Source organism: Paenibacillus sp. GM1FR (genome assembly GCF_002803315.1).
GTDB lineage: Bacteria > Bacillota > Bacilli > Paenibacillales > Paenibacillaceae > Paenibacillus > Paenibacillus amylolyticus.
Genome location: NZ_MKZL01000008.1, coordinates 1 through 57,671, shown reverse-complemented (window position 1 = coordinate 57,671; position 57,671 = coordinate 1). Strand labels below are relative to the sequence as shown.

51 protein-coding genes, 1 tRNA gene and 1 rRNA gene are annotated in these 57,671 nt (G+C 45.3%); 14 read left to right on the top strand and 39 right to left on the bottom strand.

The window, feature by feature from the left end:
* Positions 1-167: 167 nt before the first annotated feature.
* From PAEAM_RS04895 to rpsF, 22 genes are all read right to left on the bottom strand, one after another.
* A complete protein-coding gene (locus tag PAEAM_RS04895; RefSeq protein ID WP_100526836.1) occupies positions 168-1,700 on the bottom strand; it encodes a peptidoglycan DD-metalloendopeptidase family protein in 1,533 nt (510 codons plus the stop codon).
* 486 nt (positions 1,701-2,186) lie between these two features.
* Positions 2,187-2,996: a class I SAM-dependent methyltransferase gene (locus PAEAM_RS04890; protein WP_243391272.1), complete on the bottom strand. Its 810-nt coding sequence runs from the start codon at positions 2,994-2,996 to the stop codon at positions 2,187-2,189.
* A 287-nt stretch (positions 2,997-3,283) separates the two neighbouring features.
* A complete protein-coding gene (locus PAEAM_RS04885) occupies positions 3,284-4,051 on the bottom strand; it encodes a hypothetical protein (RefSeq protein WP_100526835.1) in 768 nt (255 codons plus the stop codon).
* Positions 4,052-4,273: 222 nt separating this feature from the next.
* Positions 4,274-5,560: an adenylosuccinate synthase gene (locus tag PAEAM_RS04880; protein ID WP_017691450.1), complete on the bottom strand. Its 1,287-nt coding sequence runs from the start codon at positions 5,558-5,560 to the stop codon at positions 4,274-4,276.
* A 445-nt stretch (positions 5,561-6,005) separates the two neighbouring features.
* Positions 6,006-7,367 (bottom strand): replicative DNA helicase, encoded by a 1,362-nt coding sequence (dnaB, locus tag PAEAM_RS04875; RefSeq protein WP_036611922.1) that lies wholly within the window; start codon positions 7,365-7,367, stop codon positions 6,006-6,008.
* Between the two features lies 1 nt (position 7,368).
* Positions 7,369-7,812, bottom strand: coding sequence for a 50S ribosomal protein L9 (gene rplI, locus PAEAM_RS04870; protein ID WP_036611925.1), 444 nt, complete (start codon positions 7,810-7,812; stop codon positions 7,369-7,371).
* Positions 7,809-9,800 carry a DHH family phosphoesterase gene (locus PAEAM_RS04865; RefSeq protein WP_076216655.1) on the bottom strand — a complete coding sequence of 664 codons (1,992 nt, stop codon included), beginning with the start codon at positions 9,798-9,800 and terminating at the stop codon, positions 7,809-7,811. The genes rplI and PAEAM_RS04865 overlap by 4 nt, the downstream gene beginning before the upstream one ends.
* Positions 9,801-9,811: 11 nt before the next feature.
* Entirely contained in the window at positions 9,812-10,732 is a 921-nt protein-coding gene (locus tag PAEAM_RS04860; RefSeq protein ID WP_243391271.1) for a DUF2232 domain-containing protein, read from the bottom strand.
* On the bottom strand, positions 10,729-11,031 hold the full coding sequence (locus PAEAM_RS04855; protein WP_017691445.1) for a MazG-like family protein: 303 nt from the start codon (positions 11,029-11,031) through the stop codon (positions 10,729-10,731). The genes PAEAM_RS04860 and PAEAM_RS04855 overlap by 4 nt, the downstream gene beginning before the upstream one ends.
* A gap of 265 nt (positions 11,032-11,296) precedes the next feature.
* Positions 11,297-11,722, bottom strand: coding sequence for a CBS domain-containing protein (locus PAEAM_RS04850; RefSeq protein ID WP_017691444.1), 426 nt, complete (start codon positions 11,720-11,722; stop codon positions 11,297-11,299).
* A 184-nt stretch (positions 11,723-11,906) separates the two neighbouring features.
* Positions 11,907-12,941 carry an LCP family protein gene (locus tag PAEAM_RS04845; RefSeq protein WP_036671869.1) on the bottom strand — a complete coding sequence of 345 codons (1,035 nt, stop codon included), beginning with the start codon at positions 12,939-12,941 and terminating at the stop codon, positions 11,907-11,909.
* A 242-nt stretch (positions 12,942-13,183) separates the two neighbouring features.
* Positions 13,184-14,770, bottom strand: a complete 1,587-nt coding sequence (locus tag PAEAM_RS04840) for an MFS transporter (protein WP_100526834.1) — start codon at positions 14,768-14,770, stop codon at positions 13,184-13,186.
* Between the two features lie 335 nt (positions 14,771-15,105).
* A complete protein-coding gene (locus PAEAM_RS04835) occupies positions 15,106-15,996 on the bottom strand; it encodes a D-alanyl-D-alanine carboxypeptidase family protein (protein WP_100526833.1) in 891 nt (296 codons plus the stop codon).
* A gap of 254 nt (positions 15,997-16,250) precedes the next feature.
* Positions 16,251-18,077, bottom strand: a complete 1,827-nt coding sequence (locus PAEAM_RS04830; protein WP_100526832.1) for an oligopeptide ABC transporter substrate-binding protein — start codon at positions 18,075-18,077, stop codon at positions 16,251-16,253.
* A gap of 19 nt (positions 18,078-18,096) precedes the next feature.
* Positions 18,097-19,002, bottom strand: a complete 906-nt coding sequence (locus PAEAM_RS04825) for an ABC transporter permease (protein WP_036611941.1) — start codon at positions 19,000-19,002, stop codon at positions 18,097-18,099.
* Positions 19,003-19,031: 29 nt separating this feature from the next.
* A complete protein-coding gene (gene opp4B, locus PAEAM_RS04820; RefSeq protein ID WP_036611942.1) occupies positions 19,032-19,994 on the bottom strand; it encodes an oligopeptide ABC transporter permease in 963 nt (320 codons plus the stop codon).
* Between the two features lie 7 nt (positions 19,995-20,001).
* Positions 20,002-20,934, bottom strand: coding sequence for an ABC transporter ATP-binding protein (locus tag PAEAM_RS04815; protein WP_047841027.1), 933 nt, complete (start codon positions 20,932-20,934; stop codon positions 20,002-20,004).
* A 14-nt stretch (positions 20,935-20,948) separates the two neighbouring features.
* A complete protein-coding gene (locus tag PAEAM_RS04810; RefSeq protein WP_036612047.1) occupies positions 20,949-21,938 on the bottom strand; it encodes an ABC transporter ATP-binding protein in 990 nt (329 codons plus the stop codon).
* 727 nt (positions 21,939-22,665) lie between these two features.
* Positions 22,666-23,259 carry a M15 family metallopeptidase gene (locus PAEAM_RS04805; protein WP_100526831.1) on the bottom strand — a complete coding sequence of 198 codons (594 nt, stop codon included), beginning with the start codon at positions 23,257-23,259 and terminating at the stop codon, positions 22,666-22,668.
* A gap of 228 nt (positions 23,260-23,487) precedes the next feature.
* Positions 23,488-23,760 (bottom strand): 30S ribosomal protein S18, encoded by a 273-nt coding sequence (rpsR, locus tag PAEAM_RS04800; protein WP_017691433.1) that lies wholly within the window; start codon positions 23,758-23,760, stop codon positions 23,488-23,490.
* Positions 23,761-23,816: 56 nt separating this feature from the next.
* Complete coding sequence (gene ssb / locus PAEAM_RS04795) at positions 23,817-24,302, bottom strand: single-stranded DNA-binding protein (RefSeq protein WP_017691432.1); 486 nt, start codon at positions 24,300-24,302, stop codon at positions 23,817-23,819.
* A 48-nt stretch (positions 24,303-24,350) separates the two neighbouring features.
* Entirely contained in the window at positions 24,351-24,644 is a 294-nt protein-coding gene (gene rpsF / locus PAEAM_RS04790) for a 30S ribosomal protein S6 (protein WP_036611944.1), read from the bottom strand.
* A 202-nt stretch (positions 24,645-24,846) separates the two neighbouring features.
* Between rpsF and PAEAM_RS04785 the strand changes: the two genes are divergently transcribed.
* A complete protein-coding gene (locus PAEAM_RS04785) occupies positions 24,847-25,041 on the top strand; it encodes a YjzC family protein (RefSeq protein WP_036671877.1) in 195 nt (64 codons plus the stop codon).
* 438 nt (positions 25,042-25,479) lie between these two features.
* On the opposite strand, the gene PAEAM_RS04780 is transcribed toward PAEAM_RS04785, so the two are convergent.
* The 4 genes from PAEAM_RS04780 to PAEAM_RS04765 form a co-directional block, all read right to left on the bottom strand.
* Positions 25,480-25,570 (bottom strand) — tRNA-Ser (locus PAEAM_RS04780).
* A gap of 103 nt (positions 25,571-25,673) precedes the next feature.
* Positions 25,674-25,883: a DUF951 domain-containing protein gene (locus PAEAM_RS04775; protein WP_036611950.1), complete on the bottom strand. Its 210-nt coding sequence runs from the start codon at positions 25,881-25,883 to the stop codon at positions 25,674-25,676.
* Positions 25,873-26,814 (bottom strand): mechanosensitive ion channel family protein, encoded by a 942-nt coding sequence (locus PAEAM_RS04770; RefSeq protein WP_100526830.1) that lies wholly within the window; start codon positions 26,812-26,814, stop codon positions 25,873-25,875. Before PAEAM_RS04770 ends, PAEAM_RS04775 begins: the two co-directional genes overlap by 11 nt.
* A gap of 14 nt (positions 26,815-26,828) precedes the next feature.
* On the bottom strand, positions 26,829-27,092 hold the full coding sequence (locus PAEAM_RS04765; protein ID WP_017691427.1) for a putative Se/S carrier protein: 264 nt from the start codon (positions 27,090-27,092) through the stop codon (positions 26,829-26,831).
* Positions 27,093-27,209: 117 nt separating this feature from the next.
* Between PAEAM_RS04765 and yyaC the strand changes: the two genes are divergently transcribed.
* Complete coding sequence (yyaC, locus tag PAEAM_RS04760) at positions 27,210-27,815, top strand: spore protease YyaC (RefSeq protein WP_036611957.1); 606 nt, start codon at positions 27,210-27,212, stop codon at positions 27,813-27,815.
* Here the strand turns inward: yyaC and PAEAM_RS04755 are convergent.
* The 12 genes from PAEAM_RS04755 to rpmH all read right to left on the bottom strand — a co-directional run bounded on the left by PAEAM_RS04755 (position 27,790) and on the right by rpmH (position 39,782).
* Complete coding sequence (locus tag PAEAM_RS04755) at positions 27,790-28,290, bottom strand: DUF4446 family protein (RefSeq protein ID WP_036611960.1); 501 nt, start codon at positions 28,288-28,290, stop codon at positions 27,790-27,792. The two genes, yyaC and PAEAM_RS04755, sit on opposite strands and share 26 nt — an antisense overlap.
* 140 nt (positions 28,291-28,430) lie before the next feature.
* Positions 28,431-29,585, bottom strand: a complete 1,155-nt coding sequence (locus PAEAM_RS04750) for an aminotransferase class V-fold PLP-dependent enzyme (protein WP_100526829.1) — start codon at positions 29,583-29,585, stop codon at positions 28,431-28,433.
* A 161-nt stretch (positions 29,586-29,746) separates the two neighbouring features.
* Complete coding sequence (locus tag PAEAM_RS04745; protein ID WP_036611964.1) at positions 29,747-30,592, bottom strand: ParB/RepB/Spo0J family partition protein; 846 nt, start codon at positions 30,590-30,592, stop codon at positions 29,747-29,749.
* Positions 30,585-31,346: a ParA family protein gene (locus PAEAM_RS04740; RefSeq protein WP_036611966.1), complete on the bottom strand. Its 762-nt coding sequence runs from the start codon at positions 31,344-31,346 to the stop codon at positions 30,585-30,587. Before PAEAM_RS04740 ends, PAEAM_RS04745 begins: the two co-directional genes overlap by 8 nt.
* Before the next feature lie 185 nt (positions 31,347-31,531).
* On the bottom strand, positions 31,532-32,350 hold the full coding sequence (noc, locus tag PAEAM_RS04735) for a nucleoid occlusion protein (protein ID WP_036611968.1): 819 nt from the start codon (positions 32,348-32,350) through the stop codon (positions 31,532-31,534).
* A gap of 515 nt (positions 32,351-32,865) precedes the next feature.
* Complete coding sequence (gene rsmG / locus PAEAM_RS04730) at positions 32,866-33,588, bottom strand: 16S rRNA (guanine(527)-N(7))-methyltransferase RsmG (RefSeq protein ID WP_036611970.1); 723 nt, start codon at positions 33,586-33,588, stop codon at positions 32,866-32,868.
* The gene (gene mnmG / locus PAEAM_RS04725; protein WP_036611972.1) at positions 33,588-35,477 is read right to left on the bottom strand and encodes a tRNA uridine-5-carboxymethylaminomethyl(34) synthesis enzyme MnmG; all 1,890 of its coding nucleotides are present in this window, start codon (positions 35,475-35,477) and stop codon (positions 33,588-33,590) included. Before mnmG ends, rsmG begins: the two co-directional genes overlap by 1 nt.
* 222 nt (positions 35,478-35,699) lie before the next feature.
* Positions 35,700-37,076: a tRNA uridine-5-carboxymethylaminomethyl(34) synthesis GTPase MnmE gene (gene mnmE / locus PAEAM_RS04720; RefSeq protein WP_100526828.1), complete on the bottom strand. Its 1,377-nt coding sequence runs from the start codon at positions 37,074-37,076 to the stop codon at positions 35,700-35,702.
* Positions 37,077-37,287: 211 nt separating this feature from the next.
* Positions 37,288-37,989 (bottom strand): RNA-binding cell elongation regulator Jag/EloR, encoded by a 702-nt coding sequence (gene jag / locus PAEAM_RS04715; protein WP_036611977.1) that lies wholly within the window; start codon positions 37,987-37,989, stop codon positions 37,288-37,290.
* Complete coding sequence (locus PAEAM_RS04710) at positions 37,986-38,864, bottom strand: YidC/Oxa1 family membrane protein insertase (RefSeq protein ID WP_017691416.1); 879 nt, start codon at positions 38,862-38,864, stop codon at positions 37,986-37,988. Before PAEAM_RS04710 ends, jag begins: the two co-directional genes overlap by 4 nt.
* Before the next feature lie 75 nt (positions 38,865-38,939).
* Positions 38,940-39,290, bottom strand: a complete 351-nt coding sequence (gene rnpA, locus PAEAM_RS04705; protein WP_036611981.1) for a ribonuclease P protein component — start codon at positions 39,288-39,290, stop codon at positions 38,940-38,942.
* Positions 39,291-39,647: 357 nt separating this feature from the next.
* Positions 39,648-39,782 (bottom strand): 50S ribosomal protein L34, encoded by a 135-nt coding sequence (gene rpmH / locus PAEAM_RS04700; protein WP_017691413.1) that lies wholly within the window; start codon positions 39,780-39,782, stop codon positions 39,648-39,650.
* A gap of 575 nt (positions 39,783-40,357) precedes the next feature.
* On the opposite strand from rpmH, the gene PAEAM_RS04695 reads away from it, so the two are divergent.
* From PAEAM_RS04695 to gyrB, 9 genes are all read left to right on the top strand, one after another.
* Positions 40,358-41,032 (top strand): GntR family transcriptional regulator, encoded by a 675-nt coding sequence (locus tag PAEAM_RS04695; RefSeq protein WP_076329294.1) that lies wholly within the window; start codon positions 40,358-40,360, stop codon positions 41,030-41,032.
* Between the two features lie 210 nt (positions 41,033-41,242).
* Entirely contained in the window at positions 41,243-42,604 is a 1,362-nt protein-coding gene (locus PAEAM_RS04690) for a GntT/GntP/DsdX family permease (protein WP_100526827.1), read from the top strand.
* Positions 42,605-42,670: 66 nt separating this feature from the next.
* Complete coding sequence (gene gntK / locus PAEAM_RS04685; RefSeq protein WP_100526826.1) at positions 42,671-44,218, top strand: gluconokinase; 1,548 nt, start codon at positions 42,671-42,673, stop codon at positions 44,216-44,218.
* A gap of 872 nt (positions 44,219-45,090) precedes the next feature.
* Positions 45,091-46,437, top strand: coding sequence for a chromosomal replication initiator protein DnaA (dnaA, locus tag PAEAM_RS04680; RefSeq protein WP_100526825.1), 1,347 nt, complete (start codon positions 45,091-45,093; stop codon positions 46,435-46,437).
* Between the two features lie 220 nt (positions 46,438-46,657).
* A complete protein-coding gene (gene dnaN, locus PAEAM_RS04675; protein ID WP_017691408.1) occupies positions 46,658-47,800 on the top strand; it encodes a DNA polymerase III subunit beta in 1,143 nt (380 codons plus the stop codon).
* A 16-nt stretch (positions 47,801-47,816) separates the two neighbouring features.
* Positions 47,817-48,032 carry a S4 domain-containing protein YaaA gene (yaaA, locus tag PAEAM_RS04670; RefSeq protein WP_036611994.1) on the top strand — a complete coding sequence of 72 codons (216 nt, stop codon included), beginning with the start codon at positions 47,817-47,819 and terminating at the stop codon, positions 48,030-48,032.
* 57 nt (positions 48,033-48,089) lie between these two features.
* A complete protein-coding gene (gene recF, locus PAEAM_RS04665; RefSeq protein ID WP_017691406.1) occupies positions 48,090-49,202 on the top strand; it encodes a DNA replication/repair protein RecF in 1,113 nt (370 codons plus the stop codon).
* Between the two features lie 14 nt (positions 49,203-49,216).
* Positions 49,217-49,465, top strand: coding sequence for an extracellular matrix regulator RemB (remB, locus tag PAEAM_RS04660; protein ID WP_017691405.1), 249 nt, complete (start codon positions 49,217-49,219; stop codon positions 49,463-49,465).
* Positions 49,466-49,532: 67 nt separating this feature from the next.
* Positions 49,533-51,443: a DNA topoisomerase (ATP-hydrolyzing) subunit B gene (gene gyrB / locus PAEAM_RS04655; protein ID WP_036611997.1), complete on the top strand. Its 1,911-nt coding sequence runs from the start codon at positions 49,533-49,535 to the stop codon at positions 51,441-51,443.
* A 93-nt stretch (positions 51,444-51,536) separates the two neighbouring features.
* Here the strand turns inward: gyrB and PAEAM_RS04650 are convergent, their stop codons facing one another.
* The gene (locus tag PAEAM_RS04650; protein WP_165789834.1) at positions 51,537-52,484 is read right to left on the bottom strand and encodes a YheC/YheD family protein; all 948 of its coding nucleotides are present in this window, start codon (positions 52,482-52,484) and stop codon (positions 51,537-51,539) included.
* Positions 52,485-52,911: 427 nt separating this feature from the next.
* On the opposite strand from PAEAM_RS04650, the gene gyrA reads away from it, so the two are divergent.
* The 3 genes from gyrA to PAEAM_RS04635 form a co-directional block, all read left to right on the top strand.
* Positions 52,912-55,476: a DNA gyrase subunit A gene (gene gyrA, locus PAEAM_RS04645; protein ID WP_036612002.1), complete on the top strand. Its 2,565-nt coding sequence runs from the start codon at positions 52,912-52,914 to the stop codon at positions 55,474-55,476.
* Between the two features lie 222 nt (positions 55,477-55,698).
* Entirely contained in the window at positions 55,699-56,817 is a 1,119-nt protein-coding gene (locus tag PAEAM_RS04640) for an HD-GYP domain-containing protein (RefSeq protein WP_100526823.1), read from the top strand.
* Positions 56,818-57,284: 467 nt separating this feature from the next.
* Positions 57,285-57,671, top strand: a 16S ribosomal RNA gene (locus tag PAEAM_RS04635); the annotation flags it as partial.

Sequence of the window (57,671 nt, the reverse complement as noted above, 5' to 3'; positions counted from 1 at the left end):
ACTTGATTGGTTTCTCTAGTTTGTTGTTTATACTCTCTAGTTTAACATACCTGAAGCACCGTCACATCCCGATCGGAGGGTTGGAAGGTCTTTCATCTGAAAATTTTTTACAGCAGCAAAAAACAAGGCCAGCATTATAGCCAACCTTGCCCTACTTAAGCTCTATATTAGTTCAGATACGTTAACGGATTTTCTACCGTTCCATTCTTAATAATCTCAAAATGCAGATGTGTTCCAGTCGAACGACCCGTGTTGCCCATAACGCCGATACTCTCGCCTTTTTCAACCACTTGTCCAACCTTAACGCCAATGCTGTTCAAATGTCCATACAGTGTTTCGTATCCGTTACGGTGGTTAATAATGATGACATTACCATAGCCGCTTTTCTGTCCTGCAAAAGTAATTACACCCTCATCAGACGCTTTCACATCGCGGTTACCTACCAGATCGACACCTTTGTGCTGGCGACCCCAACGTTGTCCAAAGCTGCTACTCATCGTTGCATTTGATACCGGCCAAGCAAATTCACCTGTGCCCTCACCAACAACTTTTGTTCCGCTAAGGACTACTTCAGTTACAGCTGCTTTAATCACTTCCTGACCAAGCCACTCTTCCTGAACCACTTCACCATTTTCTTTGGTTATACGATACTGCATGCTTTTCAAGCCGCTTTGTCCTGGGCGCACGACTTTAGTTGTACCAGCTTTCAACTCATCACTTTTGCGCACTTCCACTTGCGGTTTGATCTCAATTTGTTCAACAACCTGCTCAACCGATTTAACGGTTACCGCCGGTTTCGGAACGGTCAAGGTCAGTTCGTCTCCGATTTGAAGCGACGTTTCCTTGATGCCCGGATTATGCTTACGAATCTCGCTTTGTGTAATTTCATACTTGGCAGCGATCGAAGAGATCGTATCTCCTTCACGAACCACATAAGTTACAGGCGCGTCTTTACCAACGGTTAAAGCTTTAACCGCCTCGGACACATCCCATATTTTGTTTGGATCAGCCTTCACCACATCCGTCGCTACATCTTCCTTGATGCCTACAGACTTCAGGGTTGTGCTTGGTCCCTCCTCTTTCTTCGAGGAATTAGCCGATACCGACTTCGTCTTAAGCGAACTTCGCACAGCCGATGCCGATATGTATTTGCTCTGCACTTGTTCCAGGATTGCATCAGCTGTTGCCTGATCCTTCACAATACCAATGACTTCACCGTCTACCTTGAGTTCTACACCTTTGGCGTAGGCTGTCAGCATGTCACCCAGTTTGTCCAGCGTCTCGTCACTGTTCACTTCAGGTTTGTACGCTCTTACCGTTTCGGTTGTGATGCCATCCGTGTTCAGCACCATCTCTGCATCCGGATATTTATGTTGATATTCCTCAGTTTTGTCTGTAAATAGTTGTTGTAATTGTGCCTCATCTGCAATGGTACCAATCTCGCTACCTTTAACCATTACTTTATAGTACGGTACGGTGTTTGCAGTAACATATTGTTTGCCTGCGAACCCGAGCGATGCTGCGATGAATACACCACATGCTGCTGTAATGATCCATTTGCGCGAGGCCAGAACGCGCTTCTTATTCACACTGAAGGTGGACATGCTCATGTTGTTTTTGTCTTCGGCCGTCCGGTGTTCCCCGGATTGTTCGTGTACCCGGTCTTTGCCCGGTTGGCGTATGCCTCTGAAACCTTTCATGATTCTCTCCTTTTCAGCACTTCTCAGTTCGCATTTCTGTCAAGACATCACCCATCGTGTCTGTCCCATGCTCGTTGATACTTGTATTGGGTGTCCGCAAAATCAGGACTTTAGCTGCGCTCGTAAAAGTGTCAAAATTTTAACCTTTTATCACACCCGTATACTTTAACACAGGTTTTACACTCATTTCAACTCTACACGTCACACCGCAAAGCCACGCCCCGCTTGCTTTCCCTGAATTATCCATAAGATAGTACGGCTGATCCATCACCCATTATGCCTCAACATCCGCTGTACTATGTACTTTTGTTCGCAAATTAAGACTAGGTTCTAAGACCCAGTGAAATATGCTTTATTTTTCATAAAAATACATATAAAATCCCTCACCAGATCAACTCTGATAAGGGATTACGTAAACAACCTGTTTGTGGTTTATCTTAAACTGGATTTCAGCTCATGCCACAATAGAAATTAACTTTTATGTCTCTATTCTTTGACTGCAAGAATTACAAATCGCTTTTGCTGTACTTCCCAGAATCCATTGTGCTCCATCTCTATATGAATATCCATTAACGGCTGACGGAACTGTTCCACTTTGAAATCAGGTACTTGCCACGGGATGGTCTTCAGATAATAGACCAGTGCGCCTATATCATAGAAACGTTGTGCAGGGGTTGCTTCCCATTGCTCCAGAGTACGGAATCCAGACTGTTCCAGCTGAAGAACAGCACGATCCAGTTCCCATCCAGCGTAATCCGCTGGCATAGGAATGCCGAGCCGATCATTGATCTCCCTGCAATCTGACCAACCTACCTGTTGAGTTAGAAACATTCCCCCTACCGATAGAATCCGCCTAACTTCCCGCTCATCATACGACTCATGCCGATTAAGAATCAGATCGAATTCCCCATCTGTGAAGGGAAGTTGCGAATCATCAGTCACTGGAAGCACCTTCACACCGAGCGGCTGTAAACGTTCCTCTGCAATAGGTATATTGGGGAGATAGCCCTCGGTCGCACATGTGTATGGAGGAAGGGGACGGAGTCTGGACAGCATCTCTCCTCCACCAGTGCCCATGTCGAGCATTCGTTCTGTTTGATTCAACAATCGGCGCGCCATTGTTCCATATGACCAAGGCAACATTCCGCTCTGGAGTCGCCCACTCCCTGTTACATAGCTAAAATCCCAGCCACTAAACGGCTGGTCCGCCTCTTGCAGCCCTTGCTCGTATCGCTCTTTCGCCGCCTCGGCAAACTCTTTTACTGATGGTTCTGAATTAGAATGATATAAGTTCATGTTCAATACAACCTCCAATTAGTGTATTCGTAAACACAAGTCCATCGGTTCTCTTGAAAGCACCTATGAACGGAGGTCCACGAATTGGACTGGAGGTTTCTGCAATGTTGCCTGAACGTTTTTATATGTTGTGTTCTTTACCTTTATATTTCATACACTTTTCCCTCCTACAGGCATTTCCAGAATTTATTTAAATAAATTATATTCAATCATCCTCGACAAGTCCATTACAATATGAATCAGGCGATACCCGTCTTTGAGCACGCCTGCTTTCTCTGTCTATCATCCTATTCTGTCTGCAGTACTTCCATCAGGTTGTCATACTCTTCACTGGTCAGGTACTTCGAGATCACCTGTTCAATCTCACGTAGTTCCTGTTCCGTTAGGCCACCTTCCATGGCGCCTGAGATCTGTTGCATTTCTTTCTGCGGCAGCTTGTTCATGAGCAGGCTGAAGATTTTTTCTTTCTCCTCTGCTGGCAGCTTGTCCTTCGCTCCTGTAATGTCATCCGGTGATACGACAATGGCGTCATTGCCTGAAGAAGCACCGCCGCTGGTCGATCCGGTTCCATTCCCCGAAGCTGAACCACTACCCTGATCTGTTCCTGACTCACTCCCTTTGCCTGTATCCGTTCCATTGTCTGCACTTGCACCTGAGTTTGATCCAGGGGTCGTATCTGTACCTGAGCCTGCACCTGCGCCCTCGCCTGAACCGCTCCCTTGGGACGCATTGTTGCCCGCATCTATGCCAGATTGACCGCTCTCCGTCCCATTCCCCATAACTGAAACAGCATCTTCCGGAACCTGCTCTTCGTCCGCTCCTGTCGGCTGATCTGTCGTCCCATTTCCTGATTTATTCCCCTCGCTGGTTTTACCACCCAAGGCACCTTGGAACATGGCGGTTAACCCCATGGGTTGACCCTCCCACTGAATATTGAAACTCGCGAGTAGCGACTTCGCATATGACTGTACAATTAATCCGGTCGTGAGCAGTGTCAGTGAACTGACCAGCAACACGGTTAGCACGATTTTAACAAACCACACAAGCAACTTCATTCCGTTCTCTCCCTCCGATTATCCCACCCGTCTAACATGCGCATGTCGGGGTCTGTGACTCTACTGTTAACCAGTATTGACGGAAATCTCGGGATTATATCCGAAAAAAACACAAAAAGCCTCCAGTCATCGCTATAAAAGCAACAACTGGAGGCTTAACATGCCTAAATCGGCAGAGGATTCTATTTTATAATTCAAGAAACAATCTCTCTATTTCTTCGATTACTCGTAGATTGGAAGAACTTGATTCGTTTGCTCACGGTTACGACCAACGGAGAAGATGGCAATTGGAATGCCTGTCAGTTCGGAAACACGTTTTACATAATTCTGTGTGTTCACTGGCAGGTCTTCAAGTTTCTTCGCTCCAGTGATATCTTCGCTCCAACCTGGCATCTCTTCGTATACCGCTTCACATTCTGCCAGCATTTTGAGGCTTGCCGGATAGTGTGTGATGACCTCGCCGCGGAATTTGTATCCTGTGCAGATTTTTACGGTTTCCAGACCTGACATTACGTCCAGAGAGTTCAGGGACAGACCTGTAATTCCACTGACACGACGCGCGTGGCGAACAACAACACTATCGAACCAACCTACACGACGTGGACGTCCAGTTACCGTACCGTACTCATGCCCAGTCTCACGGATTTGGTCACCGATTGCATCATGCAATTCCGTAGGGAATGGGCCATCTCCTACACGGGTTGTGTAAGCTTTCGCTACCCCAATGACTTGCTGAATACGAGCCGGGCCTACGCCAGAACCGATACATACGCCACCTGCGGACGGATTGGATGATGTAACAAATGGATAAGTTCCTTGATCAAGGTCCAACATAACGCCTTGTGCGCCTTCAAACAATACTTTTTTGTCCTCATCAATATATTCGTTCAGAACAACCGATGTATCACGTACGTAAGGACGCAGAATTTCGGCATATCCGAGGTAATCTTGCAGAATCTCTTCCACATCAACAGGCTGGCCGCCGTAGACTTGCTCGATGACGCGGTTTTTTTCTTTGACCAGATGACGCAGTTTCAGTTCGAAATCTTCAGCATCCAGCAGGTCAACCATCCGAATACCAATACGAGCTGATTTGTCCATGTAACATGGGCCAATTCCTTTGCCAGTTGTACCGATTTTGTTCGGGCCTTTGCTCTCTTCTTCGAGTGCATCCAGTACCATGTGATATGGCAGGATGATATGTGCGCGCTCACTGATGGACAGGTTCTTCGTTGTAAAATCATTGTCATGAATATAGTTAATTTCTTCGATGAGTGCCTTCGGGTTGATAACCATTCCGTTACCAATCACACACGCTTTATCCGTGTAGAAAATCCCTGATGGAATCATCGTCAGTTTATATTTTTTGTTATCAATCAGAATTGTATGACCCGCATTGTTACCACCTTGATAACGAGCCACCACATCAGCGCTCTCCGCCAAATAATCCGTGATTTTACCTTTTCCTTCGTCTCCCCATTGCGTTCCCACTACAACTACCGTTGACATAGTTAACATTCCTCCGTGGGTGCCTTGCGCACCTTTGTATTGGTCTGTCCGTCCTCTATCCCGGCAGGCGTGTTACGCAATAAACCGACTGAGAAGCGTGCTAACGGACAGTAAAAATGTCCTTCCGTTACATTCAAGGGAAGGTTTGCGCTGCTTTAACGCAGCAGTATTAGTGTACCAGTACCCTTTTTCAAAGTCAAATCAAATGGCGAACAATTAGATATAGTACAACCGTAATGTTCGGGATTTACCCATTATTTCAACACAAAAAACCGGAGACTTCAGTCCAAGCTTGCTTGACTGCTATCACCGGTTCAAGGATACCCATTTTAATGTGAATCTATATCTGGTATTTATCACACATGTTTGCGTTCAGTTGCTCTAATGGTTGATCTTCGGGACAGACGATTCTGGCTTCTTGATCAAAGCCGTCAGCACCTGCCCATTACATCGCGAAGGCGTCATTGTGCGCCCTCTCGTAATTGACGAATTTATTAAAGTTTTTCAGGAAGACCAGTTCCACCGTACCTACCGGACCGTTACGCTGTTTAGCGATAATGATCTCGATAATATTTTTCTTCTCGGTCTCCTGGTTATAGTAGTCATCCCGGTATAGGAACGCTACGATGTCGGCATCTTGCTCGATCGAACCCGATTCCCGCAAGTCACTCATCATCGGACGTTTGTCCTGACGTTGCTCTACACCCCGGCTCAGCTGGGACAAGGCAATAACCGGAACTTCCAGTTCCCGGCCAATCTGTTTCAGTGTACGTGAAATCTCGGATACCTCTTGTTGACGGTTCTCCCCTGCTTTACCACGACCACTAATCAGTTGAAGATAGTCAATCAGGATCATACCGAGGCCTTTCTCTTTCTTCAGGCGACGGCATTTGGCACGAATATCCGCTACGGTAATCCCTGGCGTATCATCTATGAAGATGTTGGCTTCTGACAAAGCTGCAATACCCATCGTCAGCTTCTGCCAGTCTTCATCACCCTTGAAGTCACCCATACGCATTACGCTGGCATCCAGGTTGGCTTCAGCACAGATCATACGTTGCACCAGCTGGGCAGCTGACATCTCCAGACTGAAGATGGCTACCGTCTCCTGGGCCCGAATGGCTACGTTCTGAGCGATATTCAGGGCGAAGGCCGTCTTACCTACGGAAGGACGGGCCGCTACAATGATCAAGTCACTGCGCTGGAATCCGGCAGTCATCTTGTCCAGATCGATAAACCCGGACGGAATACCTGTTGTTGTACCCTTATTCTGATGAAGTGTTTCCACACGATCGAATACTTCCATCAGTACGTCCTGTATGGCTATAAAACCACTACTGGAGCGACGGTTGGAGATCTCCAGAATGCGACGTTCAGCTTCTCCGAGCATCGCTGCAACATCTTCTCCGCCTGTATATCCTTCGCTCACGATCTGTGTTGCCGTACGAATCAGGCGACGCAGCATCGATTTCTCTTCGATAATCTGAGCGTAATAGTCTACGTTCGCGGCTGTAGGTACACCATGGGCTAGCTTAGCCAGATAACTAACGCCCCCGATGTCCTCCAACTCACCTTTATCCTTCAGAAGCGAAGTCAGTGTAACAAGGTCAATCGGTTGATTTCCCTCACCAAGCTGGATCATCGCTTCAAAGATTAATTGATGGGGTTTATCATAGAAATCCTCGGTTTGCACCCGTTCCATCGCTGTAATCAGGGCCTCGCCCTGCAACAGGATTGCACCCAGCACGGCCTGTTCGGCTTCCAGGTTCTGCGGGGGAATCCGGTCGAATAACATTTCTCCGCCCATCTTACTCTTCCGTTACCTGTACCTTCAAGGTTGCCTTCACTTCAGGGTGAACCTTGACAGTTACTTGTGTTACGCCGAGTGTACGAATAGGCTCGTCCAGCTCAATTTTGCGTTTGTCTACTTTCAGACCCTTTTTAGACAAAGCTTCTGCGATCTGTTTGCTAGTAATGGCGCCAAACAGACGACCACCTTCGCCGGACTTGGCTTTCAGTTCAGTCACTTCTGCTTCCAGCTTTTTCGCAAGTGCTTCCGCTTCCGCTTTCTCTTCCTGTTTGAGTCTTTCTTCAGCCGCCTTCTGGTTGTCCAGTGTCTTCATGTTGCCGTCTGTTGCCAGACGTGCGATTCCCCGTGGCAATAGGAAGTTCTGTGCGTAACCCTCAGATACTTCTTTCACTTGCCCTTTCTTGCCTTGACCCTTCATATCTTTTATAAAAATGACTTTCATTCGAACAGCCCCTCTTCCTTTTCGATTTCAGCCAGTACGTTCGTCAGCCGTTTTTCTGCCTCTCCAAGCGTTCCTTCAAGCTGCACGGCAGCATTCGTCAAATGTCCGCCACCGCCCAGTCGTTCCATGACAACCTGAACATTCATGCGCCCCAGCGATCTCGCGCTGATGCCAATCAGTCCATCCGGACGCTCACTAATTACAAATGAAGCGACCACGTCAGTCATGTTCAGCAATGTGTCCGCCACCTGGGCGATCATCATCTGTGAAATCTTGCTGCCAGGGTCGGTGACCGCCAGCGCAATGTTTCCATATACCATTTTAGCATGCTTTATGATTTCTGCCTTAGCAATATATTCTGACAGATCCTCTTTCATCAACCGCTGGATCATAATGGTGTCCGCACCGCTACGGCGCAAGAAGCCTGCTGCTTCAAACGTCCTGGACCCGGTGTGCAGTGCAAAATGCTTCGTATCCACCGTAATCCCGGCAAGTAGAGCCGTAGCTTCTAGCGGAGTGAATTGTACCTTATCATGAATGTATTGCAAGAGTTCTGTTACCAATTCGGCAGCAGAGGACGCATAAGGTTCCAGATAGATCAACACTGCGTCATTGATGAACTCTTCACCCCGGCGATGGTGATCCACTACTACGACACGGGTAGCAGACTGTACCAGTTTCGGCTCCATGGTCATGGAGGCCTTATGCGTATCGACCACCACCAGCAACGTGTGCTCGGTCATCATCTGGGTTGCCTGTTCCGGTGATACAAATGCTTTGGACAACTTCTCGTCCTTGTTCACTTGCTCCATCATGCGTTCAATCGATGGATTAATTCCATCCAGAACAATCCGTGCTTCCACATTGTACAGACTGGCCGCTTTCCACACTCCGATGGATGCGCCGATCGCGTCCATATCCGGAATTTTGTGCCCCATGATGAGCACCCGGTCGCTCTCCTGCATCAGATCACGCAGCGCGTGCGCAATAACGCGGGCTCTTACCCGTGTCCGTTTCTCCACTGCGTTAGACTTGCCGCCATAGAAAGACAGGCGTTGTCCGGACTTCACGGCAGCCTGATCACCACCACGTCCAAGTGCCATGTCCAGACTGGACTGTGCCAGTTCTCCCATCTCACTGATGCTATCCGATCCAAACGCCAGTCCAACACTGAGTGTCATTGGCACTTTGAGGTCAGCAGTCATCTCCCGAACTTCATCCAAAATGACAAATCGGCTCTGCTCCAGTTCCTGCAAAGACTTATGATTCAGCATCAACAGATAACGATCAGAAGACAGACGGCGCAGGTACACTTCGTACCGCTTGGCCCATGACGTAATCTCGCTAGTCACACGGGCAATCAGCGCTGTACGCTGTTGATCGTCCATGCCTTGGGCAGCCTCGTCCAGATTATCCAGAACGAGAATTCCCAATGCAAGGCGTTCATTTTCATATTTATCACGAAGAATGGCTAGCTCCGTAATCTCGTATACATATACATACCGCTCCTGCGGGTTATGAATAACTCCATAATGCCGATCATCCAACTGGAATTCGTCATGCAACTCCTTGGATGAATGTTCCTTCGTCCCATCCTTCTTCTCTTTAGGCTGAGGAAGTTTGGGAAACATATTAAGTAGCGGATTACCCACCATTGTCTTCTCCTGGAACATCTCCGCGACAAAGCGGTTATGCCACTCTACCGTACGATCTTCGCTGTACAGCACAATTCCGAATGGAAGCATGCTGACCGCTTCCCCCTCCATCCGTTTGATCCGAATAGATAGGCCATTAATGTAGTCGTTAAGCTCACGGCGGAACGCGAGCTCCGCCTTAATCATGACGATTCCCAGCGCCGAAGCCAGTATCAGACTAATCAAACCAAGCGTCCAGTTATAAATGGTAACGAACATAACGAGCAACAGCAGCAGTATGAACGCCCATACGGTATAGTAGCCGTGCCAGCGTTTCTTCAGAAATTTAGGCATGACTCATCACCCTATCGTTTTGATTTCGATATTGCCTCACGAAGCGGGAACGCCAGATCGATAATTCCGATAATCCGAAGCGGACCAATGAAGAAGACCGCAGCCGCCAGGAAATATGGTATAACCGGATTCCATTTCTTTGTATGTGAGAGAAAGAAGAAGAAACCGATCGCTTGAATCATGAAGCCCAGATTGATTAACGGCGACAGATTCATGGCAATCATGGTCCAGTACGTTCCATCACTTTGTCTGGAGATCACTTCGATCAACAGTGCAAGGAAATAATACCAGATCAATGCACGCGGCATACGCCACTCTCTCGCTGGTGGAAGCTTCGATACCACCACACCCATCACGTTCAGAATCGGACGAGCTATGGCGTGTGTAATAAAGGCCATTACCATCGATGTGACAACGAGAGCAAACGGAATCATAAGCTGTGTTTGTTTGGCAACATCCTCGGTCATCTCAGGTGTCCATGCAAACCCGTTGATCATCTGATTCGATGTATTGGTTAACGGTTCAATGGTCAATTTGACCACATCTTCAATATAACTGGACAGGTCGAATTGGAAAATGACACTGCCGACCAAGAGCAACAACAAGTATTCTGCCAACATCATGCCACTTCCCGCCATCAGGGCGAACAGGGCTGATTTGCGTGTTTTATACGCGTGACCCATAACGATCGCAGGCAGGGTAAAGATGAGCAATAGTAACAGATAGATGGGGTGGAATACGACCAAAATAACGGCTACGGGCACGAGATGCCATATAAATGATTTTAAAGATAATGAAGCATACAAAATAACTCCCGGAATCATCATAAAAAATATGGCAAGTACCGATAAAGGAGTTAACAGCGAAAGTAGCAAGAGCAGATAAACTGCGCTCCAAACAGCTGATTTAAAGCTAAATTTCAACAAATTCACCTCTTACGCATATGATCTTCTAGCGCGGAAATATCCTGGTACCAGTCTTCAAGCTGGTGACCTTCCTGTTTATGCTTTTTCAACTTCTCAACTAGCAGTGCATCCAGATCCTTGAAAGGAATACCGAGCCTGCGGCCCAATATGTAACTACTCATAATCAAACTGGCAAGACTGTCCCCGATTCGAGTTGTACTGCCTTCCCATAACGCCTTGAATAATCGGGATACCTGATCAAGCACTTCGGTTTTCAGCCATTCAATCACTTTAGCGCGTTTGGCTACATCCAGTTCTTTAGGCATATTGGCGAAAGTCACTCTCCCCCGAAAAAGCTTTATTCTCGATTATAGCATAAAAAGAGGGCCCGCAAAATTACCCCAAAAAACGGAGAAGTTCTCCGAAACTGATGTCAGGTACTTATGCGGAGTCCTCCGTACATCCTATCGACCTATATATTTGTAAAAAACTTCGAATCCGCCCCTGATTCAGGACTTCTTAAGTTTAACATGATACCGGACGGCTGTGATTATCCCTAATGAAACAATAATGTTTAAATTCGTAACAGACTTACTTAGCCTTGATCGATTCTTTGGCTACAATGCCCTCGCAGTACTCAATAATCTGACTCCGTCTGACAATACCAATGAACCGATCCATATCATCGACCACAGGAACAAAGTTCTGAACTTTAGCCAGATTAATCAGGTCCTCCATGTTGGCGTTAATGGATACAGGTTTAATATCCAAGCGAAGGGGAACATCCTTGAGCAAGAACTTTGAAGCGTTTTCAAATGAAATCTTTCCCTCGGCATTCTTCATATACCACAGTAAGTCGCCTTCGGTAACCGTACCAATATATTTGCCCTCTTTATTCAAAATGGGTACCGCCGTAAAACGATGATATTCCATCCGTTCCAACGTTTGCCGCAGCGTAGAATCCGACGTCACGCACGTAACCTCTTGTTTGGGTAGCAAAAAAAATGCGATGTTCATACCCTTGTGTATCCTCCTTGTGAATTTCTTCGTTCAACTTATCTCGCTCAACTTATATTATACGGATTAGAACGCAGGATGTTCCAAAAGGATAATAGTTCTCAATACAAAGAAAAAAAACAGCAGCCCGCGAATAAACGTACTGCTGATTGTGGTCTACAACACATCATTGGTATGGAATTGGTTATTCAATCTTTTGCCGGTCAGGGATCATGACTTCACCGGCTGGGGTCGATTGATCCATCCAGTTGTTAATCAGCTCTTTGGCATATTGGACATCTTTCTCGTCAGCCTGACCATAATAGATACCGTCTTTTTTCATCCCCTCACCCAGGATGGTGAAGCTTGAAATCTGTGGTTTCTCCTGAGTAAGCACTTGTTTAGCCAGATCAATAATGAAAGAAGCTCGCATATCCGTCTGGAAGCTGTCTCCCATGATCTGAATCAATTCCGGAATTTTGGCGATTTGATTCAAATTCAGCATCTCATTCGCCATCGCGTTCAGGAAAATCTGCTGCCGCTTGGTACGATTAAAATCGCTATCCTCACGGTATCTTACATAATACAGTGCTTCCTGCCCGTCATAGATCGGCTTGCCACCTTCAATCGTGAATTGCACGTGATCCGGATTCTTGTTCACAATGTCCTCATCGATTGGCAGTTTTACACCACCAAGCGCATCAACCACTTTTTTGATTCCGTCGAAGTTGATCGTTGCATAATAACCCACATCAGCATCAAGAAATTTCTCCACGGTATTGATGGACATATTCTCCCCACCAAAAGCATAGGCATGCGCCAGCTTATCATAATCATCTTCGCCGTCCTTGTTGGCATCCCGTCCTACAATCTGCACATACGTATCACGTGGAATCGATACCAGAAGTACACGGGATTCCTTCGGACGTACTACAGCATAGATGACGGTATCGGAACGACCACGCGTTTTCTCATAGGCGCGTTTATCCGAACCGAGCAGTAATACGGAGAAAGGTTCCTTACGGTATACCGTTGGATCAGGCGTGTTGTTGCCTTCCTGCGGTACATAAGAACGGGATAACTGATCTTCTACCGAACCGGCGAGAAACAGATCAAATGCCGCTACAGCCAGTTGCTGACGGAACAAATACCCTCCGATTAACAAAACAACAAGTGAAACGAGCGTTATATATAGGCCTTTTCTTCTTTTCTTCTTCTTATCCTTAGTTCTGCTTTTCATCCATTGATTCCTTCTTCACTATCAAAATGATAATCCATAATACCAATTAAACGTCTGGGATGCCTTGTGACTCGGTGTTCACTGAAGTTTTCTCTCTCTTGAATCAAGACACCGCTTACGCTCGTTCTATTGTAATCATTGCAGGAGCAAGAAAAGTTACAATCCGGTTAAATTGAAAAGAACAGCGACTCCTTTTTAGCTACAAAAGGTGCACTGTTCTCTTCATTTCTTACGTTATCGAATCAGTTTGTGGATATACTTTCCACATGTTGGCTCTTCTCTTTTTGACGCAGACGTCCCGTTATAAGCGCAGCTACCAGCGTAAGCACACTGAATACCACCGCAGACCAGAAAAGGCCATTATAACCCTGCCCTGTCGTTTGATGCACTGCCTGGAGCAACACATCACGGATGCCTTCATCAGGAATCTGGGACAGGCCCTCTGTCAGACTGGAGACATCACTCCCTGCTGCTCCACCCGATGCATATTGCTCCAGCATCTCCGGAGGCACCTGAATTCCTTTGTCAGCGAATCCTGCCTGAATGTTGGACCCCAGATTAACGAAAGAACGTGCCAGGAATCCAGCGAAAATCGTAGGTGCAATAGCCATCGCCATCTGGCGGAATAACGAACTGGTCGCTACCGCGATGCCTTTGTTGTTCTCCCCCGCCTGTTCCGTGACAAGTACGTTAACTGGCGCACCAAGCATCATGCCGAAACCGATACCTACGAGTGTACTCGCGATGACAAATTGCCAGATATGCTCCACCCATAGCGGGAACAGCAGGAATCCAATGGCAGATAACAGCCCCGCAACCGATAACGTCCAGATCGGCCCTTTGCGGTCAACGAGGTATCCACCTCCACCTGCCCCGATGCCAGATGCCAGCGCAAGCGGAGTAAACCAGTACCCGGAAGCCGTATTGGATACGCCGAGATATTGCTCAACAAATCCGGGAATAAAGATCACCGAGGCCAGAATGGCTCCGGAGAAAAAGGCAATCAACAGCGTCCAGCGAAAGGACGCAATGCCCAGAAGCTGTGTCGATACAACAGGTTCACGTTCAGATCCTTCTAGCCTTTTTTCCATGAAGTAAAAGAGCACCAGAATGATCACACCTGCCAAGAAAAAGCCGTAGAACATCGGTGATCCCAGGCTTTGAAGCATGTTCACACCGTCCAGATTGCTAAAGCTATACATTAAACTGAGTACACCCAACGTTAGGACAGCAATACCGCTCCAGTCCACTGCTGCACGATTCAGTTCCTGCTCTTCCTGAATAAATCGAATACCTGCTATGAATAGCAGAATGGCGATAGGCACGTTAATCAGGAATAACCAATGCCAGTTGCCAGTCAGATCCAGTATAAAAGCACCGACATTGGGTCCCAAGATAGCGGCAACACCATTCATCCCTCCCAGCAGACCCAAGGCTGTACCTTGTCGCTCCGCCGGGAACTTGCTTAATACATATGAGCTGGCAATGATAAAAATCCCACCACCGCCCAAAGCTTGAATGACACGAGCAATCAGGAAAAAGGTAAACGATGTGCTCAGCGCGACAAGCAGGGACCCGATCCCAAACAACGCCACTTCAATCAAAAATAGTTTCTTGCGACCATAACGGTCCGACAGTTTGCCTGCAATAGGTACACTCACCGCAAGCCCAAGCGTGTAAAGCGTAATCGTCCATGCTCCCCATGTTGGCGACACACCAAATGATGCATTTAAGGTGGTCAGTGAAGAGGTGATGATCCCATTATCCAGCGCAGCCATAAATACCCCTATGGCAAACAGAACTAGCGGCCATTTCATTTGTTTTTGCATCACATGTTACCTCCCGATCAGATCGTAAATTCAGTATCGTACAGTTGGTTTGGTACATATATATTAAACCGAGTTGAATAATAATGACTCACTGGTCATTTTAAAACAAAAGAAAACCATATGTCAATTTAATAATATGGTTATATGGATCAATTTACCTCCAATTCGATAAAATAGAGCTACCACATGTTCAGTCGAACCTGCGGACAGCCCTCATATCTTATCTAACGTACTAACGCTTGCGTAATGTCAATAATCTGGTCTGACTCGGTTTGTTTGACAGGTGGATCATTGGCGCCCTGAAGGTCTCTTTGATGATGCCTATGTACGCCTTTTTATTTTGAGCCCGAAAACCCATAGTTGAATAACTTCCGAGTCTCCACAAAACGCCCTTCACGAGTATCTGTTCCAAATACAACTGATATCAGCCTTTTGCCATCACGTTCAGCTGTCCCCACAAAATGATATCCGGAATCTTCATCATACCCGGTCTTTAATCCGTCATTCCCATCGTAAGCATACGGCCCGCCAATAGAGGACAACATCCAGTTCGTGTTACTCATGTACATCCCTTTTTGATGCATTGATACTTGCATTTGACTGGAGATTCTTAAAATCTCGGGATGGTTATTCAGCAGATATCGCGCAAGCTTGCATGCATCTATAGCCGTCATTAAGGTCTGCCCTTGTATATCCATTGGACGGTTAGGACCAAGCAACTTTTCACTGAGGCCCGTTGAATTCGTGAATTGTGTATCCTCAGACAGCCCAATCTGAGTTGCTTTCTGATTCATCTGTTGCACAAACTTCTGCTCTGTACCACTGATATGTTCAGCCAGAGCAACCGCTGCATCATTGGCTGAATAGACAGCTATGATCTCGAACAACTCCTGAACGGTGAATTGCTCTCCTTGTTTCAGGGTCAGTTGACTGCCTCCCACGGAGCTGGCATACAGACTCACATTAACAAGATCATTCCAGCCTATATCACCATTGATCACGGCCTCCATTACTAACAGTTCTGTCATCAACTTACTGACGCCTGCCGGAGCAATCTCTTCGGAGCCGTTAAAATCCATTAAGATCTGTTCAGAGTTCATATCCATTAGTACCGCAGATTCAGCTTTAATTCCCGGTTTGCCTACCAGCATGTCCGGTTTCACACCCAAATATATAATAAGCAAGAGAGCTAGCAGCATACCTGCCCGTTTCCACCATTTTTTCATAAGATGATCACCTCTTACCTATATAGACGAAGTAAAGAGGCATTTTGTCTGCACTTTTTTGAAAAAAAGTTAAATTTTTTTTATTTTTTGGTTACAAAAAAAACATGAACCCCATACACCCATGCCAGAGTGTACAGAATCCATGTTTTTAAAGACACTTTTTATTCATTTTCCCAGGAGAATTCTTCATTAATAATCTAGCAACCGGCTTCTTAAAGGACCCCAATCCTTACAGCTGCTAATTTAAGAATGTTTTACTGAGCTACAACTGCTTTGTCTGCATTAACTTGCAGGTCGCTCAGGTAAACGCCTGTTCCATCACCAATCGCATAGTTCATTACACGTTTGTTAACGGGTGCTACAACTGCACGATACAGTGTAGGGAATACAGGAACTTCATCTACCATGTATTGTTGCCATTGATTGTAGATCTCTTTACGCTTGTCTACATCAAATGCTTCAGCAGAGATACCTTGTGCCAGCAATTTGTCATTCTCTTCGCTGGAGAATCTGGAGAAGTTGTAGAGTGCATCACGGCCATACAGACCAGATGGATCTACGTCAATACCAACGCCCCATGCTGCTTGATACACATCAATGTTCGGATCATCTTTACCTGTGTTACCTACACGGTCATAGAAGCTGTTGAACTCAACCATTTCCAGATTTACTTTCAAACCAATAGCTGCCCATGATTGAACATAATAACGAGCCAATGGTTCAGCTGTGTCTCCACCAGTCATGGATACAAAGTTGATTTCGAGTGGTGTTCCATCCGGATTCGTACGGAATTCACCATCCAGTTTGTAACCAGCTTCGTCGAGCAATGCTTTCGCTGCTTCTGGATCATATGCTACACCCGGATTGTTGGAATCATGGAATTCTGGGTGAGACGGTGGAATCAGGGTTGTTGCATTCCAACGCAGACCATTATAGAAACGTTTACCTACTTGATCGTTATCTACAGCCATCCACATTGCTTTACGCAAGTTTTTGTCGCCCATTTTTGCTTCGGCATTGCTTACAACTTTTCCGTTCTCTTCATCCCACGTACCCAGTTTGAAACCGATGTACGTATAAGCACGATCGATTGCGCCCAGGAATTCTACGTTGGACAGGTTAGCATTATCTTTGTATTGATCTGTCGGGAATGCATCCACGAGGTCTACCCCGCCAGATTTCAGTTCTTGAACAACCGTTGTCGGGTTGATAACTTTCAGAGTCACTTTGTCCAGTTTCGGAGCCCCACGCCAGTAGTCTTCATTCTTAACATAAGTTACAGACTCACCCGGAGTGATGACATCCACTTTAAATGGACCAAAACCAATTGGTTTTTCACGTACTTCTTTCGAAGAAGACATTTTTGCTACATCCATATCGCCGAAGATATGTTTAGCCAGTGGATACGTCCATACGCCACCTGTCAGCAGGGACGGAGTGGATTCTTTATACGTAATGCTGATTTGTTTGTCGCTCAGCACTTTAATACCAGAGATTGTTTTTGCTTTTCCAGCATGGAATTCTTCCATACCTACTATGCTAGTAAAGTTGGAGTCATAACGTGGACCATCATACGCTTTGTTACCAATAACTTCATAAGCAAATTGCAGATCTTCAGCCGTTACCGGCTTGCCATCATGCCAGTTTACGTTGTCACGAATGGTCAGTGTGAACGTTTTTCCATCTTCAGATGTCTCATATGTTGCTGCACCATCATTGGTGTACACATAGTCTTTGTCCCATGTAAGTAATGGCTCATCGAACCATTGCAGTACCTGAACATCCGGGTTACCGGAATAGAAGTTATAGTTCAGTGTACCTTCAAAAGCAGTATCCGATACAAGTCCGAATGTAATCGATCCACCCTCGATCGCAGTACCCTCATTCGTTTTGACATTGTTGAAGTCATCAATGGAGTAAACGCCCTCTTCATTAGCAGGTTTTTCCTCCGTTTTTCCCTCTTCTGTGTTGGAAGCTGGAGCTGGAGTAGCTGCTTCCTTCTCAGAGCACGCTGCGAGCACCAATACAAAGACCAACATCATCGTGAAAAATAGTCCCCGTGAAAATAATCCCTTTTTCATGAACCTTTCCTCCCTTTTTTTAACCTCTTCTTTGTCTTGCATCAGTCGCACGCTTTAGGGCTTGACCGACATTATTTATACTCAACATCAATACCAGAATCAGTACCGATGCGGGTAGCCATATCCACCATCTGGACTCCAGGGTTTGCGGATTACGTGCATAACTTACGAGTGTTCCAAGACTAGGCGTACTTTCGGGAAAACCAAACCCGAGGAAAGACAGCCCGGATTCGAGGCCAATGTTGGCAGCGAGATTCAATGTCATCGTTACGATGATAATGGAACTCAGATTCGGAAGAACCTGTGAGAGCATAATCTTCAGATGAGATGAGCCCAATGTTTTTGAAGCTTTTACATAATCCAGTTCCCGTTCCTGTAATGCTTTGGAGCGAATCAACCTGGCGATACCCATCCAGAGAAATGCCGTCATGATTAGAGAGAACGAGATGATATTGTATTTCGGTACTGCCGTAACAAACGCGATAACAATCATCAACATCGGAAGGATCATGAAGAAATCAACAACACGCATAAACAGGTTGTCTATCATTCCACCGAAATAACCGGATAAAAGGCCAATTAAGATACCTATGAAGCCAGTCATTAACGTTACGATAATTCCAATGGTCAGGGAGTTACGTGTACCGATGACCAGTTGGCCAAATACATCACGACCTCCATAGTCCGTTCCAAGCCAATATTTCGCGGATGGAGGTTCATATAAGGCAAACAGATCCACGCGTACGATATCATCCTGATTCAGAATGAGAGACGTGCCATATACCAGCAACATGACCAAGCCCAAGAAAATGAGCGAGATTAGTGCCACCTTATCTCTGACAAGCTCCCTCCATAAAATACTCAAGCTGGAGGGGCTTTTATCAACCTTTTGTGAAGTTACAACTACCTCGTTGGCCTTGCTCATCTTGTTTTCACCCCGAAATCTTCAAGTTCTTACTTGATCCGTATACGTGGATCTACAATTCCTAGAATTATGTCAGACAGCAATGCCCCGAGAATGGAAGCTACGCCATACAACAATACGAGTGCAGTCACAACGCTGAAGTCACGCAATGAGATGGAACTCAGGAACAACTGCCCCATACCTGGATAACTGAATATACTTTCAATAAATACCGTACCTCCGATAAGCCCTGTAATCTCATATCCGAAGAACGCGGCGATAGGTAATAGTGAGTTCCTCAAGATATGCCTGTTGTAGATCCGGGATTCCGAGGCGCCTTTGGCTCTGGCAGTAATAACGAATTCCTTATGCTTGATATCAATGATTTCACTACGTAAATATTGAACCGTAGATACCGTTGTAATTAGTGCCATGGATAATGCCGGCAATAATAGATGATAGAACTTACTCATTACGTAGCTGAATGTGCCTGGTGTAAGACCCGGCGCAACGCTACCTCCTGTCGGGAACCAGCCGAAGTGGAATCCGAAGATCCATACCATCACCAGTGCGAAGATGAACAATGGTGCGGCAAACCCCAGGTAAGTGTATCCCGTGATCAACCGATCAGACCAGGTATCGTTGTAACGACCACTGATGATACCCAGTGGAATAGCGATCAGGTAAGTCAGTACAAGTGTCGCCAGTGCGAGCCAGAATGTATTTGCTACACGCTGACCGATCAAGTCGGTAACCGGCATTTTGAAACGGAAGGATTGCCCAAAATCACCTTGGATGGCGTTTTTGATCCAGTCCCAATATTGCACGTACCAGGGATTATTCAATCCTAGTCTCTCTCGCTGCGCTTCCAATGCTTTGGGATCAACGCTTGGATCAAGCAATCCCGTTAGTGCATCGCCCGGCATGGCTTTGGCCATCAGAAAGACCAAAAGACTAAGTAAAAAGATCTGAGGGATCATTATGATAATTCTGCGTACTATCGTTTTCCACATATGGCCTTCAACCTTTCTGAGGTAGAGCTACTCGGTGAGTATCGGAAATGGATTTGAGCGAGTATGCAAGCCCTTCCTCATCAAAGAAATTTCGGTATGAATGTTCATACTCGGATTTGACCTGTTGACGGAAGGCTACCATTTCCTCTCGTTTGGTTGGGTCCATATCCGGAATGGCTGCAATGAGACGTTTGGTATAGATGTGTTGCGGATTCTCAAAAATATCATTTGTTGTGCCCTGTTCCACATATCGACCTTTATACATAATCCCAATCTGATCACACATATGACGGATGATGCCCAGATCGTGACTGATGAACAGATAGGTCAGATTTAATTCTTTTTGAATTTCCTGCATGAAGTTGAGTACCTGAGCTTGTACCGATACATCGAGTGCAGATACAGGTTCATCCGCGATAATTAGTTTCGGCTTCAGTGCAATAGCCCGTGCAATGCCAATCCGTTGACGCTGTCCGCCGGAGAATTCATGCGGATATTTGTAGATTGATTCCGGACTCAGGCCAACCTTTTCAAGTAATTCTCTTACTTGTCTTTTCTCCTCGGTAGCTGTCAGACGCTCATAGTTACGAAACGGCTCAGCGATAATATCGATAACCCGCTTCTTTGGATTCAGTGATGAATATGGGTCTTGAAAAATCATTTGAACATCCCGCTGGAGTTGCCTGTTCTTACGTCGCTCTGTAGCCAGATTTTTGCCGTTAAACAGGATCTTTCCGTCAGTGACATGGTTTAGCCCAATAATGGCTCTGCCTGTTGTTGTCTTACCTGAACCTGATTCGCCAACTAGACCATAGGTCTGTCCTTCTTCAATGGAGAAGCTAACATCATCAACAGCCTTTACACTGCCAATTTCCCGTTTAAGCAATCCACCGCGAATTGGAAAGTGTATCTTGAGCCCTTCTACTTCGAGTAATGCCATTATGTTATTCCTCCTCAGCTTTGGTCAGGGAAATGAAAGTGCTGGTAACAGGTACACCGTACAAAGTGACCTGGTGCAATTTCATGCATCTGTGGGTTCTCTTCATGAGCCGATTCACTAATCCATGGAATTCGGGCTTTGAATCTGCACCCTTTGCGAGGAAGATTTTTGAGTGATGGTACGATGCCTTGGATGACATGTAATTTGGATCTTTCTTCAGACAGGGTGGGAATAGAGTTCAGCAGTGAGCGGGTATATGGATGCTTCGCATCGTTCATCAATGTGAAGATATCTGCGATTTCAACAATTTCGCCTGCATACATAACTGCAACGCGATCAGCCATCTCAGCTACGACACCCAGATCATGTGTAATCAGAATAATGCCTGCGTTAATTTCACTCTTCAGATCACGGATCAGCTCCAGAATCTGTAGTTGAATCGTAACGTCAAGCGCCGTCGTTGGTTCATCGGCTATGAGTAGTTCCGGTTTGTTGGCAATCGCAATGGCAATAACAATTCTCTGTCTCATACCACCAGATAGTTCGTGGGGATACTGCTTGTATATTTGTTCGGGACGTGGAATCCCTACCTGATTCAATAAGTGAATGACCTTTTCTCTCTTCTCTCTGGAAGAGAGCTTGGACTGATGAAGTGTGAGAATCTCTTCAATCTGTTCACCAATAATCATTAGAGGATTTAGTGCGGACAATGGGTCCTGAAAAATCATGCCCATTTCTTTGCCGCGTAGCTTGTTTAACTTGCTTGGGGAGATGTTGGCAATATCTTGTCCTTTATAGAGGATCTGGCCTTCGATCTTTGCTTTGTTATGCAAACCCATAAGAGAGAATGCAAAAGCACTTTTACCTGACCCGGATTCACCTACAATCGCCAACACTTCATTTTTCTTCACCGTAAGGTTAACGTGATCCACTGCTGCATAATAGTCATCTTCAATTCTGAATGATGTTGTTAGATTTCTGACTTCCAATAGCTCTGTATTCAAATCAATCACCCTAACCCCATAATTTCCGTAGATTGTATTCGTGTGTAGAGAAATGCATCTACTGTATATTTCCAAGTTCTTGAAGATAACGAACAATAGCTTATACAAAATACCAAATTGTTAGGAGAAACAAGTTTAAGAGACTTATATTTAGACCATTGGTCAATTAATGTTGATAATTCCTAGCGGAATTATATATCAAAATAATTAATGTAATCATACGTGTAATTTTAGCTAACGTCAATGCTTATTTTGAGATTTTTGGCATAAATGTTTTTTATAATACAGATTTGGATATTAGTAATATAATAAAGGCATATAGTAGGGAGTTTGAGAGGTATTATCATGTTTTTGGCTGTGAGGTGTACATAGGCAATTAGTCAATTTAACATATACATAACATAATAGTTACATCTAGTGTATGTGTATGTTTTGATTTGAGTAGACATACTTAATTTTGCGTGAGGTAAATGTTACATATATGAGTGATGATTATATCTCGATCTATAGTTGAATTTTATTGAACCGGAGCCGTTATGCTTACAATTGAAATAATATGTGCGATCAAAGTAAAAAATCTAGTTAATCTAGTATAGTTTTATTTATTTGCTAATGTAAAGACCAAATTGTCATCTTTTATCATTTATTTTACAAAAGAAAGAAAAAAGCCCTGCAAAATGCAGAGCTTACCTAATAATTATTCATTTAAGTGTATATATAACACCTTTTACTGAGAGTCAGGGGGGCTTTTACCACGTTTTAACTCATTAATACTCAGTCCAAAATCCATCTGCAAGTGAGGATAGTCCGGAAAGTTTGCCCAATCTCCACCCCAAGTGAAACCTAACTCTTTGGCGAGATCCACAACTTCCATCCAGTCTGTCTTGCCATTGCCGTTATCATCCCGTTCCATATCCCACACCACATCACCCTCAGGCGTCCTCAATGCAAAATCAATTGCTAATCCGTAGTTATGATATGACTCACCACCACGTGCATTAGTAACGATATTGCCTGCGCTTGAGCGTCCTTGGTTGAATAGTGCATCTTGCTCCTCGGAACTTCGGTAACCGTGGGTGATAACAATCTCTATTCCACGTCTCGCTGCCTTACGTACCAATAATTTCTCATTCTCTGCTACCACAGGATGTAGGCCGGTGATTGGCAGAGCTTCTTGGATTGTTGTCCCAGGCCACATATTATTTATATCATCTTTTTGCTGTAACCATACATATATAATGGAAAGTAAAAGAGTAGCTATAATCCAGGTTTTTAGACTTCTCTTTTTTCTCTGTTTGCCTTTACGTTTTGATGTATTCATATCCACTCCTGATGTTTATTCTGAAATAAACAGCTATTCCTGCTGCCTGAACCTTTTCAGTAGATTAGACTCTATTATAATTCATTTGAGCCTTGAATGCTTCTATCACCACAGTATTGAATTCTTCCATTTGTTAGAGTGGATCTGTTATTTCTAATAATTCTATTGATATATACAAAAAAGCAGCCGGCTATAAGCCGACTGCTTCGTATGCAAGCTGAGTAAAAACTACTCAGTTGTGTATGGCAATAATGCGATTTGACGGGAGCGTTTGATTGCAATCGTCAGCATGCGTTGATATTTAGCGCTAGTACCTGTTACACGGCGTGGCAAAATTTTTCCACGTTCGCTGATAAATTTACGAAGCAAGTCCGTATCTTTATAATCGATGTGAGTAATTTTGTTAGCTGTGAAGAAGCACACTTTACGACGTTTATTACGGCCGCCACGACGTGCCGGTCTTTTATCGTTGTCTCCGCCTTCTCTTTGCTTGAAGCCCATGCTTTTCAGTCCTTTCCTATCATGTAACCCATATCTCCTAAGAGTATCAGCTCATGTTAAAATGGCAAATCATCATCCGATATATCAATCGGTTTTCCGTCATCGGAAAAAGGATCCTGATTGTTGCTACGCGAATTATTGTTATTGTTCGCGCGTCCGCCGCCTCCATAAGAAGGCTCTTCACGCATTGGTTGCCCACCGCCGCCACCGCTATTATCACGGTTAGCTGACTCCAAGAAACGGACATTATCGGCAATGACTTCGGTCACGTATACACGTTTTCCTTCGTTATTCTCGTAGTTCCGTACTTGAATGCGTCCTTCGACTGCAGCCAGGCGTCCTTTGCGCAAGTAGTTCGCACAGGTCTCGGCAAGCTGTCTCCAGGTTACGACCGGAATGAAATCGGCTTCCTTTTCTCCCCCTTGGCTTGTAAACGGTCTGTCCACTGCCAAAGTAAATTGCGTAACTGCCACTCCTGCTGGAGTGTAACGCAACTCAGGATCCCGGGTTAACCGTCCGATCAGAATGACACGGTTCAACAATGTAATCCCCTCCTTCAGAGCGTATTGGTGCGTTAATCACGAGTAGTCTTAAGCAGACTTAACGTCGTTGGTAATGAGATAACGAATTACTTCGTCAGAAATCTTCATGAGACGCTCAAGTTCAGTTACAACTGCTGGTTCAGCAGTGAAATGTACCAGAACATAAAAACCATCACGGAATTTCTTGATCTCATACGCAAGACGGCGTTTACCCATAACGTCGTGAGCTGTAACTTCACCACCGCCGTTGGAGATGATGCCTTGGAATTTATCGACTGTAGCTTGAACAACTTCTTGCTCAATGTCAGGACGAATAATGTACATCACTTCATATTTGCGCATAATTTTCACCTCCTTATGGACTCTGGCCCTCAATCTAGGTTGAGAGCAAGGAACGAGCACAAACTCGAACTATATTAATATAACAAATACCGAGTCAAAGTGCAAGCAAACGTTCCCTGTACATATTGGCACATGATCAGCCCGGCTATGGAGCACACTACAGAAGCAACAAAGTAACATAATCTGCAGAGGAGGTTTTATCATGGGTGAAAAAACCGAGTTTGAACCAGGAGACAAAGCCCCAAACGATGGAGAGTACACGGAAGTTGGGGAAAAAAGCTTTGTCACGGAAATTCAGAACCCAAAGCGGGTAACGTTGCAAAAAGGTGAAGCTTTTCCCGAAACAAGCAATCATAATCGCAAGTGGAAGAAGCTGACCAAAGCCCGCGTCCATTAATCGCAATACTTTTTTACGATCCATGTATATAAAACGGAATAAAGCACATAATACAATCAGGCGGTGCACGAGAGAGGTGTGGTTCCGTTGGACAACGAAGCCGATCATTCGCTGTTGGAGATTCATCACGTAATTTAAGAAGCAAGTGGTTATGTGTAGTAAGGCCCTTCGTCTGAAGCACGCGTATTGCTACGTGCAGTACACCAAGTGTCTGATTGTTACGACCGATTGTTTCCTAACAAACAAATGCACCGCCGGATAAAGAGCCCTTCGGGGCTCTTTGTTTTTCGTTCGAGTCATTAATGATGCATCTGATATGGATACATGTTCAATACATATTCAATAAAACGTTATACAAAAAAAGACTTTCCTAATGGAAAGTCTTCTTATCGATCTTTTTATTAAACTCAATGTGTATTGAGTAAATTACAATTGAAGTGGCGGAAAGGGTGGGATTCGAACCCACGCACGCTGTGACACGCCTAACTGATTTCGAGTCAGCCCCCTTGGGCCTCTTGGGTACCTTTCCGCAGCAATATTGATTATAGCATGATCATTTACAGAACGCAACACTCCTACGGAGCCTGCATGTAAACGTTATTACGCATACTGCATACCGAATTATTGCTAGCTCAGGATTCAGTGGAATCTTCGGCTGAACGCAGTACCTTCTTCATATTTTTCTCGAATTTCGCTCTTGGAATCAACACGCTGTGTTTACATCCGACACACTTAATCCGAATATCCATACCCATACGAATGATCTCCATCTCATTGCTGCCACAGGGATGCTGCTTCTTCATCTGCACGATATCCCCAAGCTGGAAACTTTTACGCTCCACCTGTGCCATCCCCCTCATCTTTCTCCAAAGCTACTGCCTGTTCCAATGCGGCTTGATTGCTCATCTCATGATACTCCAGCGTTTTTTTCACATCGCCCTGAATCTGACGTTCCACCGAAGCACGAGAGTTAGGCATACATTCAGCCACAATTCGCACCACATACTCTGATGTAGACATCGACTGTATACCGAGCACATCCGGCACCTTCACAATATTTAGGTCACGCTCTTCAATCCCTACCAAAGACTTCTTCACCAGATGTACCGACTCATCGAGACTTAAGTCCGCCTTCATCGGAATATCCACTACAGCCAGCGAATTCGACATGGAGTAGTTCGTTACACTTGCAATCGCCCCGTTTGGGATAATGTGCACTTCACCTTGCCAGCTGACCAGTTTCGTTGTTCTAAGTCCGATCACTTCAACCGTTCCCTTGTAGGTTCCCGTCTGAATAACATCCCCCACAGCGAACTGATCCTCCAATATAATGAAGAAACCCGTAATAACATCCTTGACCAAACCCTGTGCACCAAAACCAATGGCAAGCCCGAGCACACCAGCACTCGCGAGTAGCGGTCCAACTTGGATATTGATCTCAGATAACAGTAGCAGAATCATAATAAAATTACATGTTATGGAGGTCGCATTTTTCAACAGTTCCCCTACGGTTACGAACCTGCGCGGATTCACGCGAATCTTGCCTTCCTGCTTGCGTTCCATGGAACGATCTATAATTCGATATACCACCTTAATGACAATACGGGTGATGATAAAAATAATGATGATCCGGATTGAGCTGAACATAATGTTAAGCCACATATCAGGATCTGCAATTTTGTTCCAGACTTTATCCGTCCAACGAAGGGCTTCATCCACGGCGGCTACCGGACCGCTAGCTGTAGTCCCTTGAGCAAACTGAAATGACAACATTCATCATCCCTCCTCTACATCGGTATGTTATCATAGCTGTCTTCTGTTTTGAAATAGAGGCCTCGAATCTCTACGAACTCGTTACGAATGATCTTCTGCACTCGCTCCAGATCCTCTTTTGGAAACTGAATACATAGCGCACACCCTGCTGTAATTTCTTTTGGTGTAGGGAACAAATCAATCTCTATCTCAGCAAACTCCAGCAGCATTTCAGCACGCAGTGCCTGCTGGGTTGAATCAAATGCAATCAGCATCCAATCGTTAATCCATTCGTCCATATCCGGCTCCTTTCGCCATACGTCCAACCCTAGAGAAAAAGCTTGTCCTCGTGAAGTATAAAACGCTCTACCTTTCCATATACTGTTACTACTATTCCAAGGGAAAGGATAGATCCTATGAATCCTACTTCGCGTTCCTTTTCATCACAAGACATGACCAGTTTAAAAATCCCCCATACCGATCCAGGTATTCACTCGGCCATTACCCATCGTTTAATGTTCCATCTCTATAAAGCCCATTCTCTGCAAAATGTAGTGATTGTCTGCATCGGCACAGATCGCTCAACAGGTGACTGCCTTGGTCCTCTGGTCGGATCAGCCCTTTCCAAGTGGGACAGCCCTTTATTCCATCTATATGGTACCTTGGATGAACCAGTTCATGCGATGAACCTGCAAGATACACTCCACAACATACAGAAAACACACCATAACCCTTATGTGATTGGCATTGACGCCTGTCTCGGACAATCATCTAGTGTGGGATGCATTCAAGTTGTAAATGGTCCTCTCAAGCCGGGTGCGGGGGTAAATAAAGAATTACCGCCGGTCGGCGATATCCATCTGACAGGTATCGTTAACGTCGGCGGCTTTATGGAATACTTTGTTTTACAGAACACACGGCTCAGTCTCGTTATGCGTATGTCCGAGATTATTTCCAGCAGTCTGTACTCGGCCATCCGGGAATGGCATACACGTTCTACTCTGCTTGCTGTGCCAGAGTAATAGCTTCCTTTTCCTCTGGGGACAGAGTATACGTGGACTCTCCCCCTTTAAGAGGTTTGGCATATACGTAAGAACCGTCACGGTTATATATCCCCGTAAGGATCATGCCATCCTGGCTATCATTAATCATAGCCATTGAGAAGCTCAGATCACTGCCACGCTCTCCATAAGCATTGTATCTTTTCACGCCAACTTTACCTTGAATGCGGGTCAGCTTTTGCATGACAACTTGCAGCTGATTCGTTTGCAGTTTGTGTTCATCCTCAATGCTGTCCATCTGAATTTTCAGATTAACCAGCAACGATTCCAGGTCCTCTACTCCACTGCCAGCCATCATGGCTTCATATTTACGTTTAAACTTTCGTAACTTTGCCCCTTGAACAATACTCACAATCAGCAAGATCACCGTAAGTAATGCCATTCCGCCAATAATCCATAACAGCTGTTCCAGAATCAGCTCGTTTAATTCAGCCATGTAATTGCAACTACCCCTCTATATTTTTGATCAGATTAACGTCTGTCCTGTAATATTATCATTCATTATAAATCAACCCGATATCCATAAGCTTAATCAAGCAACCCTGTATCAAATGAGTTCATCATTTCAACTCTAATCTAGTCTGCCTCAGTTAATTCCAACACTGCCTTAACGAGTGCTTCCACATGTTCTCTAGTTGAATGGTATCCCACACTGGCCCTTACTGCTCCGGTAGCGGTTGTACCAGCAGATTCGTGTGCAAGCGGTGTGCAATGAAAACCGGAGCGTACCGCAATCCCATAATTCCGATCTAAACGGAAGGCCAGTTGTGCTGAATCATACCCATCTACAGTAAAAGATACTAATCCGGTACGAGGCTGTCCAATCTCTGGACCAAGCATTCGTATACCCTTAACGGATGACAACCCATCCATCATAAGTTGGGTCAGTTCCCACTCATGTTGGTAGATGACCGCTGGTGTCATCTCAAGTACATGTTTCACACCCGCATTCAGCCCTGCGATCCCGACAGTATTCGGCGTCCCCGCTTCATACCGATCAGGACGCACCTTTGGCTGCTCCAGAGCTTCTGACTGACTTCCTGTTCCTCCATGAAGTAAAGGCTCTATATCGAGCTCTGGAGCAATGTACAAGCCCCCTGTACCCTGAGGACCAAGCAGTCCCTTATGCCCTGGAAAAGCCAACATATCAATGCCCAATTGTTGTACATTCACAGGCATAACCCCAGCACTCTGCGCTGCATCTACCAATAAGATCGCCTGATGTTTACGACATAGGAGCGAAATTTCTCCAATAGGAAGAATACTGCCAAGCAGATTCGAACTATGTGTACATACCACCAATCTGGTATTGGAGCGAAACATACGTTCCATTTGCATCAGATCAATGGCTCCCGCAGCATCAACAGGTACATAATCAATCTCCACATTTCGGAGTCTGCGCATATACTCTAGTGGTCGTCTGACTGAGTTGTGTTCAGCCATGGTGGCAATCACATGGTCGCCCTCTCTGAGCGAGCCTTGAATCGCCAGATTCAGTGCTTCTGTCGTATTTGATCCGAATGCAATATCATTCGCATTTTTGATTCCAAAAATATCGGATAAAGATTTTCTCGCCTCAAACAATACACGACTTGCCTGAACAGCCATGCGGTGACTTCCTCTGCCAGGATTGGCTCCGGCAATCTCCAATGCACTCAACATCGCATCACCGACAGCAGGTGGTTTAGGCCAAGATGTTGCTGCATGATCTAGATAGATAACTCCCTCCACCTCACAACCACCTCTGTCCCATAAATTAATAATTCGCCTGCACGTATTGCACATATAACCCTATAAACAAAGAATGACATATCGTTTCTCCATGGTACAGAGGCGATATGTCATGACATGAGTAAGCCCCGCATGTTGTTAATGAATCATAGACCCGACTGTTATTGTAACAATTCCAATAGCCGTTCCAGATCCTGTTGACTGTAGTAGTTGAGCTCAATTTTACCTTTATCTTTATTGTGCTTGATTTTCACTGTGGTTTTGAAACGTTCACGAAGAGATTCTTCCAATGTATCAATGAATGGATCTTTCTTTTTTAACTTCGATTTGGCTTTAGCCTCACCTGTTTTGGAGCGATCCAGTTGTTGAACAGCTTCCTCCAACTCACGTACACTCCATTGCTGATCAATGGTCTGTTTCGCAAGTTGCTTCACTATAACCTCGTCTTTAACACCCACGATCGCACGTGCATGTCCCATAGATAATGTTCCACGTGAAACATGGTCTTTTACTTCTTCGGGCAATGATAACAGACGCAAGAAGTTAGCAATGTGAGAACGTGATTTACCTACTTTTACAGACAACTCTTCCTGAGTCAACGCGAATTGATCCATTAACCCCTGATAAGCAACTGCAACTTCCATGGCGTTCAGATTCTCCCGTTGCAGGTTCTCGATCAACGCAATCTCCATTACCTGCTGATCACTGAAGTTGCGGACTACAGCCGGTACCGTGGCATTACCACAATATTGCGAAGCTCTGAACCGTCGTTCTCCGGCAATAATCTCATAACCTCGTAATACAGGACGAACAATAATGGGTTGTATGACACCATGCTGACGAATGGACTCAGCCAGTTCATGTATTGCGCCCTCATCAAATACTTTACGTGGTTGATAGGGGTTAGCCCGCAGTTGACTAATCGGGATTTCTACGACTTTATCATCGTCATTAATTGAAAGCGAAGGAATGAGGGCATCAAGACCTTTTCCAAGCCGCTTACTCATAAGAAATCACTTCCTTTGCGAGCTCTAAATACACTTCCGCCCCTCTTGAACGAGGGTCATACGTAATAATGGATTGACCATGAGATGGTGCTTCACTAAGCCGTACGTTACGCGGAATAATCGTTTGATATACTTTTTGTTGAAAATACTTTTTCACTTCTTCAATAACCTGAATCCCCAGATTGGTCCGCGCATCAAACATCGTCAGCAATACCCCTTCAATCTGCAGGGATGTATTCAGATGTTTCTGTACCAGACGAACTGTATTGAGCAACTGACTTAATCCTTCAAGTGCATAATACTCACACTGAATCGGAATGATCACCGAATCGGAAGCAGTCAACGAATTGATCGTTAACATACCAAGAGATGGTGGACAATCGATCAGTATGTAATCATAGTTTTTTTTCACCATGGCGAGTGATTTTTTCAGGCGAACTTCCCGTGATATCGTGGACACCAATTCGATCTCGGCTCCGGCAAGCTGAATCGTTGCAGGTATGATATGAAGGCCTTCAATCTGAGTCTCCAAAATTGCTTCTTGAGGAGGAACCTCATTAATAATGACATCATATATACAATTAGCCACATCTGCTTTATTGATTCCGACTCCGCTGGTTGTATTCCCCTGAGGGTCAATATCGACAAGCAATACTCTTTTCCCGAGTGAAGCCAGTCCTGCACCCAAGTTAACAGATGTCGTCGTTTTCCCCACACCGCCCTTTTGATTTGCTACGGCCATAATCTTAGACAATTACTTCACCTCAAATAAAATAGGAGTCTTTTCTGTAGGTTGTGAGATATTGTTAACAAAAAGCAGGCGGCTATCGTCCACACAAACAACAACTACCGTTCCATCAATATACCGTTCTTTAAAAATGTCTGACCTAACTTGCTTTATAGACATAAAAAGCGGCCCATTGCCGCCATAAGCTTCAATTATTTGCGTTTTGGAATATGGATAACGATCTCATAATGATCCTCATGGTCTGCTTCTTTTGTTTTGATGTCCAGACCAGAGCCAGTTACCATATCAATGGATTGGCGAATTGTATTAAGTGCAAGCCTTACATCCTTGGTAAAGGAAACACGTCTAGATTTTTTAATCTTGGAAGATTCCTTGTAGAAGGCAACACGTGCCTCTGTCTGTTTCACATTCAATTCTTTTTCGATAATCTCACCGAGCAACTTCATCTGCAGTTCTTCCGTATCCAGAGAAAGTAATGCTCTTGCATGCCGTTCAGAAATTTTGCGTTCCATCAATGCGGCCTTAATGCCGTCCGGGAGCTGTAACAACCGAATTTTGTTCGCGATGGTTGACTGGCTTTTGCCGAGTCGTTGTGCCAGACTTTCTTGTGTCAATTGATGCAAGTCGATCAGCTTCTGATAAGCGACAGCTTCCTCAATGGAAGTCAATCCTTCACGCTGCAAGTTCTCAATCAGTGCAATGGATGCGGCCTGAGAGTCGTTGAATTCACGCACAATAGCCGGAATCGTATCCAAACCCAATTTTCGAACTGCACGCCAGCGACGTTCCCCGGCAATAATCTCATATGATCCATTTCGCACGCGAACGACAATAGGCTGAATTACACCATGTGTTTTGATCGTCTGCAACAACTCATCAATTTTATCATCATCAAAAATAGTACGGGGTTGATATGGGCTGCTCACAATTTCATTAACCGGAATCTGTTTGATCTCATCTCCGTTATTGCGCTCCGCCAAACCAAACAACTTCGAAAATTGTTCTTTCATTCCGCAGATTACCACCTAGTTTCGTAATAGCTCCCACAGTCTTTGCAGGTGCTTCTTATTCAATAAGCGACCTTTCACATGCATCGTTCTTGGAATAAGTTTTGCCTTTCATAACGCTTTCTGTCATGCAACATCGAACGCATATCCATCTATCTATACATATAATCTATGATCGCTGTGACCCAGGATCGGATACTTCTATTCTATCATCTTTTCTATCATAATCCTATGCTTACCTATTCTTTAAACTCTACTAATTATCCTGCTTTTTCTTTGTGAATATTGGAAATATGACGACTTGCACACATTCAATTAATGAAATTGTTCATGAGTTACTGTGCGTAAAATTCATCAATACAGGTTCTTTAAAAGATATGTAATACGAAGTATCTGTAATGTTGATCCAGTCCTCCATTTTAGAAAACAAAAAAAAGAGAATGTTTCACGTGAAACATCCTCTTCATCCATGTCTAAAATTCTATTTTGTTTTGACTTACTTCAAAACCATCACGCAACTATATCAGCGGAGTCTTCATTGGAGTACCTGGTTTACGCGGATACTTATATGGTGTCTTATCAAATTTCTGAATCAGAATGATGTGACGCTCTGATTCTTCAACCGGCAGCTGGAAAGGATGAACGGCCTTAACCCGTCCTTTCAGCTGATTGAAGCTGAACTCCGCTTCCTTCATTTCTTCACGCGGGTCTCCACCCTTCATGGCAGCGAATATTCCACTTTTACGAACAAACGGAAGGCAGAATTCATTCAGCACAGCCAGCTTGGCTACTGCACGCGCCGTAACAAGATCGTAGCTGTCACGATACCCTTCTTTGCGTCCAATCTCTTCAGCACGTCCATGGACCAATTCCACATCAGTCAGGCCAAGGATATCTACCACATGCTGTAGAAAGCCAATCCGTTTATTTAATGAATCAATGATCGTAAGCTTAATATGCGGGAAACAGATCTTCAGTGGCAATCCCGGAAAACCCGCTCCTGATCCAATGTCAGCAAGCTTATTCACTTTGGTCATGTCAGTATAAAATGCCAGCGATACCGAATCATAGAAATGTTTTGTATACACTTGCTCACGATCCGTAATTCCGGTCAGATTCATCTTTTCATTCCAGGATACCAGTTCCTGATAATACAGTTCGAATTGCTCCAACTGGAGTTCGCCCAGCTCTAATCCATGTTTCTTTAAGCGCCGCTGCAGTTGCTGTTGAATATCGTCCATTATTGTCCCCTTGCTGCGGTTACACGGTTATAATGCTCCAGGTAGACCAGCAGAATGGAGATGTCGGCAGGAGTAACTCCAGCAATACGAGAAGCCTGGCCAATCGAGATTGGACGAATCGTAGCGAGCTTCTGTTTGGCTTCCATAGCAAGACCATGAATCTCATCATATACGATGGTGTCCGGAATTTTCTTTTTCTCCATCTTTTGCAAACGTTCCACGTGGATCAATTGTTTCTCAATATAACCCGCATATTTAATTTGTATTTCCACTTGTTCTTTCATATCTGCTGTCAGTTCTACCTCAGATGGTGAGAGCTGTTCAATCAGTTCATACCCCAGCTCCGGGCGACGCAGCAAGGTAAGCAACGTACTGCCATCCTGAATAGGTGTAGATCCGTACTCTTCCAGCTTGGCATTCACTTCAACCGGGCGAGCTTTAGCCACTTTCAGACGTGCGACTTCCTGCTCGACTTTCGCCTTTTTATCCAGGAATTTCGCATAACGCTCTTCAGGGATCAGGCCAATGTCATGTCCGATTTCCGTCAAACGCATATCTGCATTATCATGGCGAAGCAACAGACGATACTCAGCGCGTGAAGTCAACAGACGATACGGTTCATTTGTACCTTTTGTCACCAGATCATCAATCAGCACGCCAATATAACCTTGGGAACGATCAAGTATTACCGGCTCTTTCCCCTGTACTTTGAGTGCAGCGTTGATTCCAGCCATAACACCTTGTCCTGCTGCTTCTTCATAGCCGGAGGTACCATTAATCTGACCCGCCGTAAACAGACCTGGTAGACGTTTAGTTTCCAGTGATGGCCACAATTGTGTAGGAACCATCGCATCGTATTCAATCGCATAACCATTACGCATCATTTCCACTTTTTCCATACCTGGAATGGAACGCAGCATAGCCAGTTGAACGTCTTCTGGCATACTCGTAGACAACCCCTGTACGTAATACTCGGATGTGTTCTTGCCTTCCGGCTCAAGGAATATCTGATGTTTCGGCTTGTCGCTGAAACGAACAATTTTATCTTCAATGGAAGGGCAATAACGTGGTCCGGTTCCTTCAATAAGCCCCGAGAACATCGGAGCACGATGCAGATTATCATTAATAATCTGATGTGTATCCACAGATGTATACGTCAACCAGCAAGGCAACTGCTCATTATCAGAAGATTCTGTTTCATAGGAGAAGAACTTCGGCTTGTCATCGCCAGGCTGAATTTCGGTTTTGCTAAAATCAATCGTATCCTTATGCACACGTGGTGGTGTACCCGTTTTGAAACGAACCAGATCAAAGCCCAGTTCACGCAGATTCTCTGACAATTTAAGAGAGGGTTGTTGATTGTTCGGTCCACTCTCATACATCAACTCGCCCATAATTACTTTACCGCGCAAGTATGTGCCTGTTGTCAGAACGACCGCTTTAGCCCGATACTCTGTTCCGGTCTGAGTCACAACGCCTACACATTTTCCATCTTCAACGATCAGTGAATCAACCATACCCTGACGCATCGTCAGATTACGTTCATTCTCCATTGTTTCCTTCATTTTATGCTGGTAGGAGAATTTATCTGCCTGAGCACGAAGCGCGTGAACAGCAGGCCCTTTACCCGTGTTAAGCATCCGCATCTGAATAAAGGTTTTATCGATATTCCGTCCCATTTCTCCACCAAGTGCATCAATCTCACGGACAACATGTCCTTTAGCCGGTCCCCCAATAGATGGGTTACAAGGCATAAAGGCCACCATATCCAGATTGATCGTAATCATTAGTGTTTTGGACCCCATACGAGCTGCGGCCAGCGCGGATTCCACACCAGCATGCCCTGCACCAACGACGATTACATCATAACTGCCGCCATCAAAAGCCATTCCCGTTTACCTCCTTATTCCGCTGCATTTGGTGTAACTCACGCAGACGGATCATGTTCTAAAATAATGAAACTACTTCTAACCGTTCATCGGAACTTGCATCCCTATCTATATGAAACCAACACGTAATGGCTACAATATCATTCTATCCTTTGACAACAGGCAGAAATTGTACCTCTCCATCATACACTACGATTTAACTCAATCGGCAGTATATTATTTTTACTTTCCTAGACAGAACTGGGAGAAAATCTGATCAATTAATGCATCATGTGCTGTATCTCCAACAATCTCGCCCAAATGCTCCCACGCCAAACGAACATCAATCTGTATCATATCGATCGGAATGAACTGCTCTGCTGCTTCATAGGCATCCACCAGAGACTGCTTCGCTTTTTTGAGCAAAGCAATATGACGCACATTACTGACATAGGTCAGATCTGCGGACTCCAGTTTACCACTGAAGAATAGCGTAGAGATGGCATCTTCCAGTCGATCCACACCCAGATCATCTTTCACCGACATCGGTACAAGCCGTTCTTCCGGAATGTAACGAAGCAGCACGTCACGTTCTACCTGTGGCGTTAAGTCCATTTTATTCATAATGATTATCGATTGTCTACCGCGGATTTGTTCCAATAATTCAATCTCATCGGGATGAAGTGGCTCCGCAGCATTCAGAACCATCAAGATCAGATCAGCTTCACTTACCGCAGAACGAGAGCGTTCTACCCCGATTTTCTCAACAACGTCCATCGTTTCCCGTATTCCTGCCGTATCAAGCAACTTGAGCGGGATATTATTGATCGTAATGAACTCCTCGATCACATCACGAGTTGTTCCTGGAATGTCCGTGACGATGGCCCGGTTGTCTTGCGCAAGTGTATTCATCAATGAGGATTTACCTACGTTAGGTCGTCCAACGATAGCCGTCGTGATACCTTCTCGCAGGATCTTACCTTGCTCTGCTGTAGTCAGCAATTTATCAATTTCAGTCATAACCTGACTGGACTTTTCTTTAATAAAATCAGACGTTAACGACTCCACATCATGCTCGGGATAATCGATATTCACTTCAATATGAGCCAGTGTTTCCACCAATGTATATCGTAGATCACGCAATTTGGAGGACAACTTGCCTTCAACCTGTTTCAATGCAACCGAGAAAGCTCGGTCCGACTTGGAACGAATAAGATCCATGACACCTTCCGCCTGAGACAGGTCAATCCGCCCATTAAGGAAAGCACGCTTCGTGAACTCACCGGGTTCAGCCAGACGAATATCAAGCTGCAACAACAGGTCCATGACCCGTTTAACAGACACTACACCGCCATGCGCACTGATCTCCACCACATCTTCTGTTGTGAACGAGCGTGGTGCTCGCATGACCGTAACCAATACTTCCTCAATCTTTTCCCCATTAACGGGATCTATGATATGACCATAATGAACCGTGTGAGATGCTGCCTGAGTTAAAGGGGTTTTGCTGCGAAAAATCTTTTCCGTCTCCGACACTGCTTCCGGGCCGCTGACCCGGATCACGGCGATACCCGCCTCTCCGACAGCCGTTGATATCGCTGTGATCGTATCACTGATCATAGTTATCTCTCCTTGCTCTATTTTAAATTGCCGTCCCTCTGGGGACGCCATATCCATTTTCAAATCTATTAATGATATATCATATGACATGTTGTTTTATCGTATTAAGTCCACTCTTTACTTGTTCTACGCACCTTATCAAATTGCTTCTGTACGAAAAAAGCAATGGCTTCTGCACCGGGCAGGAAGCCATTGCGTCTTCAATTTCGTGTTATTTCGTCGTAATAACCACACGCCGATTAGGCTCCTCGCCCTTACTTAACGTCTTAATCTGCGGGTGATTTTGCAGTTTTGCATGGATGACTTTTCGTTCGAGCGGAGGCATTGGTTCCAGTACAACTTCCTTACCGGTACGGATTGCTTGTCCAGCCAACCGTTCAGCCAGATCCTCCAGTGTCTTCCGCCGACGTTGACGGAAATTCTCCGCGTCAAGCACAATTCGAACGAAGCTTTCCGAATATCGGTTCGCTACAATGTTCGTTAGATACTGAAGCGCATCCAGCGTCTGTCCACGTCTGCCAATAATCATGCCCAGATCTTCGCCGGCAATATTGAAGATATGTCCATCCCGCTGTTTTTTGATATGCACTTCAACATCCAGTCCCATACCTGCTGCGACCTCTTTCAAGAAAGCAGCCGCTTCTTCATAGGGATTTTTAGCTGCAACATCCTCGAGTAATGCATCTACTTCAGATTTGTATGCAGCTGGTTTGATCGGCTGTGGAACAACTTCCGGTACAGGCAATAATTTCACTTCAACTTTGGCCGCCCTCACCCCGAACAAACCCAGGAATCCTTTTGACGGCTGCTCTAACACTTGTATCTCGACCTTGTCCCGACTTACGCCAAGCTCGGTCAATCCTTGGTTTACAGCATCTTCAACGGTTTTTCCTGACGTAATGACTTTGGTCATTTCGATTTTTTGGCCCCTTTCGACCCTTTTCCAGAGACGGTCGCTTTGCCACCGTTTTTGCGTTTAGCTCCATTTTTGGAAGAGCTATTCTGCTTCACGTTGACCTCAGCCACGATTTTATCATTATTCCGGTAAAGGAAATAGTTTTGCACGATCGTGTAGATGTTACTGTAGAACCAGTACAGCGGAAGTGCTGACGGGAACTGATAAGACATCACGAAGATCAAAATCGGGTACACCCACAGCATAAACTGCATCGGACCCACTTGCTGTGCAGGGTTCATACGCATCATCATCCATGTTTGAATGAATGTTGTGATGGCAGCCAGCACTGGCAAAATAAACAGGTGATCGGGTGATCCGAGCTGGAGCCACAAGAAATCATGCGTTCTCAGACTGGAGTTTCCGTAAATTGAGTTATAAAGTGCGATGTAAATCGGCATCTGAATGATAAGTGGCAGACAACCGGCCATCGGATTAACTTTGTTCTCCTGGAACAACTTCATCGTTTCTTGCTGAACTTTCTCAGGTGTATCTTTAAACTTGGCTTGAATCTCCTTCAGCTGCGGCTGAATCGCCTGCATAGCTTTGGAGCTACGGACTTGTTTCATTGTTAATGGTAAAATCAATGTCCGTACAATAAGCACCATCACGAGGACGGCCAGTCCATACTCACCGTTGAACCAGTTGGCGAAAGTATCGAGCGCCAGTGAGAACCAGTAAATAACATTAGCTTGCCAAAAAGAATCACTATTCTTCAGATCTTCCGTAGTAACCCCGGCTCCTTGTGGAGTACATCCGGCGAGTACAGTGACCATTGCAATGACTGCAATGAGGAGAATCCACTTCCCCTTTGATGTCTTCAATCGCGACACTTCATAACCCCTCTCTTAACCAATCCATTCCATCGTAAAATCATACCATAATTAGGAGGACAAATAAACCGAAGCTTACCGCTTGCTCGACTTCAAAAGAGAGCCCTTACGCATCGCGTGTAGCAGGCTTTTTTCCATTTCCTTATAGGGCATGTCCAGTGCACCTTTTCTGACGATAAAAATCAGATCCATCTGCGTGACGATCTCATGCTCATGATGGCGAACAATTTCCTTGATCATGCGTCTCATCCGGTTGCGTACGACAGCGTTTCCGATTTTCTTGCTGCATGATACGCCGACCCGAAATTGTTCCGTATCTTTACGGCGACAACCATACACCACGAATTGATGATTGGCAAACGATTTCCCATACCGGTATACACGGCTAAAGTCCGCCCGGTTTCGTAGACGCAGTCTTTTATACACGGCGCTTCTCCTTGCTGTTCTCCACCAATGTTATTGACGGAGGCCTCATTACTGATTTAGTATAGGCTTTCTTGAATGACGGTAAACCGCCTTGGCGACAACTTCATTTGGGATGATTGTTAATCAGCTACTTGAACTGATCCGCATTCATCCGGGATGAATGTTGATTGGCCATTTCAACCTATCAACGGTTCATCATTATATAAGGTAAGTTTTCGAAAAATGGAAAACTCACTCAACATACATCGTGTGTGTTCAGCACTTTTTCGCAGACCATTCAGACCTGATCTGTAGCAGCATCCAGTCTGATTTGAGCTAATTAAGAAAAAAAAGACCACCTCGGTGGTCTTCAATGCATTAAGCACTCAGGTTTTTACGGCCTTTAAGGCGACGTGCGGCCAAAATTTTACGGCCGTTGCTCGTGCTCATTCTTTTCCGGAAACCATGAACTTTTTTACGTTTGCTAACGTTCGGTTTGAATGTAGGTCTCAATGTATTGCACCTCCTCACAAGGAAATACTTATGTGATGAATCACTTTCATCTTCACAGAAAACACCTTTATATATTTAACCATGATCACCTGGAAAAGTCAACTGCAAGGCGCAAGGCTTCTCCCTCTTTTATATACACTCTTCATCCCACCAATAGTAATGACCACAGTCCGTTCACTTTATTACCAATTTCAAGCCCCGAAGAGAGTCCTGAAAGTTATCCCCAGACCCTGATCAGATCACCCTATTTCAGCGTTTGTAGTTATCCACACCCTCCAATACCTGTTATCTCCTTCATTTCATCCTGTTTGAAGTTATTCACATGTGGATAATGATTATAGGCTATTAATATCGTCATATTCTAATCCCGTTGTATCCGCTTCAATTAAGGTTTACAAGCTTTTGAGAAAGGTGTAGGATAAAAATCACATCTTGTATACAAGTAGTCCTTTGAAAAAAAAGTAGCCGTTAGCTTGTAGCTACAGACTATGGATTGAACTGAATGTCCAGTCCGCAAAATAGTTATGCTATGATCAGTAATGAACTGATTACTTATTAATAGGAGCGTTAGCCATATGTTATTTCCTTCTTCCTGGCTTCAAGGGGCTTCCCGCGGTGAAGCCATTGCCTGCGAATTAAGGCTGCGGATCATCAGCGGTACCCTACGACCTGGAGAGATTTTGTCGGAAAACCGAATTGCGGCTGATTTTGACAGCAGTCGTTCACCTGTCCGTGAAGCGTTACGAACATTGTCCAATGAAGGACTTATTCGACTTGAACGTATGGGTGTCGTTGTCATTGGACTACGAATCAAGGATGTCGAAGAATTGTATGATGTCCGTTTCCTGATTGAAAGTTTTGTGCAGCAGCGACTCGCTGGTGATGTCCCAGAATCATTAATCACCCAATTGCGTAACGTGATCGACAAAATGCAACTTGCTGGACGGCATCAGGACGCCGTCGAATTCGCGTATCAGGATCTCGTTTTCCACGAGACCATCATTGAAGCTGCTCAGCATTCCCGTATTTCACATCTATGGAAGAGTATTCGATATGTTGTGATGACTGTTATGCTGCTTACAACGCGCAGAGTATTTGTTCAAGGCGAGCAGAAAGTAAGCGCTGTAATTGAGAAACACCTTTTGCTCGTTGAAGCACTTGAATCAGGTGACAAGGTGCTCATTCAGGCTGGAGTCCGCACGTATTTCCAAGATTCTGGAAAAACCCTGCACGAAAGCTTTGATTCTTAATCGATGCAAGGCGTTTGCAATCATATCCGTCGTGAATGATTGCGGCTTAACTTGTCGACAAGTATACAAAATGCGATTTTGTTTCAAATTTGGGCATGATAAAACTACATTTTTCGCCAACACCTTCTGTAGTACTGGTACAACTTTAATTGTTGACGCTAATTTCACTTGTAAGCGTTCTATATCAGAAATAAAGGAGCACACAACATCATGAGCACTCTTTTTGGACTATCCCACAACGCAACATTATTGGTTTGGACGTTAATTGCGATCGTTTTTCTGATCGTTTTGATCTCCAAGTATAAATGGAATCCCTTTATCACCCTGCTGTTGTCCGCATTAATGCTCGGTTTGCTTACAGGCATGAAACCTGCCGATGTGATCTCTTCCATTACCGGGGGACTTGGCGGCACACTTGGAACCATTGCAATTGTTATTGCTCTCGGTACAATGCTTGGTAAGATGATGGCCGAATCTGGCGGTGCCGAGCGCATTGCAACTACATTGGTTGATCGGTTCGGTGTGAAACGTGTGCACTGGGCCATGATGATTGTTGGATTTATCGTGGGTATTCCCGTTTTCTTCGAAGTTGGCGTGATTTTGATGATCCCTATCATTTTTACCGTTGCACGTAAAACCAACATGTCTTTGTTGCAGATTGGTATTCCCATCCTGGCGGGTCTGTCGACTGTACACGGTTTGGTTCCACCCCATCCAGCGCCAATGATAGCAATTGAAGCTTTCAGCGCAGACCTGGGTAAAACCATTTTGTACTCCCTTATTGTTGGTATTCCTACAGCGATTATTGCAGGTCCTTTGTTTGGTAAATTTATTGGTAAAAGAATACACACCGAACCGCCAGCAGAACTGGCTGAACAATTCGCAACCAAAACAAACAGCAACATGCCTGGGTTTGGTATTACCCTGTTTACCATATTGCTGCCGGTTATTTTGATGCTGATTGGTTCCATAGCAGTCATCATTGACCCAAATGCCACGAGCGGTTTCACCGTTTTCAGTGAATTTATCGGTCATGAGATCATTGCTTTGCTCATTTCAGTTGTATTTGCCCTCTTTTCACTCGGCTTTGCACGTGGATTCACCAAACACGATATTTCCCGCTTCACCAGTGAATGTCTGGCGCCTACGGCGACCATCATTCTCATTATTGGCGGAGGCGGTGCCTTCAAACAGGTATTGATCAATAGTGGTGTAGGTAACGCCATTGCTGAAGTCGCTACCCATGCCAACATCAACGTGATCCTGTTTGCCTGGCTTGTCGCTGGGCTCATTCGTGTAGCTACCGGTTCAGCAACCGTAGCCATGACAACAGCCGCCGGTATTGTCGCTCCAGTGCTTTCACTCACACCAGGGGCCAATATTGAGCTGGTTGTACTCGCCACAGGTGCGGGGTCACTCATCTTGTCTCATGTAAACGATGCAGGATTCTGGATGATCAAAGAATTCTTCAATATGAGCGTTTCCCAGACATTGAAAACGTGGACCGTTATGGAAACACTATTATCTGTAGTGGGACTGATCTTTATTTTGCTCCTGAGTACAGTGGTATAAATGGAGTATCTATAGTAGAAAGAAATTAAAATCTTATCGCTTTCTGAAGAAAGAAGGATTAAATACATGAACAACTATATGATTGGGATCGATATTGGTACCACCAGTACCAAATCCGTATTATTTACCGAGCAGGGCTCTGTCGTCAGTACCTCAACGCAGGAATACCCTTTGTATACCCCGGCACCCGATGTTGCCGAGCAGGACCCTGAAGAGATTGTACAAGCGGCCCTCCGCTCTGTACGAGGAGTCATGGATCAGAGTGGTGTTGCTGCCGAGAAGATCCTGTTTGTATCCTGTAGCTCGGCCATGCATAGTGTCATTGCCATAGGACAGGATAATAAACCCTTAACCCGTTGCATCACCTGGGCGGATAATCGAAGTGCAGCTTGGTCTGCCAAGCTGCAAGAGAATGGATTGGGCCATCGCATCTACCTGCGCACAGGTACACCGATCCATCCCATGTCACCGCTGACCAAATTAATGTGGCTACGCCACGATGAACCTGAACTTTTTGAGCACACCGCCAAATTCATTTCGATTAAAGAATATCTGTTCTTCCGTCTATTCGGACAATATGTCGTCGACCATTCCATCGCTTCCTGCACAGGTTTGCTCAATCTGGAACAACTGGACTGGGACGCAGAGGCCCTTGAGGTTGCAGGCATTACACCCGACCATCTCTCGAAGCTTGTACCTACAACACATATATTAGAAGGAATGAATCACGAATCGGCTGAAAAAATGGCCCTCTCCCCCTCCACGCCCTTTGTTATTGGCGCAAGTGATGGGGTTTTATCCAATCTCGGCGTGAATGCCATTGAACCTGGTGTTGTCGCAGCAACCATCGGAACCAGCGGGGCCATTCGCACTGTCGTGGACCGTCCGGTTACCGATCCCAAAGGTCGAACCTTCTGTTATGCCCTCACAGAGAATCTTTGGGTCATTGGTGGACCTGTGAATAACGGTGGCATGCTGTTTCGTTGGGTGCGGGATGAATTCGCCGCGTCTGAAGTGGAGACAGCGAAACGACTTGGCATCAATTCCTATGATGTACTGACCAAAATTGCCGAACGTGTCCGGCCGGGATCGGAAGGGCTTCTGTTCCATCCGTACCTTTCGGGCGAACGTGCCCCTTTATGGAATCCGGATGCCCGTGGCTCCTTTTTTGGCTTAACACTCCATCACCAGAAAGAGCATATGATTCGTGCTGTCCTGGAAGGGGTTATTTTCAACCTATATACGGTACTGCTCGCCATGGAAGAACAGATTGGGCAACCTACCTCCATTCAAGCCACCGGTGGGTTTGCACGCTCTCCTCTCTGGCGCCAGATGATGTCTGATATCTTCAATCAGGAAGTGGTTGTACCCGAGAGCTTCGAAAGTTCCTGTCTGGGTGCCGTCGTGCTTGGTTTGTACGCTACAGGGCGGATCCAATCGCTTCATGCCGTTTCTTCCATGGTCGGTACAACGCATCGACATACCCCTGTCAAAGAGAATGCTGTACTCTACCAAGAGCTGCTGCCCATCTTTATTCGGATCTCTCGCAAACTGGAAGAGGAATACGCAGATATCGCTGAATTCCAGCGTAAGATGTCCCTTCCCCGTCTCTAAATCATCAATCCATACTTCGTCCCTGCACCAAAAAAAGAGGATGTCCTCTAAAACCAAAAATCGGTTTTAGAGGACACCCTCTTTTGCTATACACGCATAATCTATCCTTTGATTTCATATTATACATTCATACACTTCAACCTCCATATTCGAGCATCAGCTTACCTCTTGATCCTGATAATTCTCATTACATATGTCTCAAAATGAAGTCATCTATGTCCATTATCCTTATACACTGTCATCACAGAATTACCATCTACTTAGAAAATACACCACTGATCTTGTTCAATTAAAAGCATGAGTTTACTCCCCCTCTCCGTCTCCCATCCAGATACTGAATTCGTCGCTTTCACCATCGCCCCATTGGCAAGAAAAACACGAGGGTGAGAGGTCACTCTTTTTCCGATCTCAATCATGCTCCATTTTTACTTCACGGTTATCCACAGACAGGTTATTCACAAACGAAGAATACTTTTACACACAATTTGGCATCATTTGACGGATAACCTGTGTATAAGACATTTTTGGTTTTTGGGTCATTCTGTCGAAAATTAAACAGTTTATAAACAATATATTGTGTTGTGACTAAAAATTATACACAAGTTATTGAATTTGTGGATAAAATCACGCGATACGTTGAAATGCGGGGTTTCTTTTGCTATGATTGTATTACTTTTGGATGTGAATATGTGATCTGACCCATAATATTATCAACAGCCTGTGGATAAAGTTGTGAACAATTTTCCGTTGTTCATACTTTTTTTGTTTTCGACCTGCGGGGGTTTGGGGATAAATTCAACAATATATCTCGTATTTCGACACTGCATCATGGCTTAAGCCACACTTGGAACATGTAAAAGGAGTGACAGTCTGTGGACAGCCATACTTCTGATTTATGGCAGCAAATTTTATCAATCATACAAAACAAACTTAGCAAACCCAGCTTTGACACCTGGTTCAAAGCAACCAAAGCCACCAAGCTGAATGACCGTTCAATCGTCATTTCCGCACCAACCACGTTTGCCGTCGAATGGCTGGAGAGCCGTTACACCAAATTGGTTGGCTCGACGGTATACGAGTTGCTTGGCAAGCAAGTCGATGTGAAATTTGTCATCGAAGAGAACAAGCCTGCTGAACCGGACCCGCAACTGCCGGCGCCAACGCCTACAGTTGTACAGGAAGAAGCCGTACTCAGCATGCTGAATCCGAAATATACGTTCGATACATTTGTCATCGGGCCGGGCAACCGTTTTGCCCATGCCGCATCGCTGGCGGTCGCTGAAGCGCCCGCCAAAGCTTACAATCCTCTCTTTTTGTATGGAGGAGTAGGTCTCGGTAAAACTCACTTGATGCATGCGATCGGACATTATGTTCTGGAGCATGATCCGGGCAGCAAAGTCGTTTATTTGTCGTCTGAGAAATTCACGAACGAATTCATTAACTCGATCCGTGACAACCGCGGGGAGAGCTTCCGTAACAAATACCGGAGCGTCGACATTTTGCTCATTGATGATATTCAGTTCTTGGCGGGAAAAGAATCAACACAAGAGGAATTTTTCCATACGTTTAATGCGCTGCATGAGGAACGGAAGCAGATTATCATCTCCAGCGACAGACCACCGAAGGAAATTCCGACACTGGAAGAACGGCTTCGTTCTCGCTTTGAATGGGGGTTAATCACGGATATTCAGCCTCCAGATTTGGAGACAAGGATCGCAATTTTGCGTAAAAAGGCACGTGCGGAAAACCTGGATATTCCGAATGAAGCGATGATGTACATTGCCAACCAGATTGACACCAACATCCGTGAACTGGAAGGTGCCCTGATTCGGGTCGTTGCTTATTCTTCGCTGACTAATCAAGATGTAACCACTCATCTGGCAGCTGAAGCACTGAAGGACATCATTCCTTCCAGTCGTCCCAAAATGATCACTATTCATGACATCCAACAAAAGGTCGGCGAGTATTATAGCCTTAAGCTTGAAGATTTCAAAGCACGGAAACGGACCAAGGCAGTTGCCTTCCCAAGACAGATTGCCATGTATCTCTCTCGTGAACTGACAGACTTTTCTCTGCCCAAAATTGGGGAAGCATTCGGAGGACGAGATCACACCACTGTCATACATGCGCACGAAAAAATATCCCAAGCGATTAAAATCGATCAGGATCTCTATAAAGTTATCAACAACTTAACCGAAAAAATAAAGAATCCAACCTGAACAAGTCCCAAGCCTATGCACAACGTATACACATGTGGATAGGCTTGGGTGTACGGGTTTATACCCACTTATCCACATATTCAGTGCCCCTATTACTATTATTACTAAAAAGATCTTAAAGATATCATCTCCAAAATAGCCATTTCGGAGCTTAGCCTTCGGCCTTCGAAAAACACCTTTTAACACCCCAACACCCAAAAAATCAGCTAGGAGTGAAACCATGAAAATCAGCATAATGAAAAACTACTTAAACGATTCCATACAGCAAGTATCCAAAGCGATCTCGAGCCGTACGACGATTCCGATTCTGAGCGGTATTAAATTCGACGTGAATCATCAAGGTGTAACGTTGACAGCAAGTGACACCGATATATCCATTCAATCCTTCATCCCGCTTGAAGATGGAGATAAAAGCGTAGTTCAGGTAGATCAACCCGGCAGTGTAGTTCTGCCGGCCAAGTTTTTTGTGGAGATCATCAAGAAGCTGCCATCACAGGAAGTGCACATGGAAGTCAAAGAGAACTTCAACACCTTTATCTCCGCAGGTGCTACCGAAATTCAACTGGTAGGTCTTGATCCGGAAGAATTCCCGGTACTGCCAAGCATCGAAGAAAACCAAACCGTCTCCATTCCAGGAGATTTGCTGAAAAATATGATCAAACAAACGGTCTTCTCCATTTCCACACATGAGACTACTCCAATCCTGACAGGTGTACTCTGGAGTTTGGGTGACAACGAATTGAAATTTGTGGCAACAGACCGTCACCGTCTTGCTACTCGATCAGCAATGCTGGATAATGCAGAAGGTATCCGCTTTAACAACGTGGTCATTTCCGGTAAAACGCTGAACGAGCTCAGCAAAATTGTTCCGGATCAAAATACCCTTGTGGATATCGTTGTTGCAGATAACCAGGTCCTGTTCAAAATCGACCGTGTATTGTTCTACTCTCGTATTTTGGACGGAACATATCCGGATACTTCTAGAATTATTCCAACGTCATACAAAACAGAACTTGTTTTAGATACAAAAAAATTAAGTGAATCCATTGACCGGGCTTATTTGCTGTCGCGTGAAGAGAAAACAAACATCGTGCGTATGCAAACGATGGATTCAGGATCCGTTGAAATTTCTTCAAGCTCTTCCGAGCTAGGTAAAGTAAGAGAAGAAATCGAACCTGCCGAGTTTACAGGAGATCCGTTAAAAATCTCGTTCAACTCCAAATACATGCTGGATGTGCTGAAAGTTGTTGAAAGTGAGCAGCTGATGATTGCTTTTACAGGAGTCATGAGTCCAATTATCTTGAAACCGCTGGATGACAGTCACAGCCTTTACGTGATATTGCCATATCGGACGACCAACTAACGAAAGGAAGATCATAGTGAACCAAGTTACGATTCGTACGGAATATATTAAGCTTGATCAATTTTTGAAACTGGCTGATTGCATCCCAACTGGAGGTATGGCCAAAGCTCTGCTTCAGGAAGGACTTGTACGTGTGAATAAAGAGCCTGAGGAACGCCGGGGACGTAAGTTATACCCTGGGGATATCGTTGAAGTGGACGGAGAAGGCACATTCGAAGTTGCTGCAGAATAAGAAGACCAGTTCGATCCTGCTGCCTCCTGACGGACGGGATAAAAGGGAGGTTACCGCGTGTTTGTGAACAGCATTGATCTGCAGAATTTCCGCAATTATGAACATCTGAGACTGGATTCTTTTGGTCCCGTAAACTTGTTGATCGGGCAAAATGCCCAAGGCAAGACCAATCTTGCAGAGGCGATTTTTGTACTTGCACTCACCAAGAGCCACCGTACATCCCGTGATAAGGAGTTAATCCGTTTCGGTGAGGAACGTGCCAGACTTGCAGCAGAGGTCGACAAAAAGTACGGATCGGTCAAGCTTGAACTATCTTTGTCGCAACAAGGCAAAAAAGCAAAGATTAACGGCCTGGAGCAGCGCAAGTTAAGTGATTTTGTCGGAGCGCTCAATGTGGTGATGTTTGCACCGGAGGATCTGGAAATTGTAAAAGGCACACCGGGGGTCCGCCGCCGGTTTCTTGACATGGAGATTGGACAGGTTGCACCTGGCTACCTGTACCACCTGCAGCAATACCAAAAAGTGCTCGTCCAACGAAATAATTTGCTTAAGCAGTTATGGGGAAAAGGGGCATCGGCCCAGACCATGCTTGAGGTGTGGAACGAACAACTGGTCGAGCATGGTGTTAAAATCGTCAAAAAAAGGAAACAATTCATAAAGAAACTGCAAAAGTGGGCAGAAACGATTCATCAGGGGATCACCGGAGGCGGAGAAGTCTTGCGGCTGGCCTACCTTCCTTCCTTCAGCGAAGCCGCTGAGGAAGATGAAGCTGTCTTAATGGACCAATTTATGATAAAATTATCACAAATGAAAGAGCAGGAGATTCGCCGAGGCACAACCCTTAGTGGGCCGCATCGGGATGACCTGTCCTTTTTCATTAACGATCGGGAAGTACAAACATATGGCTCGCAGGGGCAGCAGCGCACAACGGCGTTGTCCCTTAAACTTGCGGAAATTGAACTGATTCATGAAGAAATCGGAGAATATCCAGTTCTGTTGCTGGATGATGTTCTGTCCGAGCTGGACCCTTTTCGCCAGACGCAGCTGATCGAAACGTTCCAGAGCAAGGTGCAAACCTTTATTACGGCTACGGGGATCGAGAGCCTGAACGTTGACAAGCTCAAAGATGCCAGTATTTATCACGTTCATGCCGGACAGGTTGAACGCTAAGGAGTGAGGGGCTTATGTACATTCATCTGGGCGGTGAGAAGATCATCCGTTCTTCCGAATTGGTCGCTATTTTTGATATATCGATTGAAAAATCCTCAAAGATCTCCAAGCAGTATGTCACGCATGCCGAGCAGGAAAAAACAGTGGAACACATCGGCGAAGAGGAAGCAAAGTCCATTGTGGTGACCAAAAACATTGTGTACTACTCGCCTATTTCCTCAGCCACGCTGAAAAAGCGGGCTCACATTTTTCCGGATCTCTAGCGTTGTGTGGCATAAAATTAGTTAACGCATATTTACGATATTGAATCTATAGAAGTAGGTGAAAGGCATGTCTATGAATCAACCGTCATATGATGCGAATGAAATTCAGGTCCTTGAAGGATTGGAAGCCGTACGGAAGCGTCCGGGCATGTATATCGGTTCCACCAGTTCCAAGGGCCTGCATCATCTGGTCTGGGAAGTAGTGGACAACAGTATTGACGAAGCGCTTGCAGGTTACTGCGACCACATTGAGGTCAGTATCCATGAAGACAATAGCGTGACTGTAGTCGATAACGGACGGGGTATTCCTGTCGGCGAACATACCAAAATGAAACGTCCTGCACTTGAGGTAGTTATGACTGTCCTCCATGCAGGGGGAAAATTTGGCGGCGGCGGATATAAAGTATCCGGTGGTTTGCATGGTGTTGGTGTGTCCGTTGTGAATGCACTCTCTGAAAAAGTGGTTGTAACGGTTAAACGTGAGGGACATATCTATCAACAGGAATATCGCCGTGGAGCTCCACAGTATGACCTGAAAGTGATCGGTACAACCGACGAAACAGGAACAACGGTTAGATTCCATCCAGATCCTGAAATTTTCACGGAAACAAGAGTGTTCGAATATGACATCTTGCTTGCCCGGATTCGTGAGCTGGCATTCCTGAACAAGGGCATCGGTCTTACATTGACGGATGAGCGTACAGGTGCAACCAACTCGTTCATGTACGAAGGCGGCATTATCGAATACGTCTCCTACCTGAACCAGAAGCGCGAAGTCCTGCATGAGAATCCAATTTACGTCGAAGGTTCCAGAGATAACATTCAGGTGGAAGTTGCCCTGCAATACAATGACAACTACACCGAGAATATCTATTCCTTCGCGAACAATATCAACACGCATGAGGGCGGAACGCACGAATCAGGTTTCAAGAGTGCCCTTACACGGATCATCAACGACTATGCTCGTAAGGCGGGTGTAATCAAGGACAGCACGGGGAACCTTTCCGGAGATGACGTGCGTGAAGGCTTGACAGCTATTATTTCGGTCAAGATTCCGGAACCGCAATTTGAAGGACAGACAAAGACCAAGCTGGGCAACAGCGAAGTGCGTGGGATTGTCGAATCCTTGTTTGCCGAGAAGCTGCAGGAGTTCCTGGAAGAGAATCCTTCCGTATCCCGTCGCATTTTGGAAAAAGGTCTGCAAGCAGCACGTGCGCGTGAAGCTGCCCGTAAAGCCCGTGAACTGACACGTCGTAAAGGTGCACTCGAAGTGAGCTCACTTCCAGGTAAACTGGCAGACTGTTCATCCAAGGATGCTTCAATCAGCGAATTGTACATCGTCGAAGGTGACTCTGCAGGTGGATCAGCAAAGCAAGGTCGGGATCGTCATTTCCAAGCGATTTTGCCACTGCGTGGTAAGATTTTGAACGTGGAAAAAGCTCGTCTCGACCGGATATTGGGTAATGCGGAGATTAGAGCAATTATTACGGCAATGGGTACCGGTATTGGTGATGACTTCGATATTGCCAAAGCACGCTATCACAAAATCATTTTGATGACCGATGCCGACGTTGATGGTGCTCATATCCGAACACTATTGCTGACATTCCTGTATCGGTACATGCGTAAAATCATTGAGGCAGGTTATGTATATATTGCACAACCGCCATTGTTCAAGATTGAGCGTAACAAAGTGATTCGTTATGCCGGTTCCGAGAGAGAGCGCGATGAAATTATTGCAACGCTCGGCGAAAATGCGAAATTCAACGTTCAGCGTTACAAAGGTCTTGGCGAGATGAATGCCGGACAATTGTGGGAAACGACGATGGATCCGGAGAGCCGGACCATGATGCAAGTATCGATTAATGATGCCATACTTGCTGATACCATGTTTGACACCCTGATGGGGGATAACGTTGAACCGCGTCGTGACTTTATCCAAGAAAATGCAAAATACGTGAAAAACCTCGACATTTAACATATTCGAAGAGGCGCCTGAGAGGGCGCCTTTTTTATATTAGGGAAGGTATGGAACAGGGAAGGCGTATACTTAGATCTCCATATCCCTTTGTTATCTGCGTACACGTTTTTTGGCAGATGAAGCCTGTGCTTTAGGGGATGGCCGGGAGCTCTTACCCTTTTTGGAGGGCAAACGACCGTACGCAATCGCATAACGTTTGATCTTCCGGTACGCCTCCTTGTCCGGTAATAAGCCAAAGGCATAAATGCCTGGCAGTGTGTTGACTTCAAGAATCCAGGGACGCCCTGCTTCGTCTAGCGCAATATCAATACCAATCTCTTTGAGTCTTGGAAATGATGTTTGCAATTGCACAGCGGTATGAATACCTAAGCGGTACAGCTCAGTGCGAAGTTTTTTGAAGCCATCCTGGTGAAGATGGGGGAGTACGAGTTCTTCAAACGTGGCCAATCGCCCACCGCCATGAATGTTGGTGATGATTTTACCAGGGGCAGCAATACGTCCCAGAACACCTGTTGTTTCCCAGTTGTGTTGCAGATTTTTCTGAGTTAACACACGCAAGTCAAAAGGCAAATCTTCATGCTTCATCAGCGATATTCCCTGTTGAATGATATAATCACGTTCCTGAATGCGATCATTCAGTGCTCGTTCGAGTTCGTCCAGAGAATGAAATGATCTCTCCTCTGTACCGTATTGGAGATGATATATTGTTGTGAGATAGGTAGCTCTGGAGATAACAGCACTTGCTTCGGGTTCATCAGCCAGGTTTCGATCATTGGTTTCTTCCGAAACCTCTGCATCTGTGGTGGAATCTTCGGAATTAACAACAGGTTTGTATAAACGGGTTGTTCTCACCCGCATAACGCCATTACCGTAAGTGCCACGGTCCGGTTTGATATAATTGGACTCAAATAATTCAGTCATTCGTTCCAGAGTTTGACGGCTATATTTTCGGGTCACTGGGATATATTCGTTCACAATGCGACTGCGTTGTAACACGGCTGTTTTGGCCCATTTGCTGGAGACGCGTTGGATACCCAAGATTCATCAGTCCTTTCATGTTTTGTTCAGTTCTAAAGAGGGACCAGACACGGAGAAATCAAAGGACAAGAGACGATTTCAGTGGTATAATAGAGAAATATGGCGTTTTGTGCGATGAGCTGCACAATTTGCAGTTTGATCGTAGGACGGGAATGGCTTTAGCCTCGGTAGGCACAGTACATATGCCGTTTTTCTAGCATTGTATGTGCAATTGGGGAGGAAGGCAGGGCGTATCCCCAGACACGCAGAAGTTCCCGGAAGAAAGGCTATTGCCCAGCGGACGTTTAATTGTGTAACTTTTGTGAAAGTAATATAATAAAGAGTAGCGTTCTTGCGCGGTTTTAGCCTTGTTAGGCTTTTCACATATAATCAACTTTTTTGCATGACGGAATGGAACGTTTGTTGAAGGACAAGAAGGAGGTCCAGCATGGCGGAAGAAATGAACTCTCAGATTACAGATCGGGATATAGGCGTCGAGATGCGTGAATCGTTTATGGATTATGCGATGAGCATCATCGTTAGCCGTGCCTTACCTGACGTTCGTGATGGATTAAAGCCGGTTCACCGGCGTATTCTGTACGCGATGTCAGAGCTCGGCATGACACCCGATAAACCACATAAAAAATCAGCCAGAATCGTCGGCGAAGTTATCGGTAAGTATCACCCACACGGTGACTCTGCTGTTTACGAGACGATGGTACGGATGGCACAGGATTTCTCCCTGCGTTATATGCATGTAGATGGACATGGTAACTTTGGATCGGTCGATGGTGATATGGCAGCAGCCATGCGTTATACCGAAGCACGTTTGTCCAAGATTGCTATGGAAATGCTCAGAGATATCAACAAGGATACGATTGATTTCCAACCAAACTATGACGGTGAAGAACATGAGCCAATCGTTCTGCCTGCTCGTTTTCCTAACTTGCTTGTCAATGGGGTCGGCGGGATCGCGGTAGGTATGGCTACCAATATTCCTCCTCATAACCTGGGTGAGGTCATTGATGGTGTACAGGCCATGATTCAAAATCCGGACATTACATCCATGGAACTCATGGATTACATTCAAGGACCAGACTTCCCTACGTCCGGCTACATTTTGGGCCGTTCAGGCATTCGCCAGGCGTATCAGACCGGACGTGGTTCAGTAACGATGCGGGCTAAAACCAACATCGAAGAGAATAACAACAAGGCACGAATTATCGTTACAGAGTTGCCTTATCAGGTAAACAAGGCGAGACTCGTTGAGAAAATCGCCGAGTTGGTACGTGATAAAAAGATTGATGGTATTACTGACCTTCGTGATGAGTCTGACCGTAATGGTATGCGGGTTGTAATTGAGCTTCGCAGAGACGTGAATCCGGGGGTTGTCCTGAACAACCTGTACAAACATACATCGATGCAATCCACTTTCGGGATTAACATGCTTGCGATTGTTAATAAAGAACCTAAAATTCTGAACTTGCGTGAAGTGTTGTATCACTACCTGCAGCATCAGATTGAGGTTATTCGCAGACGTACGCAGTTTGAACTGAAAAAGGCTGAAGCTCGTGCACACATTCTAGAAGGTTTACGTATTGCGCTGGATCATATCGACGAGATTATTACGTTGATTCGTTCATCCAGTAATGCGGATGCAGCAAGAGAAGGTTTGATTGAGCGCTTCTCACTCAGTCATGATCAGGCTCAAGCTATTCTCGATATGCGTTTGCAACGACTCACAGGTCTGGAACGCGAACGTATTGAAAATGAATATAACGAACTGATGGTCAAAATCAGAGAGTATCGCGAAATTCTGGCCAATGAGCATCTGGTGCTTGAGATTATCAGTACGGAACTGCAAGAGATCCGCGACCGCTTCAGCGATGATCGTCGTACGGAGATCACTGTAGGTGAAGAGAGTATTCTGGATGAGGACCTGATTCCACGTGAAGAGGTTATCATTACGATTACTCATACAGGCTACGTGAAACGTCTGCCGGTATCCACATACCGCAGCCAGAAACGTGGTGGACGTGGAGTCGTGGGTATGGATACGAAAGATACCGACTTTGTCGAGCATCTGTTTGTGACCAACTCCCACAATTACCTCATGTTCTTCACTGACAAAGGTAAAGTGTACCGTCTCAAAGCTTACGAGATTCCAGAGCTTGGACGTACCGCACGGGGAACGCCGATTATCAACCTGATCCAGATCGAGCAGGGCGAATCGGTCAATGCCGTAATTCCGGTCCAGGAATTCGAAAGTGACCGATACTTGTTCTTTGCTACCCGCCAAGGGGTTGTGAAGAAGACGCCACTTGAGGATTACACCAATATTCGCAAAGGCGGCTTGATTGGTATTTCCTTACGTGATGATGACGTTCTGATCGATGTTAAGCTGACCGATGGATTGCAAGAGATCATCATGGGTACAGCTCACGGAATGTCTATTCGATTCTCGGAAGGTAACGTACGTTCCATGGGACGAAGCGCAACCGGGGTCAAAGGGATTACATTGGATGAACAGGATGCTGTTATCGGCATGGATGTAGTTGATAAAGAGCTTGATGTTCTGATCGTTACAGCGAAAGGTTACGGTAAACGTACACCTGTCAGTGATTATCGGATGCAGACTCGTGGCGGTAAAGGGATCAAGACTATTAATGTCACAGAGAAGAACGGCTCAGTAGTCAGCCTCAAAATGGTTAAAACCGAAGAGGATCTGATGATTATCACGTCCAGCGGTACGTTGATCCGGATGAGCATGGAAGGCATATCCACTATGGGTCGATACACGCAGGGTGTGAAGCTGATTCATATTCGTGACGAGGATTCAGTAGCTACAGTCAGCCGAATTGACAAAAATGAAGAGGAACCAGACGATGAGTCGCTTGAAGGCTTGGAAGGCGAGGAGTCCCAAGCTCCGGAAGTAAGCTTGGAAGAAGGCACCGTTTCTGACGCTGAGGTTAATGAAGTTGAGGGCGACGACGATTCCGGTTCGGAAGCATAAAATAGAATTTTATAAAGACTGATCTCTTTGAGATTGGAAGAAGATTGCGAGGGCTCCCACCGGGAGCCCTTTTGTTTGTATAAAGGAATCTCTTCTTTTATTCTTTCGAATCTGGGATGTACAGCCTGATTCCTGAGTAATATAATGGGAAATATCATGAAAAACCGGGACTATGGTCTTGTTTGTATTAACATAGAAGAACGATGAGTGAGGGGAATACACATGGGATTAATCACCCTGTCAGAAGTCAAACCAGGACTCAAACTTGGGAGTGATGTGCAAACACTTCGCGGCAACGTTCTGCTTCAGAAGGGAAAAGTCATTTTACCCAAGGATATGGAAGTGCTCAGAGCCTTTATGATTCAACAGGTAGATATTGAACAAGAAAGAATGGCGTCGAGTAGTACAGGAACCAAAGGTGCATCTGTGCCCGCAGAAAGTTCTGCCAATGATAACAATGGTGAACGGGCAGGGAAGACAGGGAACGTCACCACAGCTCCTGTAGTAACGTCTTTGCAGGATGAGTATGAGAAGATGGTTGGTCTAACCAAAAATGCTTTCCTGTCCTCTCTAGCGGCTGAATTACCGGTCTATGAGTTACGTACACAGTTGGAGGCTGTGTTTGCACATCTTAAACAATATAATGTGCTTACCTTCAGTCCACGAGTAATGCAAGAACATGATTATGTATATCACCATGCCGTACTGAGTGCGATCACATCCTATCAACTGGCTCAATGGATCGATCTCCCCTCCAAGGATTGGATGCAAGTGGCTTTTGCAGGCTTGTTCCATGATATTGGTAACAACAAGGTAGATCCGCAGATACTCCATAAACCATCCACGTTGACGGCTACAGAGCAAGAAGAGATTCGTCAGCATACGAAATATGGTTATCAGATCCTTAAACAGGCAAAGGCCATTAATGAGGGAGCCAGACTTGCAGCGTTGCAGCATCATGAAAAAGTGGATGGTTCAGGCTACCCGTTGCAGCTTAGTGGGACGCAGATTCATATTTATGCCAAGATTGTAGCTATCGCTGATATTTTCCACGCCATGACGCTGGAGAAGATCTACCGCAAGGCACAATCACCATACCTAGTCCTAGAACAGATCCAAAGTGAGGCATTTGGGAAATTGGACCCTGCAATTGTAAGTGTATTTGTTCAACGGTCGACCCAGATCCATAATGGCATCCGAGTAAAACTCAGCAATAACCAAATTGGAGAGATCGTATTCTCTGATCGAGATCATCCTACACGGCCTATGGTGTCAGTAGAAGGAACCATCATTAATCTGATGCAGCAACGGCAGCTTCACATCCAAGAGGTTATCGGATAACAAATAGATATTAAAGTAAATTGATGAGAGGGTCTTTCTTTTATAGAGAGGCCTTTTACGTGAGATAAATGTGGAAATGTAGAAAAACCAGAAAGATTATAGAGTTATATATAATTACTCAAAAAAAGACTTGCATTCAATATCTGTACATGGTATATTCTAATTCCGGCCAAGAAAACACGGTTTACACGGTGCGGCAAGCAAATGAAATAAGCTTCGAAAGAAACTTAAAAAAAGAGCTTGCAAAGTTGGTTCGGATGTGATAAGATATAAAAGTTGCTGAAGAGAACGACATTCGGTAACAAAATAAGTTTGATCTTTGAAAACTGAACAACGAGTGAGTAAACATTCTGCTTGCAGAATGAACGCGAAAGTTTGAGACAAGCCTTGGCTTGGATCGACTGGAGCACAAATGAGATTTTTAATCTCGTCAGATTCAAAATGAGCTTATCGCTCTTTTCAATACTTTATTGGAGAGTTTGATCCTGGCTCAGGACGAACGCTGGCGGCATGCCTAATACATGCAAGTCGAGCGGAGTTGATAGGAAGCTTGCTTCCTTGATACTTAGCGGCGGACGGGTGAGTAACACGTAGGCAACCTGCCCTCAAGTTTGGGACAACTACCGGAAACGGTAGCTAATACCGAATAATTGTTTTCTTCGCCTGAAGGAAACTGGAAAGACGGAGCAATCTGTCACTTGGGGATGGGCCTGCGGCGCATTAGCTAGTTGGTGAGGTAACGGCTCACCAAGGCGACGATGCGTAGCCGACCTGAGAGGGTGATCGGCCACACTGGGACTGAGACACGGCCCAGACTCCTACGGGAGGCAGCAGTAGGGAATCTTCCGCAATGG

Excerpts from the sequence above, each read along its gene's own strand:
- PAEAM_RS04895 (WP_100526836.1), bottom strand. The coding sequence starts at position 1,700 with ATGAAAGGTTTCAGAGGCATACGCCAACCGGGCAAAGACCGGGTACAC.
- PAEAM_RS04890 (WP_243391272.1), bottom strand. The coding sequence starts at position 2,996 with ATGAACTTATATCATTCTAATTCAGAACCATCAGTAAAAGAGTTTGCC.
- PAEAM_RS04885 (WP_100526835.1), bottom strand. The coding sequence starts at position 4,051 with ATGAAGTTGCTTGTGTGGTTTGTTAAAATCGTGCTAACCGTGTTGCTG.
- PAEAM_RS04880 (WP_017691450.1), bottom strand. The coding sequence starts at position 5,560 with ATGTCAACGGTAGTTGTAGTGGGAACGCAATGGGGAGACGAAGGAAAA.
- dnaB (WP_036611922.1), bottom strand. The coding sequence starts at position 7,367 with ATGGGCGGAGAAATGTTATTCGACCGGATTCCCCCGCAGAACCTGGAA.
- rplI (WP_036611925.1), bottom strand. The coding sequence starts at position 7,812 with ATGAAAGTCATTTTTATAAAAGATATGAAGGGTCAAGGCAAGAAAGGG.
- PAEAM_RS04865 (WP_076216655.1), bottom strand. The coding sequence starts at position 9,800 with ATGCCTAAATTTCTGAAGAAACGCTGGCACGGCTACTATACCGTATGG.
- PAEAM_RS04855 (WP_017691445.1), bottom strand. The coding sequence starts at position 11,031 with ATGCCTAAAGAACTGGATGTAGCCAAACGCGCTAAAGTGATTGAATGG.
- PAEAM_RS04850 (WP_017691444.1), bottom strand. The coding sequence starts at position 11,722 with ATGAACATCGCATTTTTTTTGCTACCCAAACAAGAGGTTACGTGCGTG.
- PAEAM_RS04845 (WP_036671869.1), bottom strand. The coding sequence starts at position 12,941 with ATGAAAAGCAGAACTAAGGATAAGAAGAAGAAAAGAAGAAAAGGCCTA.
- PAEAM_RS04840 (WP_100526834.1), bottom strand. The coding sequence starts at position 14,770 with ATGCAAAAACAAATGAAATGGCCGCTAGTTCTGTTTGCCATAGGGGTA.
- PAEAM_RS04835 (WP_100526833.1), bottom strand. The coding sequence starts at position 15,996 with ATGAAAAAATGGTGGAAACGGGCAGGTATGCTGCTAGCTCTCTTGCTT.
- PAEAM_RS04830 (WP_100526832.1), bottom strand. The coding sequence starts at position 18,077 with ATGAAAAAGGGATTATTTTCACGGGGACTATTTTTCACGATGATGTTG.
- PAEAM_RS04825 (WP_036611941.1), bottom strand. The coding sequence starts at position 19,002 with ATGAGCAAGGCCAACGAGGTAGTTGTAACTTCACAAAAGGTTGATAAA.
- opp4B (WP_036611942.1), bottom strand. The coding sequence starts at position 19,994 with ATGTGGAAAACGATAGTACGCAGAATTATCATAATGATCCCTCAGATC.
- PAEAM_RS04815 (WP_047841027.1), bottom strand. The coding sequence starts at position 20,934 with ATGGCATTACTCGAAGTAGAAGGGCTCAAGATACACTTTCCAATTCGC.
- PAEAM_RS04805 (WP_100526831.1), bottom strand. The coding sequence starts at position 23,259 with ATGAATACATCAAAACGTAAAGGCAAACAGAGAAAAAAGAGAAGTCTA.
- rpsR (WP_017691433.1), bottom strand. The coding sequence starts at position 23,760 with ATGGGCTTCAAGCAAAGAGAAGGCGGAGACAACGATAAAAGACCGGCA.
- rpsF (WP_036611944.1), bottom strand. The coding sequence starts at position 24,644 with ATGCGCAAATATGAAGTGATGTACATTATTCGTCCTGACATTGAGCAA.
- PAEAM_RS04785 (WP_036671877.1), top strand. The coding sequence starts at position 24,847 with ATGGGTGAAAAAACCGAGTTTGAACCAGGAGACAAAGCCCCAAACGAT.
- PAEAM_RS04770 (WP_100526830.1), bottom strand. The coding sequence starts at position 26,814 with ATGTTGTCATTTCAGTTTGCTCAAGGGACTACAGCTAGCGGTCCGGTA.
- PAEAM_RS04765 (WP_017691427.1), bottom strand. The coding sequence starts at position 27,092 with ATGGACGAATGGATTAACGATTGGATGCTGATTGCATTTGATTCAACC.
- yyaC (WP_036611957.1), top strand. The coding sequence starts at position 27,210 with ATGAATCCTACTTCGCGTTCCTTTTCATCACAAGACATGACCAGTTTA.
- PAEAM_RS04755 (WP_036611960.1), bottom strand. The coding sequence starts at position 28,290 with ATGGCTGAATTAAACGAGCTGATTCTGGAACAGCTGTTATGGATTATT.
- PAEAM_RS04745 (WP_036611964.1), bottom strand. The coding sequence starts at position 30,592 with ATGAGTAAGCGGCTTGGAAAAGGTCTTGATGCCCTCATTCCTTCGCTT.
- noc (WP_036611968.1), bottom strand. The coding sequence starts at position 32,350 with ATGAAAGAACAATTTTCGAAGTTGTTTGGTTTGGCGGAGCGCAATAAC.
- rsmG (WP_036611970.1), bottom strand. The coding sequence starts at position 33,588 with ATGGACGATATTCAACAGCAACTGCAGCGGCGCTTAAAGAAACATGGA.
- mnmG (WP_036611972.1), bottom strand. The coding sequence starts at position 35,477 with ATGGCTTTTGATGGCGGCAGTTATGATGTAATCGTCGTTGGTGCAGGG.
- mnmE (WP_100526828.1), bottom strand. The coding sequence starts at position 37,076 with ATGATCAGTGATACGATCACAGCGATATCAACGGCTGTCGGAGAGGCG.
- jag (WP_036611977.1), bottom strand. The coding sequence starts at position 37,989 with ATGACCAAAGTCATTACGTCAGGAAAAACCGTTGAAGATGCTGTAAAC.
- PAEAM_RS04695 (WP_076329294.1), top strand. The coding sequence starts at position 40,358 with ATGTTATTTCCTTCTTCCTGGCTTCAAGGGGCTTCCCGCGGTGAAGCC.
- PAEAM_RS04690 (WP_100526827.1), top strand. The coding sequence starts at position 41,243 with ATGAGCACTCTTTTTGGACTATCCCACAACGCAACATTATTGGTTTGG.
- gntK (WP_100526826.1), top strand. The coding sequence starts at position 42,671 with ATGAACAACTATATGATTGGGATCGATATTGGTACCACCAGTACCAAA.
- dnaN (WP_017691408.1), top strand. The coding sequence starts at position 46,658 with ATGAAAATCAGCATAATGAAAAACTACTTAAACGATTCCATACAGCAA.
- remB (WP_017691405.1), top strand. The coding sequence starts at position 49,217 with ATGTACATTCATCTGGGCGGTGAGAAGATCATCCGTTCTTCCGAATTG.
- gyrB (WP_036611997.1), top strand. The coding sequence starts at position 49,533 with ATGTCTATGAATCAACCGTCATATGATGCGAATGAAATTCAGGTCCTT.
- gyrA (WP_036612002.1), top strand. The coding sequence starts at position 52,912 with ATGGCGGAAGAAATGAACTCTCAGATTACAGATCGGGATATAGGCGTC.
- PAEAM_RS04640 (WP_100526823.1), top strand. The coding sequence starts at position 55,699 with ATGGGATTAATCACCCTGTCAGAAGTCAAACCAGGACTCAAACTTGGG.